We start from the raw sequence: 57671 nt of genomic DNA on the forward strand, positions 1-57671 counted from the left end.
GATAGCGTCGATGGACGCGGATCCCCTGCCGATTCCATTGCCTGCTTCTGCCGCGCATCTCCCGCAACCCGCCGAGCAGCTGGGAACGCCGTTGCCGGCCAGGCCGGCCATGCCATCGAGTGCTTCAACCGAAGTTGCCGCGTCTGTCGCGGTTCCGCCAGCGCTCCCTGCGCCTTCGCCGCCGGAGCCCGTCAGCGCCGAACTCCCCCCGCAGAACACCGCGAAGCCGCCGGCCTCGGTCACGGCACCTGCACAGCCAAGTCTCGCCACAAACGTCGCTTCGGCGAGCGCGCTGCCGAAGCGGCGCGAGAGCAGCCGGGTGACTGCGGTGTCGCGGCCCGACAGCCGGCCTGTTGTCGTGCAGGCGCCGGCGCAGAAACCGGCTCTGCCGGTTCCCGAGGCGACGCCAGTACGCGCGGCGACGCCAGCACCCGCGACGACGCAGGCACGCGCCTCCTTGTCTGGCGGCGATCTGCGCGAATTCGTTGAGCGCTTCCAGCGCCTGTACGCAGCCGATGACGTGGAGCACTTCCTTGCGTTGTTCAGCGCAGAGGCGATCAGCAACGACAGCGACTACGCCGGGCTCGCCAGCGACTATCGCCGCTTTTTCGACCGGCGCCGGCTGCGGTGGATCAACCTGTCTGATTTGCGCTGGGAGATCGATGGCGACCGTGCCGCCGGCAATGGCCGCTACGAAGCCTGGGTCGGCCCACACGCCAACAAGCCCGAGCACCGCACCCGCGGCCGGATCAGGCTGCAGCTCAGGGGCGGAGAAGACGGCATGCGCATCACGCGGCTGGACCACACGGTGGTGGACTAGTGGCCGCGCCGGTCACTCGCGCACGCAGGGCCGTGACGAAGTGCGTGCTGCTGGCCGCGGCCGCCTGCATGGCCTGGAAGGCGGTCACGGTTGGCCTGGCCAATCTGTACGCGGTGGACGACGCCGCCTTCGCGTCAAGGCTCGACGCAAGTAACTCGGCGGCCGCGTTGGTGCTGGCGAGGCAGGCGGCGGATGAGGGACCTGAAGTGGGCGCGCGCGCGCGCGAGGTGGTGCTCGGCGTTCTGGCGAAGCGGCCGGCGGATGGGCGCATGTTCCGCGCTCTGGCCTGGCTGGATCCGGACGATCCGGTGCTGACCGGGCGGCGCTGGCACGCTGCGGCGCAGCTTCGCCCGGCGGACGTGGAAGCGCTGGCGTGGCTGGCCGACGACGCCACCGCCCGCGGCGACTTCGCCACCGCCATGAATCATTGCGATGCCCTGTTGCGCGTGTCCCCCGGACAGGCGCGAAACCTGTTTCCGATCCTCGCCCAGTGGCTGCAAACCGAGGCGAGCGCTGTGGAACTGGCCCGGACGCTGGAGCGGCGACCGCCCTGGCGCCGATCTTTTGCGGAATACGTGGGCAGGAAAGGAGACGAAAAGTCCCTTTATCCCTTTGCAGAAATCGTATACGCGCTGCGTAACGGGGCCGCGCCCGTGGATGAGAGTGAAGCGCGCGACCTCGTCAACCGCCTGGTGCACGGCGGCGATTTCGAACGCGCCTACCTGCTGTGGCGCTCGGTAATGCCGCCGTTGCGGGCAAGTGCCAGCATGCCGCACAACGGCGGTCTGGAGATGCCCGCAAGCGGCGCCGCCTTCGACTGGACCCTGCGCTCCACACCCGGCGTGGCCGTGGCGGTGGAAGATGGCGGTGTCGCCCATGGCAACGTCCTGCGGCTACGCTTCGGCGGGGCACGCGTGGTCGAAATCGGTGTGGCGCAGACCCTGTTGCTGCCGCCTGGCGGGTATCGCGTGCTCGGCCAGGTCCGCGCGCAGGACTTCGGTAGCGCAGGAGGTCTGGAATGGCGGGTTTACTGCCTGACCAAACCCTCGCGTCTGGTGGTAGCCGCGCCGATCGTTCTGGCGCGCGACCACGACTGGTCTGATTTTGCTCTGGACCTTGATGTGCCTGACGACGGGTGCCCGGCCCAGCTCCTGCAACTCGCCGCGCGTGCGCGCGGCGCAGCGGAGCAGGCGTTCAGCGGTACAGTCTGGTTCGACAATTTCCGCATCGAAGTGCAATAGCCTTCCGCCGGCCTAGTAAGGCTTCATGGCAGGGCTCGCCATCGCCTTGCTTCGGTCTGGGGCGGGAACTAGACTGCGATTCATTCGATACAAATATCGTTGTGGCACAGCCACAAAACGCGGGAGGCCCGCATGAAGATCAGTCTCGTTTTCGCGCTCGCAGTGTTCTGTTCTACGGCCAGTGCCCAGCCCGTATCGCCGGATGTCCCTGTAGCTACCGTTGCCGCCGTGACTGGCGAAGTGATGCTCGCCCAGCGCGCGCAAATCGGGCCTGCGGTACGCGGCGCCCCGCTCAGGCCGGGCGACCGTCTCATGACCATGGCCCGTTCCGACGTCCTCATCGACTTTGCCGACGGATGCAGCCAGCGGCTGGCGGAAAACTCCACGCTTACGATCAGCGCCACTTCGGGTTGCGATGAGGCAGCCGCGCAGCCGCGCTCGTTCCGACAGGCCCTCGGCGACCCCGACGTTGCCGTGGCCTCGGGGATGAGTGCCGGGCAGAGAGGCGCAGTGGCAGCGGCCATCCTGCTCCCCTTGCTATGGCTATGGGACCACAACCGCGACGACGGCGGTCGCGAACCCGTCAGCCGCTGATCTGTGTTGGCCGCCCCGCCGGCGCATAGCACGGTCAACGAGGAAGCCTTACGCGGCGCCATGCGCATCACGGTGCTGGAGATCGTCTGTTGGCTGCTGCTCGGCATGGCGGCGATCCTGGGCGGTCTGTCCTTCTTTTCCTGGCGTGACGGTGCACTGGCGCTGCTGAGCCTGCCGGTGTTCGTGCTGGCGCTATGGCCACACCGGCACCTGCACGCCGATGCGCAGACGCAGCGGATGATTGCGGTGTCGCTGATCCTGGGGGCGCTGCCTCTGGCTTACCTGCTGCCTCTGCCGCTGGAATGGGCAGCGCACTTGCCGGGCCGCGACATCCGCCTGCAGCCAGCCATCGTTGAACTGGGGCCTGGTCACTGGACCGCGGTGTCGCTTGCCGCGGACGACACCTGGCAGGCTCTGCTCAAGCTCATTCCCCCCTTGGCCCTGTTCCTGGCAGTGCTGCGCCTGAAAGCTGCGCAGCGGGTACGCCTGCTCGGTGTGATCCTCGGCATCGTGCTACTGCAATCGCTATGGGGCCTGGCACAGCTGTCCGGTGATACAGGCGGCGCGCTCGTGTTCTATGGCGCCGAAGGGCAATACCGGGCCAGCGGCGGCTTTGCGAACCGCAACCATTTCGCCAGCCTGCTGCTCCTGGGGTTGCCCCTGCTGGCCGTCCTGGCGTGTAGCGGCAACTTGGGTTGGCAACGTCCTGCGCATGCCGGCTGGCGCATGGTGGGGATGCTGGGACTGCTCCTGGTGTCGATAGCGCTGGTGGCTTCGCGCTCGCGCGCGGCAGCGGGTCTGCTGTTCATGGAAGGGTGCCTCTTCGGCGCCTGGTTACTACATCAGCGGCGCGTATCGCGAGGACTGCTCGTCGGAGGCGGCGCGGCGGGCCTGGGTCTCGCGGTGATACTGCTTTTCGCGCCAAATCAGCTGTTCAGTGGAATCGAACTGGGCACAGTCGACGGCCGACTGGGCATTCTGCAGCGATCGCTGGCGGCGGCGCTGGACTTTTTCCCGCTCGGCGCGGGACCCGGAACCTTCGGCAGTATCTTCCCCGGCTTCGACACTCTGGCCACCTTGGACAAGGTGTACGTCAACCACGCGCACAACGATGCACTGGAATTGCTGTTCGAATTCGGCGCCCTGGGTATCGGGCTCTATCTTGCCGCGGTGACGGCGATCGCATCGGGCTTGTGGCGTCACGCACGGCGTGGCGGCGATGGGGTGCAGTGGGCCTGTGCGTTGGGGTTGTTTGCGCTGCTGGTCCATGGATGGGTGGACTACCCGGTGCGCGTGCCGCTCGTGGCCATGGTGGCGCTGACTCTCTTCGGCGTGATGCTGGGGCCGTCGTCGTCCCCCGATACCTCCCGTGCCAGCTCCGGTGAAGCCGCGACGGCCGGGCGGACGCAGGCACCGCGTCGCCGGACAGCGCGCGCCTCGGGTGCCGCCACGTGATCCATTCCCGACTCAGGCTCGGCTTGCCCGCCTACCTGCACCGGCGCCTGCGCAATGCCTGCGCGAGCTGGTTGGCACGCGTCGCGGCCCCTGGAAGCGTTGCGCAGATCGCCTGTTTTCCGCGCGACTACATCGGCAGGCACGTCGTCGCGAACGGGCTGTATGACGACCTGGTCCTGCGCTGTCTTTTCGAAAACACCTTTGCCGAGCGACTCGAATCCTTCCGCACCGGCACGGTGCTCGATGTCGGGGCCAATATCGGCAATCACAGCACGTGGTTCTCGCAGTTCTTCCAGCAGGTCGTCGCGTTCGAGCCCAACCCGGTCTGCGTGCGGCTGTTCGAAGCCAGCGTCATGATGAACAGGCTGCCGAACGTCACGCTGGTCGCGCATGCACTGAGTGACCACGACGGGCAGGCGCTGCTGCACGCCAATCTGCAGGGAAACCTCGGCGGCTCCAGCCTTGGCCAATCCGCACAGGCCGGCGCCACACAATCGTTTCCGATCCGGCTTCTGCGCGGCGACGACGTGCTGGCACAGGTGGCTGGTCTGTCGCCGGTCCGACTCATCAAGCTCGATGTCGAGGGACACGAGCACGCTGCCTTGCGCGGACTCGAGCACACCCTGCGAAACGACCAGCCGCTGGTGCTGTTCGAGAGCGGCGGCGCCCAGGGGCCGGACGGCAGCGCAGCGATTCTCGGCACGCTGCAGCGGTTGGGGTACCGGCATACGTATGTCGTGGAAAGCGACACGGAGCGCCGTTCAGGCCCGCTGCTGCGACTGCTGCGGCGCATGACGCGTGGCTACAACCTCGAAGTGGTCCGCGTGAATCAGCCGGAAGATCGCTTCCATGGCCACATCATTGCGTCCGTCGATGCGCTGTGACGGCGTGCGCCATCGAGGTACTTCCCGGCAGGGCGCGCCGTGAAACGCTTTGCCAAGGCAATCGCACTGTTCTCTGCCGGCTCCGTCATCGGCACGCTCACGCAGGTGGCCAAGGGCAAGCTCGGCGCGGTCCTGCTCGGGCCCGAGGGCACGGGGGTCCTCAATCAGCTCACCAATGCGTGGAACCTGCTGTATTCCCTTGCGGGCCTGGGCTTCTACAACGGCATCGTGCGTCGCATCGCCGAAGCGCGCAGCACAGACGACCGCGAGGCGCTGGTGCGGCAATTGTCCACATCGCTCATCTTTCTGACTGTGGTCGCGAGCCTGGGCGCCACCGCGAGCGTGGCACTGGCGCAGCCGATCTCCAATGCCCTGTTCGCCGATGGCGGACAGCATGCTTCCCTGGTCGCCATCACGCTGATCAGCGTGCCCCTCGCGATCATGGCGCAGACCTACCGGGGTTTGCTCAGTGGCTGTCAGCTGGTCCGCCCCATCGTTACCGCCCAGGTCGTGTCAGACGTCCTGGGCCTCGCGCTCTTCGTGATTCTGGTGCTGCGCCTGAACCTGTTCGGCGCGGCCCTGGCGTTCAGTGGACTGCAGTTGCTGAAACTGATGCTGCAGATCGCCACGGTACGGCGCGCGCTGCCCGGTACCGCGATCCTGCCTCGCGCTGCAACGTTCTCCTGGCGCGAAGTCGGCACCAACGCGGGCTATGGCATCAACGGCCTGTTCATGGTGGCCGTGGGCGTGCTCACCATCGTCATCGTGTCGCGCTGGATCATTGCGTCGCGCGGGCTCGGCGCAAACGGCATTTTTTCCGTGGCGTGGAAAGTTTCCAGTGTGTACTTTGGTGCTATCTATTCATCCGCCAGCAGCTTCTACTTTCCCAGCCTGGTGGCCTGTCGCGACGAGGATCTGCAGGCCCGGATCAACGAGGCGATCAGCCTGTACTTCTATCTGTTGCCGCCGCTGATCATCACCCTGATGGCATTGGGAGATGATCTGATGGCCCTGCTGTTCAGTGCCGAGTTCGGCCCCGCGGCGGCCCTGCTCCTCCTCCTGCTGCCGGGCGATCTGTTCCGGGTCCTGGCCGAGGCCATGGGCATGGCGTTCCTGGCGCGGCGACGGCTGCTGGCGTATACGCTGACCTACGTGCTGTGGGCGAGCGCCTTCCTCGCATTGAGCGGGATCCTGCTGCCGCGCTACGCACTCATGGGCGTGGCCGGCGCCTATCTGGCGTCTCAGGCCCTCAGCGCGGCAGCGGTATACCTGTGCGCGCGGCACACTTTTTCCTTCAAGTTCGCGGGGCCTTCGTTGCGGGCCATGGCTGCCGGCATCCTCGCCGTCGCCCTGGCGGCGGGCGCCTTGTCGCAGGCGCCGGCCCCGCTGTGGCGCTACGCCCTGGGCGCGGCCGTCCTGGCGATATGGTTCGGACTGGCCTGGACCGACCCGCGCTTTCGCGACCTCGCGGCCCAGGGCTGGGCCAGGTTGCTGCGCCGCCGCGCGGTGCTGCCATGACCGCGCCGAGGTTGGGCGTGCTGACCGCCAGTCACAATCGGCGCGACAGCCTGCAGCGGCTGCATCGCGCGCTGGAGCAACAGGACACCGCGCTCGACTGGATTCATGTCATCGTCGACGACGCTTCCGATCCGCCCATCACCGAAGCGGACATCGGCGCGCATCCGGGGCGACTGGCGTTCCGGCGCAACCCGCGCAACCTCGGCCCGCTCATCACGCGCAACATTGCGCTCGATATCGTACTGTCCGAGGCGGTCGACCTCGTCGCGTTCGTCGACGATGACGACACCGTCACCGCGGATTTCTTTTGCTATGTTACGGATATGTGGAAAAAGCACGAAAATGTGGGGTGGTTCGTCAGCCGCTGCCGTTTCACGGGAGGCAATCTGCCCGGATCCGAACATTGGCCTGCTGCCGACGGCGTCTACGACTGGTACGACGACATGCAGATCCGCCGCCTTTTCGGTGCCGATGTGATGCATGTGGTTGCGGCGCGGCGTCTGGTCGGCGTGCGCTTCTCGACGTGGGGCCGCTACCAGCGCGAGTGGACCTTCCTGGCTCGCCTGGCCCGGAGCGGTGGCTTCTACGCGAGCAACCGGATCACCAAGGTATCCAGCTATTCAGCCGACGGACTTACGCTGCGCAAGCGTGGGCCGGCCCCCGATCTCGTCACCTGCGTGAGCTACGTCACCAAGCCCGCGATCATCACCCTGCGCCGGCCTTTCTCGTTCGCGGCCTGGCGCTTGCTGGCAAGGCAGTTGATCCGGTTCCCGCTGCGCCTGGCCTTGCTGGCGCTGCGGCGTCTGGGGCTGACATGACGCGCGTGCTCGTTCAGCTCAAGCCGGTCACGTATATCTCGCGTCTGGTGCGCAGCGCCCTGGTCCGCCTGCTCGCGCAGCGACGCAGGCGACAGGGTGCAGCGCGCATCGCCTGCTTCCCCGGCGACGACATCGGTGATCACGTCATCGCCCACGGCTGGTACGAAGATGTACTGCTGCGGGCAATCTTCGATCACTTCCTCGCCGCCGACGCGGACGCGTTTCGCAGCGGGGCCGCGTTGGATGTCGGCGCCAATATCGGCAACCATTCCCTGTGGCTGTCGCGGCGGTTCGCCCAGGTATATGCCTTCGAGCCCAACCCGGTCTGCATCAAGCTGTTCGAGGCGAACATGCTGATGAATCAGGTGGACAATGTACGGTTGTTTGCACTGGGACTCAGCGACACGTCGACGTCAATGACCTTCCACGCCAACCTCGAAGGCAACCTCGGCCGTTCCGGCGTGACGCAGACGCTCGCGGCCACGGCGACCCGCAGCTTTCCTGTGCAACTGGAGCGCGGCGACGCTGTACTCGATGGTGCGATTCCAGCGCAGCTGCCGCTGCTGCTGGTGAAGCTCGACATCGAAGGCCACGAGATGCAGGCCCTGGCCGGCCTGCAGCAGACGCTGCTGCAACATCAGCCGCTGGTGCTGTTCGAATCCCATCACGCGGGCGGTGCGGGTGGCAGCGATGCCATCGTCGACCTGCTGGGCCAATGGGGCTACGGTCATTTCTACGTGCTGGAGGCGAACGCCTCGCCGTACCGGAATCGCCTCGCGAAACTGGTCTATCGCCTGGTGCGAGGTTGGAATCTCGCCGTGCGCTCCGTGGCCCGTCCCGACGACCGCAGCCATGCCCTCGTCATCGCGTCGGCGCGGCCGCAATGCGCGTGCTGATCCTCGCCAAGCACCTCAGCCGTGCACTCGGCGGCATCGAGATCCAGTGCGACCTGCTGGCCCGCCAACTTGCGGCAATGGGTCACGACGTGTGCTACGGCGCCGCCGGTGGGGTGGCCGGGACGCCGCCGACAGCCTATGCCATCGAAACCTGGACGTCGGGAGATGCGGCCCAGACCGCCGACCTGATCGCCCGGGTGCGGCCCGACGTCATCTACTTGCGGCACAACAAGGCAGGCCTGCGCACTACCGCGCGCACGGCCGCGCGCGCCGGCGTGCCGCTCGTTTTCGCGGCCTCGAGCCTGCAGGACGTCAGGGCTTTCAGCTACCACGCCAAACACGCACGCTGGACGCCGCGGCGGCTGGCCTCGGTGACCTGGCAGTGCCTCAGGAGCCGGTGGAACTGGAGTGGTTTGCGCTGGGTAGCCGCGGCCGTGTCGCTCAATCCGGACTACACGGCGCGTCTGCCCGTGCGGCTGCGCCGCCATATCCCGGACTCGATGGAAGCGTCGCCGCTGCCATTCCAGTGGCCGCGCCGTTTTGTCGCGTGGGTGGCGCAGATCAAGGACTACAAGAACCCGGGCGCCTACGTCGAACTGGCGCGGCGCTGCGTCGATCTGGACGTTGATTTCCTCATGATCGGAGACCTGGTGAGTCCCCGCTATCGCTGGATCGCGCACGGCGCGGACCTGCCGGCCAACTTTCACTACCTCGGCGCCAGGACGCCGGCCGAGGTCAACGGCGTGCTGGCCGCGGCCGCGACCCTGGTCCACACCTGCGACCCGGAAGGTTTCGGCAACAACTTCATCCAGGCCTGGCTGCAGGGTACGCCGACCCTGTCGCTGTATTTCGACCCGGGCGGCACGATCACTCGCGAGCGCCTCGGCAGCGTTCCCGGCGACCTGTCCGGGCTGGAACGCGATCTGCGCAACCTGTTGGCCGATGAGGAAACGCGGGCACAGATGGGCGCGCGTGCGCAGGCCTATGCGCAAATGCATCACGATCCCGCCGTCAATGCGCGCCGGCTGGTGCAACTGTTCGAGGAAGTCGTCGGCCGGCCAGGCGCACCGTGAAAGTGCTCTTCCTCACCAAGTATCCGGCCGAGGGCGCAAGCAGCCGCTATCGCGTCTACCAGTATCTGCCTTACCTCGACGCGGCGGGGATTGGCTACCGCGTGCAGCCGTTCATGGCGACGCGTGCCTACCGGGCCATCAATCGCCGTGGCGGCACGCCACTGAAAGCCCTGCATACCGCCTGGGCGATAGCGCGCCGCGTGGCCACCGTGCTCGGTGCGGGCGGCTACGACCTGGTATTCCTGCAGCGTGAATGCCTGCCGTTCGGCGCGCCGTGGCTGGAACGCGTACTGCGTCGGCGCGGCATTCCGCTGATCTTCGACTACGACGACGCACTGTTCCTGTTCAAGCCGAGCCCGCACACCCCGCTGGCCGACGTGTTCAAGCGGCCGCATCGGCTCCTGGAAATTTTCCGCCTGGCCGATTGCGTGCTGGCCGGCAACGACTGGCTGCGCGAGCGAGCAGGCGAGCATTGCGCCGATGCGCGCACCTTCCACGTGGCGGAGGACCTGCAGCGCTACACGGCGCGCACGACGCTGCGTGACCGGTCGTCGGTGGTGCTCGGCTGGCTGGGTTCGCCGAGCACCGAGAAGTACCTCGAACTCATCCGCGAGCCGCTGCGTGCGCTGTGCCACGAACACGACGGGCTACGGCTGCGGATCGTCGGCGGCGGACGCTTTGCCGACACGCGGATCGCAGTCGAACACGTGCCGTGGGACCTCGATACCGAACTGGCGCAGTTGCACGATTTCGACATCGGCCTGATGCCACTGCCGCTGGAGGAATGGTCGCTCGGAAAATCCGGCGGCAAGGCGCGCACCTACATGGCGGTGGGATTGCCGGCCGTCTGCACCCGCATCGGTTTCAACTGCGAGCTGATCCGCGACGGTGAAACAGGATTCCTGGTGCGCGAACCGCAGGAGTGGCATCAGGTGCTGCAGCGGCTGATCGCAGACCCCGGCCTGCGCGCACGCGTCGGGACCGCCGCGCGGAACGCCGTGGAGGCGCGCTTTTCGTTGCAACAGCAAGGCCAGCGGTTCGTCGAAATCCTGCGCGAGGTAGCCGCCCGTGGCCGACGTCATTGACGTGCTCTACATCTCGTACAACGGCATCGACGAGCCGCTGGTGCACTCTCAGGTGCTGAACTATCTGCATTGCCTTTCGCAGCGCGGATATCGCTTCACCCTGCTGACGTTCGAGCGCCCGCCCACGGGAACGGCGGACGTCGCGGCAACGCGCGCGCGCCTTGCCGCTCTCGGCATTGCCTGGCACGGCGTGCCTGCCCATCGTCGCTGGGGCGCGCTGTCCTCGCTGTTGGATGTGCTCAACGGCGCGGCCATCGCCCGGCGCCTGCTGCGCACCCGGGCGACGCGCCTGGTACATGCCCGCAGCTTCATTCCGGCGCTGATCGCATGGCGGCTCTCACGCCGGACCGGTCTGCCGTTCGTCAACGATCTGCGCGGCTTCTGGGTCGATGAAAAAGTTTATCGCGGCCGCCTGCGCGAAGGCGGCCTCGTATACCGCCTGGCCAAGCAGCTGGAAGGACGGGTGCTGCGCGCGAGCGGCGCCATCATTTCCCTCAGCGACCGTGGCGCGCGTGCGCTGCGCGAATTCCCGGTGTGGCGCGGTCGTTCGCCGCCGCCCATGACGACGATCCCGACCTGCGTCGACACGGACCGGTTCGTACCGGGGTCGCGCGCGCCTGGCTCGCAGCGGGTGTTCGGCTATGTCGGTTCGCTCAGCGCCGAATACCTGCCCGAACAGATCGTGGGCTATTTCGCCGCCGCGCTTGCCCGGTTTCCCGGCAGCCGCCTGCGGCTCGTATCGCGTAGCGACGCAGCGCCGGTCCTGGCGCTGGCGGCACGGCACGGACTGCCGCAGGACAGCATCGGGATCGCCGCCTGCCGACCGGACCAGGTGCCGGCGGAGATTGCGCGTTTCGACGTAGCCCTGTCCTTCATCCGTCCGCACTTCTCCAAGCTCGCCAGTTGCCCCACCAAGGTCGGTGAATACCTGGCCGCGGGGGTTCCCGTAGTGGGCAATGCCGGTATCGGCGACATGGACGCGCTGCTCGGGGACGGCCGCGTGGGATTTCTCCTGCGCGACTTCGATGCCGGCACGATCGGGCAGTCGTTCTGCCACCTGCAGTCGCTCTGGAGCGATGGCGGGCTTGCGGCGCGCTGTCGTGCAGTCGCGGTGTCGCAGTCTTCGCTGCGGGAAGGCGTCGATCGCTATGACGGCGTGTATCGCATGCTGCTCGCCGAGGATCGGCGGCCATGATCGAAATCGTGCTGGAAATCGCTGCGGTCGTTCTGGTGCTGGCGCTCGGCATTGTCTGGGGCATGGACCGGCGCCGCACGGCACGGCCGGCGGCCCGCATCCCGGCGGCCATGGCGCGTTGCGATTCGCCGCTCCCGAGTGCGGCAGCGCGTCGCTTCCTCGGGCGCCTGTTCGCGGGCGCCTTCGTGGTACGCCTTATCGGCGTTGTGCTGATCAGCGTCACCGACGCCATCCGCAGCCTGAGCCTCAGCCCCGACTCCCTGCGTTATCACGAGGAAGCCCTGGCCATCGCCGAGGAAATGCGCGGCGGCTTCTTCAACGCGCCCAACTGGATAGACAACGGCTGGTTCCAGTTCACCGGGCTGGTGTACTACGTGCTCGGACCCGATCCGCTGTATATCCAGCTCATCAACATCCTGCTCGGCGCGCTCACGCCGCTGGTGGTGTTCCGCCTCGTGCTGGAGGTGTACGGGGTGGAAAAGCTCGCGCGCGTCACCGCGCTGCTGGTCGCATTTTTCCCTTCTTTCATTTATTGGTCCTGCCTCATGCTCAAGGACCCGCTCTCGATCTTCAGCGTAACGCTGCTGGTTCTCGCCGTCGTGCGCCTGCGCCGCCGCTTCAGCGCCGGCACTCTCGCCGCCATGGCGTTCAGCCTGCTCATGCTCCTGGGCGTGCGCGAGTATCTGTTCTTCGTGAGCGTCTTCCTGATCGTGATTTCCTATACCCCCGTGGAAGGGCGGCGCACGATCCCGCTGCTGGCGACGATGACCGGGGTTGTCGCGCTGATCGGCGTGTCGACTTACGCCGCCGGCTTCGGCGTATTCGGCATGGACTACATCCGCCAGTCGCACTACTTCGATCTGGAGTACATCAACCAGTCGCGCATCAACATCAGCCACGGCACAGGCGCGTTCTTCGACGCTCCCGAAGATGCCGTCTGGGGCGAGAGTGCAGGTTCCACGTTTCGCGCCCTGGCCGCGGCGATCTACTTCTTTTTTGTCTCCATCGACCTGACCCAGATTGGCAGCCTGCGCCAGCTGATGGCGCTGCCGGAGGTCCTGATGTTCCTGTTTCTGCTGCCCAGCCTGGCGCGGGGTCTGAGGTATAGCTGGCACCATGCGCGGCAGGCTTCATTGCCGCTCGCGGTATTCGCATTCGGTCTGCTCGCGGTGTATGGCTCGGCCGCCACCAACATGGGTGCGATGTTCCGCTGGCGAATGCAGGCGCTGCCGTTGCTGTTGACCTTCATGGTGTGCGGCGCTTTCGTCCACGGACGCGGGCTGATCTATCGCACGCTCAAGCGTCTGGACCTTTAGCCCACATGACCGGCCCCATTGACGCCGTCGTGCTGGGCCTGTCGCCGACTGGCCTTTTCGCCTGCCGCGAGCTGCATCGTGCCGGCCGGCGCGTACTGGGCGTGGATTCCGGTCCCGCCTGTGGCGCCCATTCGCGCACGCTGCATGCGTGCTGGCGCGTGGACGCAGACGAGGACCTGCTGCGGCGCCTCGAGCAGCTGGCCAGTCGGCAGGTGGAGCCGCCGGTGCTGCTGCCTGCCAATGACCGCTACATCGAATTCGTCGGCCGGCATGGGGCCGCGCTTGCAGCGAATTTCCGTTTCGCGGATTGCCACGACGGCATCGCCGGCGAACTGCTGGACAAGCAGCGCTTTCATCGCCTGTGCCAGCGCCACGGCATGGCGGTGCCGGCCGTGTGGGAGGTGCGTGACAGGGCGGCGCTGCAGCAGATGTCGGAGCAGATCACGTTTCCGTGCATTCTCAAACCTGCCCTCATCCATCGTGCCCGCGCCTATCTGCGTGGCAAGAAGGTGGTGCTGGCGCGCACGCCGGCGGAGCTGGATGAATGCCTGTCGCTGGTGCCTGAGGACGTCGGCGGCTGGCTGGTGCAGGAAGTGATACCTGGCCCCGAATCGCAGATCACCCTGTTTGCGGGCTATGCGAGCCGTACGGGCGAGATCCTCCAGGCGTTCACCGCGCGCAAGCTGCGCCAGTATCCGCCAGGCTTCGGATCGGCCAGCCTGGCAATCAGCGAAACCTGTGCTGAGACCGCAGAGCTGTCCGCGAACTTCATCCGTGCGATCGGACTGCGCGGCATCTTCGGTGCCGAGTTCAAGCGTGATCCACGCGATGGGCAGCTGAAGATCATCGAGATCAACCCGCGTCCGACGCTGTGGTTCCAGCTCAGCCATGCGGCCGGAAAGCGTATCGTCGACGCCGCCTGGCGTGATTTGCGCGGCGCCATGCCAATAGATAATTCTCCACAACGCGACGGGGTCGTCTGGCGCTATGCGCTCAAGGACCTGGCATCGGCGCGGTTCTACCGACGCCACGGACACGCCTTCGTTTTCCCGGCCCCCGACGTATCGGCGGCTCGCACCTGCACGGCCAGAACCTGGGCGGTATACGACCCGCGCGACCCGTTGCCGGCGCTGGCCGAGCCCTTGCTCTACCTGCGCAAATGGTGGAAGGAACGGCGATGAAGACGCTGATCGTCAATGCCGATGATTTTGGTCTGTGCGAAGGTGTGAACGCGGCCATCCTCGATGCCTATGCCGCAGGCAGCCTGTCCAGCACCACGCTCATGGTCAACGGCGCCGCGGCCGCGGCGGCGGCGCAACTGGCGCTGCGGCATCCGGGGCTCGGCGTGGGCCTGCATTTCAATCTGACGCTGGGCCGGCCCAGCGCCGATCCTTGCGAAATCCCGGGCCTGCTACTGCCCGACGGCACGTTTCCCGCGCGCGGTGTACTGGCGCGACGTCTGATGCTGGGACGTGTGTACAGCGCGCAGCTGACGGCCGAACTGGATGCGCAACTGGCGGCGTTCGAGCGGTTGGGCCTGGTGCCCAGCCATGTCGACAGTCACCAGCATGTGCATGCTTTTCCGCAGGTATTCGATGTGCTCGCGCGGGCGTGTGCAGCGCGTTCCTTGCCGCTGCGCCAGCCGTGGGCAGCGCGCCCCGTTGGCGCGCGCCCACGCCTGGGACGGGCACTGCGCACTGGCCTGCTGGCGTGGATGACTTCGCTGAATCACCGGCGCTGGCAAGGGCGCCTGCGCAGCAACAAGGCCTTCACCAGTGTGTTCGATCTGGGCGCAGTGCCCTCCCGGCTGGACGCCAGTCACTACCGGGCCCTGCTGCGTGATGTCCAGGCATTTCCCTGTGAGCTCATGGTGCATCTGTCGCGCAGGCCCGACGATGTGGATGGACTCACTCGCATCGGCGACGTATCCCATGCCGAGTGGCAGTGCCTGATGCAAGGAGCTCTGGCGCAAGTCATTGCCGAGCAGGGTTGGCAGCTTCGCAACTACCGCGAGGCCTTTGACGAGGAACGGCGCTGATGTATCGGGATGTGCACGAGGGACGGCCATCGGCGTTGCGGCGCTGGGCCCTGCGTGAGCTGGTTTTCTTCACGCTCGCCAATCACCTGCCGCGATTGTGGATACTCGATCGCTATCGCCATCTGCTGTACCGCCTGGCCGGCGTGCGGCTGGACGGACCCTGCACCATCCATGGCCCGCTGAGCGTGCGTCCCTACGGCGCCTGTCCGCAGATCCGCATCGGCGCGGGTACGTTTCTCAACGTGGATACGGCTTTCACCTGCGTCTACGACGGTGTGCGCATAGGTGCCCGTGTCCAGATCGGGCCGCGCGTGAGCTTCGAGACCATGGGTCACGGCCTCGACTATGTGCCGGGCAAGGGGCGCGGCCGTACCTCGGCCCCCATCGTCGTGGAAGACGAAGTATGGATCGGCGCCAATGTCGTTATCCTGCCCGGCGTGACCGTCGGCCGCGGTGCGGTCGTCGCCGCCGGCGCGATCGTGAATCGCGACGTCGCTCCGTATTCGCTGGTGGGCGGCGTACCGGCCCGGCTGATACGCATGCTGACGCAGCCCGGCGCGAACGATCCGGCATGAAAGTCCTGCTGTTCGCGAATACCGATTGGTATTTATACAATTTTCGCATCGGCCTCGCGCTCGAGCTGCGCCGCCGCGGCGTCGAAGTCGTGCTGGTCTCGCCGGACGGTCCCTACGGTTCGCGCCTGCAGGCCCAGGGTCTGCGCTGGATCGTGGCGCCGCTGAGTCGGCGCAGCCTGGATCCGCTGCGCGAACTGCGCACGATGTTCTGGCTTGGGCGCCTGCTGCGACGGGAACGGCCTGATCTGACGCACGGCTTCACGATCAAATGCGCGGTGTATGCGTCGTTCGTAGCCCGTCTGGTCGGCGTTCCGGCGCGCGTGGGCGCAGTGACCGGCATGGGTTACGTCTTCGCCAGCGGCGATCTGCGTGCGCGCCTGCTTCGCCCGCTGGTGCGCGGCCTGCTGCGCGCCGCGCTTGGCGGGCCGCGCCTGCGGCTGATCCTGCAGAATGCGGACGACGTGGCGCTATGCACCCGTGGTCGCCTGGTTGATGCGCGGTGCATCCGACTGATTCCAGGGTCGGGTGTCGACCTGTCCCGTTTCACCCCACGCAGCGATGCAGCAAGCAGCGGCCCGCTGCGCGTGTTGCTGGCGGCGCGCCTGCTCTGGGACAAGGGCATCGCCGAATACGTCGAAGCCGCGCATCAGCTCACGGCGGCCGGTCGGACCATCCGTTTCCAGCTCGCCGGCATGCTGGACGAGGGCAATCCGGCGTCGGTACCGCGCATCACGGTGGAGGCCTGGACGGCCGAAGGGTCGGTCGAGTGGCTCGGCCATGTAGAGGACATGCCAGGTCTGTTGGCGCGTACCGACGTCGTCGTTTTGCCGAGCTATCGCGAGGGTTGCCCGAAGTCCCTGATTGAAGCCGCCGCCTGTGCCTTGCCGTTGATCACCACCGATGTGCCCGGCTGCCGCGACGTGGTGCGCCACGAAACCAATGGCCTGCTGATTCCCGCGCGCGATGCGCGGTCGCTGGCAGAGGCCATCGCGCGCCTGGACGACGACCGGCCGCTGGGACGTCGCCTGGGCCTCGCCGCGCGGGAGCGCGCCCTGACTGAATACGACGAGCGCTCGGTGATCGCCCGCACGCTCGCGGTATACGAGGAACTGCTACCCGACATCGTTCTGCACCCGCCCGAGCCGGGCTAGAAACTCCCGGTCCTTGTGTTGACCGCCATCTCCCGCTCCGGTCCTCGCGCCGGAGGGCAGGGCGCTCGCCCGGGTGCTGCATCGACTTCGCGGCGCTCATCGCGATCCTGCGGAATTCGGGTCAGGTCGCATTGCGCGCCGTCGGCCTGACGCTAAGATGGCCGTCGCGACCGTTCTCAGGGCAGTGGGGCGCACACATGACGTCTACACCGGATGCCTCGATAACCTCCTTGCTCGCGCAATGGAAGGACGGCGATCGTCACGTCGAAAACCAGCTCGCCAGCCTGGTCTATCCGGTATTGCGCGATATCGCGCGCGGCCAGGTGCTGGGTCGCGGCGGCGTGCTCACCTTGCGGCCGACGGAACTCGTCAGCGAAGCCTACGAGCGCATCGCCGATCAGCGTAGCGTCGACTGGCAGAACCGCGACCATTTCTACGCCATCGCCGCGACGATGCTGCGCCGCGTGCTGACCGACCACATCCGTCGACGGTGAAGACCTGCTGGGCCACGCCGATCGCCACGGCCTGCGCCTCGAACAGCGCCTGCTGCTGTTCCGCCAGGTGCTGGCGGCGGTCAGTCATGCGCATCAGCACCTCCTCGTGCATCGGGACATCAGGAGCGGCAACATCCTCGTCGATGCGAGCGGCCAGATCCGCCTGTTGGACTTCGGCATCGCCAAGGCGCTGGACGCGACCGAGGCGACCGCCACGCGCGACCGCTATCTGAGTTTCGGCAACGCGGCGCCCGAGCAGTTGCTCGGCGGGCCGATCAGCGTGGCTTGCGACATCTATGCGCTCGGCAGCGTGTTGTACGAACTGCTCTGTGGCTTGCCACCGTTCGCGCTGCAGGGCATGACCGCGGCGGCGCTGGAAGCGCAGATCCTGCAGGTTCCGCCACCACCGATGGCGCGCCGGATCGCCGGCGCGTCGGCGACGGTTGCGAAACAGCGCGGTCTGGACAGCGTGGCTGCCCTGCAGCGCCGCCTCGATGGCGATCTCGATGCTCGGCATCGGTTCGTTCGGGTCGCCGGAATAATCGTCGACGATGGCGCTGGCGATGAAGTCGGCGATGCTGCCGGCCCAGCTGCCGTCGCCGCAGCCACTGCCATACTGCGTCGCGTAGACGGCAAGCGTGGTATTGACCAGCGGTGCCGGTGGCGGCGTCGAACCACAGTCGTCCGGTTCCTGGTCGCTGAGGTTGCTGCAGAATTCCTCAAGGTCGATCGGCGCGTCGTTGGGTTCGCCGATCGGTGGTTCCTGATCGTGCAGCTCGAAGTACGCGGTAGCCTGCATGCTGGCGAGCAGGTTGGCGCAGCCGTCGCCGGTGCACAGTACGGTGCCGCCGTCGGTCGCTGGCGCGGTGACGACGACCGGTGGCAGCACGACCTGTGCGTACGCTGGAACGGCCGCCGCCAGTGCAAGACCCAGCGCGAGCGCCGTCCGGCCGCATGCTGTTGCGGCGTTTGCCACAAAACCACTCGATGCCTTGTTCACGTTGCAGACTCCCTCGAGTGATGGCCCGCAGGCCATAGGTGGTCCTGGCGTGTTGCCGGGCCTGGCGCGGCCGGAGCGGATGCATCCGGTCGTGCGCACTGACTCGAGAGGAGGGGCGGCAATCGATCACGCCGGCGAAAAAATTTTCCGACGGCGTGCGCATCTCGTATTCCTCCGTCAGGGAGGCGCTCGACCGGCGGAAGCCGACGGGCGCGCCCGGAAACCGTTTGCGCTGCCGGGGACAGCGACGGCTATGGTAGAGCGCGCAGTCGGCTGGGTACAAATCCACAAATTCGTGAAGACGAAGAAATGGCGGGGAAGTTCTTTATGCCGATACGGGAAAAATACCGATTGATATAAATGTGCGCCGAACGCTGCTATCCGGCGGCCCGGCGGAAATCGTGCGACGCCGATCTCAGTTCCGGTACAGCGCGACGAGCTGGTCGAGCGCAGTCCCCCAGCCATCCTGGAAACCCAGTTCGTCGTGGCGCCGGCTGCTTTCCTCGTCGGGATGCATTGCCACGACGCGGTAGCGCGTGCCGTTGCCATGCGCGTGCAGCGTGATCACCGCGGTGAACGCCAGGCCGTGGCAGGCACCCGGAGCGCCGGGCCGTGCGGGCCGGAAGCCGGGTTCGAGAATCGTGGTCCAGACCAGCTTCTCGTTCTCGACGATCTCGAGGTAGCAGCCGACCGTCGGCGGCTGATCCTCGCCCTCGGGCGAACGCATGACGGTGCGGAAGGCGCCGCCGGGACGCAGGTCGATCTCGCAGGCGACGGTTTGCCACGGCGCTGGCGTGAACCATTGCTTGATGCGTTCGGGCTCGGTCCAGGCCGCCCACACGCGCTCGCGCGGAACGTCGATCTCGCGGTCCAGCACGAGATCGAAGCGGGGATCGAACTGCGAGTCGGTCGAGGTCATGCGGCTACTCCTTCTGGTCGGTTAGGTAGGCGTCGAGCTGGTCGAGGCGTTTTTCCCAGAGCGCGCGCTGGCGCGTCATCCAGGTTTCGGCGGCCTTGAGCTGGCGCGGTACCAGCCGGTAGGTGCGCGCGCGGCCCTGCTTGCGCGACTGCACCAGGCCGCAGTGCTCCAGCATGGCCAGATGCTGGGAGAACGAGGGCAGGGCCATCCTGAACGGCTGGGCGAGTTCGCTCGTCGTGGCCGGCCCGCCGACGAGGCGTTCGAGCACGGCACGCCGCGTCGGATCGGCGAGCGCCTGGAAGACCTGGTTCAGCTGCATCGATTGGTTAGGCATGTGCCTTACTATCGACGGCGCAGAAACTAAGGTCAATACCTTTGTATTGATGCGTCCGCCGGCGGCGCGCGGAGCCGGATCGGGACCAGCGCGAGCGCGAATGGATCTTCCCAGTCCGCTCGCCCGCGCCTACGCTGCGGGTTCCGCACTGCGCCCCTGGCTGTCCATGTCCGACTCCGAAGTGTCCGCCGCGCCGCCGGCGCGTTCGCTGCTCGCCGACCTCTCGCTGCCGGCGATCGTCGCGGGTTTCGTCACGGTGCTGGTCGGCTTCACGAGTTCGGCCGCGATTGTGTTCCAGGCCGCGCAGGCGGCCGGCGCCACGCCGGCGCAGCTGGCCTCGTGGATGTGGGCGCTGGGCCTGGGCATGGGACTGACCTGCATCGTGCTGTCGCTGCGCTACCGCGTTCCGGTAGTCACGGCCTGGTCCACGCCGGGGGCGGCGATGCTGACCGCCGGCGCGGCGGGCCTGGACATGGCACAGGCCACGGGCGCCTTCGTGGTCTCGGCACTGCTGATCGCGCTGGTGGGCTTTTCCGGCGTGTTCGAGCGCCTGATCAGCCGCATTCCGGTCTCCATCGCCTCGGGCATGCTCGCCGGCGTGCTGCTGCGCTTCGGTCTCGATGCCTTCGTCGCGCTCGAGAGCCAGTTCGGCCTGGCCATCGCGATGATCGCGGCCTACCTGCTGATGCGGCGCTGGCAGCCGCGCTATGCGGTGGTCGCGACCCTGCTGGTCGGCGTGGCGATCGCGATGGCGCGCGGCCTGCTCGATCTCGGCACCGTGCCGCTGCAGTTCGCACAGCCGGTCTGGGTTACGCCGGTCTTCACGCTCAACGCACTGGTCAGTGTCGCGTTACCGTTGTTCCTAGTGACCATGGCCTCGCAGAACGTGCCGGGCGTCGCGGTCATCCGCGCGTCGGGCTATCAGGTGCCGATCTCGCCGGTGATCGGCTGGACTGGCGCCGTCAATCTCGTGCTCGCGCCGTTCGGTGCGTTCGCGCTGAATCTCGCCGCGATCACGGCGGCGATCTGCATGGGCCGCGAGGCGCACGAGGATCCGGCACGGCGCTACGTCGCCGCTGTGTCGGCCGGCGTGTTCTATTGCGTCGTCGGTGTCTTCGGCGCGACCGTCGCCGCCGTGTTCGCGGCGTTCCCGCATGAGCTGATCGTCGTGATCGCCGGACTGGCCCTGCTCGGCACGATCGGCAACGGCCTGGCCGCGGCGCTGTCCGACGCACACGAACGCGAAGCGGCACTGCTGACCTTCCTCGTCACGGCCTCGGGGATTACCCTGTTCGGCATCAAGTCGGCGTTCTGGGGCCTGGTCGCCGGCGCGATCGCGCTGCTGCTGCGCGCGCGGCGCTGACCACAACGCGACTCGAAAACCGTCGGAACGACGGTTTTTCAAGGCAACTTTACAGAGGGATCCGCATGGAAACGTCGACGCGCCTGCTGATCGTGGCAGGGCTGCTGGTCGCGCTGGGCGTCTACGGCGCGGTGCGAAAACCCTATGGCACCTTGCTGCCCATGGACGTAGCGGATCTGTCGGACATCCAGCCGCAGCTCGACCGGCTCGGCGCGGAGGAGCGAGATCTGGTGCTCGGCTATCTCAAGCGCAGCAACGGTGACGTGCTGCCGCCGTCGCTGGCCGATCCGGATGCGCCGTTCACTGCGCGGACGTTCGGCGAGGCGATCGCGCTGCAGCGGCGTTTCCTGCGCGAACAAGGGGTGCGCGATGCGGAGGCGGCGCAGCGCCGCATCGCGAGGGACGCCGCGCTGGAACCGTTGCGCGACGCAGTCGGCGTGCGTCTCCTCCGGCGCGAACTGCTGACCGTCGCGCAGGCCCTGGGCCAGCCGGACCAGCCGACGACCCGCCCCGAGCGCGTGCTCGTCGTCACCTATCGTCTCGTCAACGGTGCCGGTCGCGATATCGCTGCGGTCAAGGGCCTGGTCAAGGTCAACGACGCGCAAGGCGCGAAGCGTAGCGAGTGCTGGCTCGACGAAACGGGCACGCTCGAAGCGTTTTCCGGTATCGAGGTGCGTTGCGGCAACGCGATGCGCACGGCCGACCCCCGCGATCGGGAATTCGCCGCGCTGCCGGCGCAGGACCTGGTCGTGGACTGGGAGCCGGCCGAGGTGGTCTTCGCTGACGGCGCCCGGCTCAGCGCGCCGCGTTGAAGACTCACCGCGGATTTCAGGCAAACGTCACGGCATAGACCGGCGGCAGGTGCAGCGAAAGCGTGCGCCAGTGGTCGCCCTGGTCGTCGCTGAGCCATAGCCCGCCGGTCGTCGAGGCCATGGCCAGCAGCGAGCCGTCGCGGTTCACCGCCAGGCCGTGCCGATAGACGAGGTCATAGGCGTGCTGCTGCGGCAGGCCCTCGCGCAGCGTGTCGAAGCTCCGCCCGCCGTCGCGCGTACGCGCGACCACCAACTGCGCATCGACCGGGATGCGGCATTCGTCCTTGACCGCGGGCACGAACCACGCGGTCTGCGGATCCTGCGGATGCACCCCCACGGCAAAGCCGAATACCGATGGCGTCAGGTTCGGCAGGTCGTGCCAGCTGCGCGCGCCGTCGCGGCTGACGAACACACCGTTGTGATGCTGCACCCACAGGGTGTCGGGGTCGGACGCGCACTGCACCATGCGGTGCGGATCCTGGATGTTCGGATCGTCGCGCAGCTCCGGCGGCATGTAGTCCGCATGCATGCCGCTTGCGGCCAAGCGCCAGCTTGCGCCCGCATCGTCGCTCTGCCAGACGCCGCCGCAGGACACTGCGATGCGCAGTACGCGCGCATCGCGCGGGTCGACGCAGATCGAATGGATGCCGGGCTGGTCGTAGCCGCCACCGAACCACTGTGCGCGCTGGGGAATATTCCACAGGGATTCCACGAGCTGCCACGACGCGCCGCTGTCGTCGGAGCGGAACAGCCCGCCGGGAATCGTGCCGGCCCAGAGCCGCCCGGGTTCGTCGACGCCGCCGGTCTCGAGCGACCACAGCAGTTTCAGCGTCGCGGCGACGGCGGGCTTGCCGTCTCCCGTCGCGAGCATTTCCCCGGCGGGATAGGCAGGCACGGCGATTTCCTGCCAGTTCGCGCCGTGATCGCCGGATCGGTGCAGCTTGACGCCGAAATGACCCAGGTTCAGCGCTGCGTACCAGCTACCGTCGCGCGGGTCGACGAGCGCGAGGCTGACGTGGTCGCCGACGAACGAATGGCTTTCGATGCGCCAGTCGGCGCCGTTCTCGCACAGGACGAACAGGCCCTTGCGGGTCGATAACAGCAATCGTCGGTGCATGGCTCAACCTCCCGAAAGGGCTTGCAGCAGGTAGATCTCGGCATCCGCCGCGACGGCGGTTGCCCGTAGGTCGGTCTTGTCGCGCAGTGCCTGCCCGTCGATGAATACGGCGACGTGATGACGCAACGTGCCGTGCTCGTCGACCACGTAGCCGCGCAGCGCTGGGCAGTGCCGGAACGCGGCATCGAGCGCATCGTGCAGGGTCTGTCCGTCGACGGGGAAACCGGCATCGCGATCGGTGCCGGCCGGTAGCCAGCGGGCAAGCGCGGAAGCCAGCACGATGTTCGGCATGCACAGACTCCAGCCGCGGCGGTGGCGCGGCGCTGTCAGAAATGTCCGCACCCGCCGAGACGAGGTCGCGTGTCCGACTGTGCCGGGTTCGGCCAGTGGCGCGTGGCCGCTGTCCCGTTGCACGAATCTCGACACGTGACGCGTTACGGCGTGTGCAGGGTCCGCGGGAGCCTAGCGCAATTGCCGCTGGCGGTCATGGGTGTCCGAGGTGATCCGGCGCCGCTCGTGCCGTCGTGGCACGGTCGGCCGGGCCAGGGCGCGCAGGGCCAGCCGTGCGACCAGTGCGTGGGCCAGCGTCAGGGCGGCGAGAGTCAGCGTCGTTGTGTCCATACGGTTCTCCACAAGTGCGGCATCCGGCCGCGCATTTCCGTCGTGCGTCGCCTGCGCGTCCGTTCGCGGACCCGCGAGCTTTCTCGCGCGGCGGTCGAGTTACCAATCTGCCAAACCATCGTTTCCACCGATTCCGCTGCTTTTCGTCGCGACGCGTCGTTGCGCCTTGTCGCGCCAATGCGGCACACCTCCTCGGCGCGCCGCGTCTCGCGGCAAAAGCCATCCCGATCCTCTCGTCCGAAAACGGGCTAGCGCGCATAGCGCCGGCGCGTTTCCTCCAGGCGCTGTCGTGCGCTTTCGAGATTGCGCTGCAGCGTGATCGCGAGTTCCGCTAGCCGTGGCGAAATTCGCCAGCGTCCGTTGGCCAGCGCTTCGGCCAATCCGGCCAGGCGCAGATTGGCCAGGTCGCGCGTCGTGTTGCTCGGCAGGGTATTGAGACTGCGCGCGATCTCGCCGGGTGCCAGGCCGTCCAGGTCGTGCTCGGCAAGCATCAGCAAGGTGCGCAGCGCCCGTTGCTGGGCGGCGTTGGCGTACTTCTCGTCAGTCATGGCGGTGCATTCCCCTCGTCCGTGTGGGGGCGCCGTGCCGGTGGGCATGTGCGGCGCGGCGTGGAAGACCCCTCAGTCCGTTGAGGGGGCGCGTGAATTCCGGGGAGGCTTCGCGGGCGGCCAATGCAGCGTACGTGTCCGCATCGCCTTGTGCTGCCGTGTTGGGCGGCGGCACGCGTTCAAACCATACGGTTGCGTTGGGTGATGCCGCGAAAAGTGGATTCGCGTGTGAGGGGCAGCGGTACAAATCTCGTTTTGGTGGATTTCCCAACCATTGCCGCGAAATTTTCCTATTGCGCAAAGCGATTGCAGTAGGTGAAATGCGCGAGCCGGAGTTTTGTTTGTTTCCTGAAAACAGATTTGTTCGTGACTGTTTCGCCGTCACGCGAATACGTGGATCTGTCCGGCGCGACAGCGCCAGTGGACTACGGGCAGCGGTCGGCAAGCCGCCAAGCGACGGCGTGCGAACAGGAGTTGGGCGGCTTCGGCGTGACGCTGCGACATGGGGAAAAGACAAAAAAGCGGCGGGACAAAATTGTCCCTTGCCAAAAATTCTGGGTCAGCAATGATCCACAGTCAAGTGGTGCATACATGGATTTTTTCGAACGACTGCGGGAAGAGCGCGCGCGGCTGGGCCTGACCCAGCAGGAAGTCGCCGATACGGCGAACGTGCATGTGAAGACCGTGCGGCGCTGGGAGTCGCAGGTGGCGATCCCGCTCGACGCGATGATCCCGCTGCTTGCGATCGGCTACGACGTGCAATACGTCGCGAGCGGCGTGCGCAGCAAGAACATCAACGAAGTGCGCGAGAAAGGCGTCGACTACGAGGTCGCTCCCGGTCATTCGCGCGATGAACTGGACTTGCTGCGCAGCTATCGCGCGTTGACGCCGGGCCAGCGCGAGCAGGCACGGGCCATGCTCGACGTCCTGGCCCTGAAGGTGCGGGTGGTCGTGCGCGAATCGCGCGCAGCGGCCGCAGGCGCGAGGAAAGCGCGATCGGCGCAGGCTGCGGAATCGACGCCGGAGCCATCCGCGGGGCAGGCCAGATCGAAGTCGCGCCCGCGTCGCGGCTAGCGTGCCGGCGCAGAACTCTGCGAACGGGAAATTTCGGATGGATTCCACGAAACCTGGCGCGCCGAGGAGCCCTGCTGAATCTGCGCGACCCGGCGCAACGACGTATCGGGGCTAACGACACCGGAATATTCGGATATCCATGGTTGGTGCGCCCGCCGCAGGTCGGCCGGCGCCGCCGGCAGGCTTTTCGGCGTATCAGGCGGCACGCCTCGATGCCGCCACGTTTGCCAATGACCCGCGCAGGTCCTTCGCGTGAATCGCGAAAGGTTTCGCCCTGCAGCGCGGGAACGCGGCGCTCGCCGCGTTCGCGGTGCACTGCGACCGACACGCCGTCGTGTCCCTGTCGCAGGCAGCCGCGGCTCGCGATAGGGCACAAGGACGGATCGCCTCGGTGCGGCAGGGTATGGACAGGTTGTCCGAGGTTGCTTCGGCCCGTTTTGTACTTTTCCGTTGCGAAAATCCGTTGCAACAGGTGAAATCCCAGCGCAGCGCAACGACGCGCAGCGACGCGACGCGGTCACCGCGGTTTTCAGCGAGGAGCAATGCACATGGACTGTTATCCCCGTTTACAGGAAGAACGCCTCCGGCTGGGTCTGGGCCTGAAGGACGCGGCAAAAGTCGCCGAAACGACCCTGCGCACGATGCGGCGCTGGGAGTCAGAACAAAAGATGCCCATCGCCGCGCTGTCGGCGCTGGCCAAATACGGCTACGACGCGCAATACGTGTGCACCGGCCGGCGCAGCATGAACAACAAGGGCCCGCTCGGGAAAGGCGGCACGGAAGACGACACGCCCTACGTCCCCGCCTATGCGCCGGATGAAGTCGAATGGATCCTGCGGCTGCGCCAGCTCGATCCGGAGCAGCGCCGGCAGTTGCAGGCGGTACTCGACGCGCTGGCGCCCAAGCCACGGCGTGCGAAGCGAACACGGCGCCCGCCGGTGCAGGACACCGAACCATCGCTGGCGCCGCTGCCCGCCGAGCCGACGTGAGCGCCCGGCGCGACGGCGCAACCGGTTCGCGCGCTCAGCCCAACTGCTGAAGGATCGCGTCCGCCGTCTTCAGGCTGAACGCCGCGATCGTCAGCGTCGGGTTCGCCGTCGTCACGGTCGGGAACGTGCCGCTGCCGACGAGGTAGAGATTGCTGTGGTCCCAGCTGCGCTGGTTCGCATCGACCACCGACGTGCATGGATCGCTGCCCATGCGGTAGGTGCCGACGATATGGCCGGCACCGAAATACTTGAAGCGCGTCGGCTGGCCGTCGACCGGATACTCGAACGAGGTCGGATCGTTCGGCGCCGGTGCGGTCGTGTACTGCGTGGCGCCCATCTTCGCGAAGATGGCGTCGGCCACCTGCTTGGCTGCGACGAAGCCTTCCTTCGTGTAGTCGGACAGGTCGTAGTGGATCTCGGGCCGCGGCAGGCCCAGCGGATCGAGTTCGTCCGAAAGGCTGACGTAGTTGGTCGCTTCGGGCGATTGTTCCACCAGGAAGCCCAGGCGGAACTGGCGCGACAGGCCACTGTTCAACGCATTCACCAGCGCGCTGCCCCAGAGCGCGGCCGGTGCCGACTCGCCCGCGGCAGGCGGGTTGAGCTGACTGACGTTCATGCCGTTGATGAAATCCATCGTCGTCGTGTCGGGATCGCCGACCGCGAAGTTCCAGCCTTCGTTGCCGATCTCGATGCGGAACGCGGCGCGCTCGGAACGGAACGCGCCGTCGCGCAGGCTTTCGATGCCCGCCGTGGCGAGCGGCCCGCGATACGGATAGATCGGCTGCGGCGCCAGCGCCCATGCCAGGTACAGCGGGTGGTCCATGAGGTTCTGGCCGACGCGGCCGCTGGTGTTGGCGATGCCGTTCGGATAGCGGCCGCCGTTCTTCGACATCAGCAGCAGGCGCGGCGTCTCGATCGCGTGCGCGGCGATCACGTAGATCTTCGCCGTGACCGTACCGCGTGCGGTCGCCGGTCCGGTGACCTGCTGGTACTGGATGTAGTCGATGCCGCTGACCTGCTTGTCCTCGCCGACCGTGACGTGACTGGCGACGGTCTGCGGCCATACGGTCACGTTGCCGGTGTCGAGCGCGCTGTTGAGGCTCACGCTCGGATCGTACTTCGCCTGTATGGGGCAGATCGGAATGCAGTTGGTATTGCCGGCGCAGACGCGGCGGTTCTGGTAAGGCTGCGAGTTGCGCCCGGCTGGCGTGCCGGTCACGTTGACCGGCAGGTTTTCCCAGGTCATTCCCTGGGTCGCAGTATCGACCGCATCGTCGACCAGGCTGTGCGGGATTGCCTGCATCGGATAGCTGTAGCCCGGCGGAAAGGTGATGCCGAGGAAGGACTGTTCGGCCACGTTCGCCGACACGCCGATCTCGGCTTCGGCCTTGCAGTACCAGGGATCGAGTTCGTCGTAGCTGATCGGCCAGTTCACTTCCTGCTGGTAGACGGTTTCCATCTGGAAGTCGTTCGGCAGGAAGCGCAGGCTCGTGCCGAGCCAATGCCGCATGGTGCCGCCGGCGACGCGCTCGTACGTGCTCGCGAACGCCTGTGGGCCTTGCTGGATCAGATAGGCCTGGTGCGGATCCTGCCAGTTGTCGGCGCGCAGGGTCAGCACCGTTGGACGGCCTGCGGCGAGGGTCGACGGATCCGTCAGGTTGCCGCTGCCGGGTGGCGTGAACAGGTCCGGCGTATACGGGGACTCCGGCGTCTTCGCGACCGAGGTGTAGAAGCGCTGCATGAACGCGTTGATGTTCGGCGGCGTGCCGGCGCCGGCCTCGAGCAGCAGCACCTTCTTGCCGGCGAGGCCGAGTTGCTTGGCCAGGATAGAGCCGGACGCGCCGGCACCGACGATGACGACGTCGTATTCGGTCTGCGGATTGCTCATGACGTGGCCCCCGTGAAGTCCGCCAGCGACGGTGGATTGTTCGCCCAATAGCCAAAGGTGTAGTTGCTGTAGCCCATCGGGTGCGCCTGAGCCACGTTCCAGGCCCAGCCCTGCGTGTAGGCGTCCATCGAGATGACGACCGACGGCGGCGGCCCCGGCGGCGGCGTGGGACTGTTGTAGGCCTGCAGGACTTTCGGGTCGTACCAGCTGCCGAGGTACCACGCGAGCATGATGCTGCGCGCGAGATAGCAGACGTCGGCACCGTTGTCCTGGAACACCTGCGCGGCGATCTGTGCGCCGCTCAGGCCCTGCGCGACCGCGTTGTCATAGATCGACAGCAACTGCGTGAATGTCGCGCCGCCGTTCTTCTGCGCCGTGTCGAAATACTGCTGCGGCACGGTCGACGGCGACAGCGGCGGCGCGAGGTTGGCGGCATTGATGCCTGTCAGCAGCGCCGACAGGTTGACGAAGCTGGTCATCGGATCGCTGGCCATGGGCTTGCCTGATAGGTCGATGGAAATACGCGCCGCTACTGCGCGCGTTCGAGGATGAACGTGAAGTCCGACGTGCGGCCGGTCGTCGCCGCCGCATTGCCGTGGCAGTTCATGCAGCTCGACGAGGACTGCGGCACGCTGCCCTGGATATAGGTTTCCAGTGTGCTGTTGGCGAGGAATGCCGGTGCCGGCACGCCGTTGGGATCGGTCTTGCTCGTCGGATCGGTCGGCCACTGCGTGCTGACCAGCGTGTAGTTCTGCCACACGGTTCCCTGCAGCAGCCCGGTGAAGGCGCTGCTCAGCTGCACGACCTCGGCGCTGATCGGAATCACGCGCGTGACCTGGCTCGTGAAGCCGTTCGGGAACGGCTGGATGTTCGGATTCCACGGCCGCGGCGGTGGCTCGTTGACCGTGCAACTGGTGCAGCCGGCGCGGTAGAAGTTGTAGTGCGGCTTAAGCGTTCCGGCATCCACGTCGGCCTGCTGCGGCGCATTCGCCGCCTGCTCGAACGTGGACCAGATCCATTGCGGTGCGCCCGCGGTCTTGTGCGCGATATGCAGGCCGACGAGGCCGAGTGTTGCGGTCGTGCAGGATTCCTCGATGCGCGGGTTGTCCTGCGGCGGCGTGTAAACGAGCGCCTGCGCGGTGTGGAACGCGCCCGCGTCGTCGCTGGTGTCGAGCACCATCCACGCGGCCTTGACCATGATCGCGCCGACCGTGCCGTTGCTGCCGCCGGTCACGGTGCCGGAGGGAAAATCGACGGTTGCCGTGAATGCGGCCTGTCCCTGTTTGCTGTAAAGATCGTTCTGCACGATGTATTCGAACATCGGCCGGTTGACGAGAATCTCGTAGCGCACGTAGCGGCCGTGCTGGTCGATCAGTGGGCCGGTGTCGAAGGGCTCGACCGTCGCCGACAGCACGTCCGGCGTCTTGCCGACCATGCTGAGCACGCGCATGCCCTTGGCCGCGCCGAGGTTGCGGCACGCAGGCGGTATCGTGTGCGGGGCATCCCAGCCGCCGGGCTTCGCGCCGCCGGCCTTCATGACATCCGAGAGTTCCTTCCACTGCTCCCACTGCGTCGGCGCATCGCCGCCGGGCAGGCTGCCCTGGCCGATCACGCCGCCACTGGCCGGCGCGTTGAGCGACAGGAAGGTGAGCCAGGAGTAGTAGTCGAAGCCGTGCTGCAGATTCGCCAGCGTGATCGGCGGCACGATCGTCGCGTCGCACGGCAGGCCGCTCGTGAGCAGCGCCGGCGTGATCGGCGTGGTCGGCGGCGTCACGTTGCAGTTCGTCACGGGCGGATCGATAGTCGGGGCCGGCTGCGGCGTCACCGGCTGCAGCGAACACCCCACGGCGAGGGCCAGCACCGTCGCCGCGCCACCCGCGACTGCCCATTTCCCGCTGCGCTTCATCGGACTTCCCCTGGTTGGCAACTGCTGGCTGGCAACTGCGTTGACGGCACCGCATCCGGAACATGTGGCGCGCAGGCGCGGCGCTGTCGCAGGCGACAGAACTCCGCACGAGCTTCAGGCGCGCCATCTCGCCCGCCGTGTCAGTGCTGCTCGATAACTGGCTTTCCCTGTACGGCGACGGCATCCGGCCGGCTTGCCGCCGTTTTGTTGCGCTTGCTCCAGCGTATACAGGTGTACGAACTGCTTCACGCTGCGATGCCGCAATACTGGCTCCGAAACAGGGTGATTCTTGCCGCGTTCAAAGGGACTAAGCGCGAAAACCTACCGGCTGCCATCATGGCTTTGTGAAAACAAAAAAACGCCGGGCAAACCTCGCCCGGCGTCGTGTCGTCGCGGCAGGGCCGCAACGTCCTTCCCTCAATCGATCAGAACGTGACGCTCCAGCTGTCGATGCGGCCGACGTCGCCGGGGCCGTTGTCGTTGACGCGCAGTCGCCAGGTGCCGTTGAGCGCTTCGCTGGACAGGTTCAGCGTGACCGTCTTGTTGATGTTGTCCGTGCCGCCGCCGGTACGGTTGTGGATGTTGTACAGCGTGCCGTCCGGAGCCACGAGGTCGACCTTCAGATCACCCTGGTAGGTGTGGACGATGGCGACGGTCACGGACGCGTTGCTCGGGGCATTGCCGCTGCGGCCGGAGACCGTGATCGGGCTGTCGACCGTGGTGTTGTCGCTGATCGTGTAGTCGGTCGTGTTGCTGTAGGTCTGCGTGCCGCCGCCGCCACCGGTGGTGTAGTTGCCGACGATGCTGACGCCGGAGAACGCGGCATAGGCCTTGAGACGCACGTGGTAGGTGCCGGCGCTCGGCGCCGCGATCGTGCAGGTTTCGGCGTTGGTCGAGCCGTCGGACTTGCAGTCGAACACCGTGTCGGTCGGCGCGCTGCCAAAGCGGACGAACAGGTCCGCATCGCCGGTGCCGCCCGAGGTGGTGAAGGTCAGGTTGGTCGCGCCCGACGGCACCGCCATGGTGTAGGCCAGTGCACTGCCCGTTGCCGCCGCCTGGCTGGTCAATGCGGTGCCGCGCGTCAGCGTGCCGCCGCCGCCACCGCCGCCACCGTCGCAGTTGGCCAGGCAGCTGCCGGCTTCGACGCGGTTGCGGATCGTCGTGGCCGGCTGCGAGCCGAAGCCGCGGTTGAAGTTGATGCCGACGCTGGTCAGGTGGCAGTAGCTCATGATCGTGCCGCCGCCGGAGGGATTGCCCGGCAGCGGGCAGCCGCCCTCGGTCGCGCCGGAGCAGCTGTCGATGGCCGTGTTGTTGCCGTTCCAGACGCAGGCATGGGTGTGGCGTGAGCCGAGCAGGTGGCCGGCCTCATGCGTGACGACGCTGACCGTCCACGAATACGTCGGCACGGTGTTGTACGCCGCACTCACGCCGCTGGTGCACATGCTGGCCGAGCGCGAGCTGTTGCAGATGCCCGAGAAGCCGGCGGCGACGCCGCCGCCGAGCGAGCGGAAGGTCAGCAGCTGTGCGATCGTGCCGGTGAAGCTGCCGGCGCGATTGCTCTGGAAGCTCGACAGGTTGGCGGTCGAGCTGGAGCCGTTGTACGGGTCGCTCGTGGTCCAGATGTAGGCCTGCTGCAGTTTCAGCGAGATGCCGTCGTTCGCGTACAGGGTCGCGGAGTTGTTGAATACCGCGGTCACGTAGTCCGTCGCCGCCTGCAGGCTGCCGCGGCTCTGGAAGATGTCGTATTCGGCTTCCATCCACTCGGTTGCGCACTTGACGGTCTGCAGCGCGTCGGTGACTGGCGCGGTGCCGCTGACGACCGGCGTGGTTGCCGGTTGCGCGGCTGCGATGGCCGACTTCGGCGCCTGCGGTTCGTCCCAGTATTTCGCGAAGCTCTCGCGCGCGCCGCTGCCGTCCATGGCGCAGCCGGGCGCCCCGGACTTGTCGAGCAGCGCGGATTCGGCGTAGACGATGTGGCGATTGGTCGGGTTCAGGCCTTCGAGCTTGCCGATCACCCAGTTGCCGTCGGTGACGGTGGAGAAGGTGCCGAAGACTTCGCTGTCGAACACGCTGATCGCGGCGAACGAGGACGGATCGCCCTTGACGATGCCGCGATAGTGCAGGCCGCGGTTGATCTTGCTGGTGTCTTCGCCGCCGCTGGCGGTGATCTGGAAGTCGGGTGCAAAAATATCATTCTCGAACAATTCCAGTTCGACCGTGCCGCGTTCGCGCGTCGGCAGGCGCAGCGTCAGCGAGCTCGGGCGTCCGTTCCTCAGCGCTGCTATGGCGTCCTTGTCGAGATCGAGCAGCGTGCCGCTGCTGACCGCGAGCTGGGTCACCGAATCGGCCGTGGCCGAGCGCGACGAGTGGCTGGCGAACAGTTCGACCGCGCCGAACGCGTCGGCCTTGCCGCGGTAGTTGTCGACCTGCAGCGACATCAGGCTGGGCCTGGCGCCAGCGGCATCGTCGGCTGCGCCGGCAAGGCCGCCGCCGAGCGCGAACAGCAGGCAGGCGGGCAACACGGCCTGCCAGATACGGGTGTTCCAGCGGCGCTGGGTTTTCGTGCGTGAGACGTTCATTCGATTGACTCCCTCCCGGTATACGAATGGCCGCAATGCGGCGTATCGACCTCCGTGTCACCGGCACAGGGCAACGGCGTGCCGCGATGGCCACGCACCGGCGTGCAGACGCAAGGCGCAACATGCCCACGCAGCCGCGTCGCGGCTGAGTTTTGCCCTGTTTGCGCTTGCGGTACCCGAACGGCGCGATTCCATCCCTGCAACGCTGTGGAACACCCCCGTGTATCCACGTCGACGCCATCGCCAGCGGGCTGGGTCCGGACAGTGCGGCTGCGACGGTTATCGTGCAGACCTGCTACCTGCGTTTCCGGATCATGTCGTGCCGCGGGCTGGGCGTCGCTTGCTCGTTGCCGAGCACCTCTCCCGGGGCGACCATGTACACCACGCGAGCAGGGATGGCAACCACGCGTTCAACGCCGTTTTGCATATGTGTCCGGTTTCACATTGATTGTTTTGTGAACCCGGTGGTGCAATCGTGCACGTTGAACGGATGCCGGGTTGCACTGCAGCATCCTCACGTGCCGACCGCTCAGGCGATTCCGTCTGCATCGATGGCAATCGTCCACCGATTCGCTGCAAATCGGCGTGCTGTCGGGGTGTGCGTCGTTGCGCTGCAGCAGGCGAAGGCTTATGCCCATTCAGGCATACATGAGGGCTGCGACTGTTGCGTCGCGTCAGCGCCGCCGCGTCCGTCCAGTCCGCCATTTCGCGCGGGTCCTCGTGTGGGAAACTGCGGCGGTTCACGGAGATTGAGGAGTAGTGATGGTCGTCGCGTTCGTGCTGGGTGTTGTGCTGGGTGTCGTGTTGACCTGGAAATGGCTCGCGTCCGCGCGCGGCGGAACACCGACGGCAGCGTTGCCGCCGCCTGCGCCAGCGACGAGCCAAACCGTTTCCGTCGAGCCGGCGCCCATTCCCGCGACGACATCGAATCGAGTGGACTCGTCGCCCGCGACCGCACAGCCGCCAACTGCGCCGGCGCCGCGCGATCGCCTGAACGCACTGCTGCGTCCCTGCGTAGAGCGCATGGAAAGTTTCGACCATCCAGACGAGCTGGCCGCCTGCGCCGAATTCGTCGCCGCGGTGGAGCTGTTCGCCAGCGACGCTTTCACCGTGCGCGAGCGCCTCGAAGCCGTGCCGTCGCGCATGGTGCCGCTGAGCTGTGCGGCGTTGGTCGCGCTGCACAGCGCCGGCGACGTGGTGCCGCTCGATGTCGTGCGCACGGTCGATCGGATGGGCTACTTCAGTCTGCACTATGCGCTGGGCTACCTCGCCGCGCATCCGCATCCCGAGACGCTGGAACTCGTGCTGCTGCGCATGAGCGAGTGGTGGATCGATCATCCGGTCACGCGTGCCGGGTTGCAGCAGTATTTCGACGCGGTGCCCGCCGGTACCACGCTGGGCAGCGGCATCGCTGCGGCCGACCCGGGCCAGTTGCGTGCGTTGCAGGGTTGGCTGCGCAACAGTGGGCACGCGCGCGGCGAGCTGTTCGCGGCCTCGATCGCGCAGCAGTTGCGCGCCCATGAGGACTACGCCGTGCTGGCTCAGGTCGGACGGCTGATCGGACCCGACGACGACGGCGACGAGATCCTCGCGAGTCCCGACGCCGAGGCGCGGCAGCGCGTACTCGCATTGCTCACGCGCGAGCCGCGCACGAGTCCGGTGCTGGTCGGTCCCGAAGGCAGCGGCAAGACCACGCTGATCCGCCAGTGCCTGCGCGAACTCGCGGCACAGGGTTGGCGCATCTTCGAAGCGACGCCGGCGCAGATCCTGGCCGGCCAGAAATTCATCGGCGAACTCGAAGGCCGCGTCACCGCGCTCGTGCGCGCGCTGAGCGCGCCGCGCACGCTGTGGTACGTGCCCGAGGCGCACCAGCTGCTCGAAAAGGGCCGCACCACGAGCGACCCCACCGGCATACTCGACCTGCTGCTGCCGTATCTGGAGAAACGCGAGATCCAGCTGATCGGCGAAAGCCCGCGCGAGGCGTGGAGCCGCGTCATCGCGCAGCGTCCGCGTATCCAGCATCTGACCGTAGGCCTCAGCGTCGACGCGCTCGATGCGGCGGCGACCCGCGCGCTCGCGCTGGACTGGGCAGCCGCGGCGCGCGAGCGCACCCGCGAGGAAACCGCGACGCCCGAACTCATCGCCGAGGCCATGACCCTCGCGACGCAGCAGTTCCCCGAACGCGCCGAACCCGGGCGCAGCCTGCGCCTGCTGCAGGAAACCCTGCAGGCCGCGCTGCGGGCCGACCCACCATTGCTGCCGCTGACGCGCGAGCAGATCCTCGCGACGCTGGCGGGCCAGTCCGGCTTGCCGCTCGAAATCCTCGACGGCGGTGCGGCACTGGACCTGGCCCAGGTCCGCGAATTCTTCGCGCGCCGCGTGATCGGCCAGGACGAAGCGGTCGACAGCCTCGTCGATCGCATCAGCATGCTCAAGGCCGGGCTGACCGATCCGCAGCGCCCGCTCGGCGTGTTCCTGTTCGCGGGCCCCACCGGCACCGGCAAGACCGAACTCGCCAAAGCACTGGCCGAATACCTGTTCGGTTCGCGCGAGAAGCTGCTGCGCTTCGACATGAGCGAATACCAGTCCGAGGACGCGTACTGGCGCCTCATCGACGAAGGCAGCAGCGAGCGCAGCACCTCGCTGACCGGACGCATCCGCCAGACGCCGTTCGCGGTCGTGCTGCTCGACGAATTCGAGAAATCGCACCCGCGCGTCTGGGACCTGTTCCTGCAGCTGTTCGACGACGGCCGCCTGACCGACCGGCAGGGCAATACCGCGGACTTCCGCCACAGCCTGATCATCCTGACCAGCAACGTGGGGTCGACGGTGACGCGGCACAGCGGGCCGGGTTTCGTCGCCGCGAGCGATGCGTCCGCGCGCGGCGACGCCGAGCGCGCGCTGTTCGCAACATTCCGCCGCGAATTCCTCAACCGCCTCGACCGCATCGTGATCTTCCAGCCGCTGTCACGCGCCGTGATGCGCGACATCCTGCACAAGGAACTGGAACTCGTGCTGTCGCGGCGCGGATTCCGCGCGCGCGACTGGGCGGTCGAATGGGAGCCGTCGGCGGTGGATTTCCTGCTCGAGCGCGGCTTCACGCCGGACCTCGGCGCACGGCCGCTGCGTCGCGCGATCGACCAGTACCTGCTCGCGCCGCTGTCGCGCACCATCGTGGAAAACCGCGCGCCGAGCGGTGGCCAGTTCCTGTTCGTGACCGGCGCCGGCGACGCGCTGCAGGTGCGCTTCGTCGATCCCGACGCGACCGGTGCGCCGGTAGCCGCCAAGGCATCCGCGCCGGAACGCGCCGACTTGCGTGCGCTCGCGCTGGACCCGGCCGCGGACGATGCGGCGCGCGCCGCGCTGCAGGCCGCGCTCGATGCGAGCGAACGGCGCCTGCACGGCGAGGACTGGATCGCGCTGAAGGACCAGGCCGCGAGCGCAATGCAGTCGCGCGACTTCTGGGACAGCGGCGATCGCCAGTGCGTGCTCGACACGCTCGAGCGCATGGACCGCATCGAGAACGGCGTGCGCGGCGCGCATTCGCTGCTGCAGCGCCTGACCGGCGGCGGTCGCGGCGTGCTCGACGTCGTGCGCCATCTCGCGCTGCGATTGCACCTGCTTGAACTCGCGGGCGATGCCGTGCTCGCGGGGGAACCCGAAGACGCGCAGCTGGAGCTGCTGAGTCCCGACCGCGTCAATGCGGCGACGCGCGCGTGGGCCGAGCGCCTCGCGCAGATGTATGCCGACTGGGCCGAGACGCGCGGCATGCGCGTGCGCACGATCGGGCACGACCGCGAGCAGGCGCACCTGCGCCTGATCGTCGCGGGCTTCGGTGCCTGGCAGTCGCTGCGCGACGAGCGCGGTCTGCATGTACTCGAACGCGGCGACGCGAACCCGGCCGAACGCACACGTATCCGCGTACGCGTGACGCCGGACGGCGTCGGCGGCTTCGCCGCCGAGGCCGATACCGAATCGCGCCTGTGCCGCCGCTACCAGGAACAGCCCACGCCGCTGGTGCGCGACGCCGTCCGCGGCTGGCGCAGCGGCCGGCTGGATCGTGTGCTGGGCGGGGATTTCGATCTGATCGGGTGAGGCGCGCACGACTTGGCGAAACGCGGTCGCGCCACGTCCGACGCGGCGCGGAAAACTGTCCTTCGGCTTGCGGCAGTCCCGGTGGCGACCCCGGCTTCCGGTCGTGTCGCTGCACCACACCCCCGGCGAATCCTGTCGTGCGGCACGCGCGCCGCACGATCGCGGACTGCAGCATTGATGCGACGGGCTCCGCGCACGCCGAACATACGCATGCGCATGCTCCCCGACGCTGTACTTGCGTGTTTGTCATCACGCGGTAATCGCGCTTTACCACATTTGCGCATCTTCTGCAGGCGGGCTATCTGTAGAGGTTACGTCACGCCGAGCGGCGTGGATGAGTCAGCCAGCAATCCATTCGTTTCGACAGGAATTTCCATGAGCTTGATATTCCGGGGCTCGGCACGCCTGCGTGCCATCGCTGCCCTGTTCGCGCTGTGCGGCGCGATCCTCGCCATGCCGGCGCAGGCGTTCGACCTGCTGCCGATGACGCACGAAGAGGCGTTGGACGTCTGCGAATCGTCCGGCGTCAACACCGATCCGTGGCTGCAGGGCATTGCCATCGCGCAACCCGGGCGCTGGTGGAACGCGCGGCGCTACGGCACCGGCTGGGACTTGGTCTACAGCGACGATCGCAGCAAGCTCAAGGCGTTCATCTACACCTTCAACGAGTTCGGTCATTCGACGTGGCTGGCCACGGACATGATCAGGATCGAGGAAGCCGGGGACAACTGGAACGCGACGGTCTATCAGTACACGAAGACCACCGGCGGCGCGATCAACAAGGACCCGATGGGCGAAGTGCACTTGCGCTTCTTCCGCGACGACCCCTCGCGGCTCGGCGCGCGCTGGAAGTGGAACCGGATTCCGCCTGGCCTCATGCCGGGCGGTGCGCTGAACGAATGCCTCAGCGATATGACGCGCCTGAATCCCACGTACTACGCGGGTTTCGCGGCGCCGCCGGTCACGAAGGAATTCTCCGAGAAACAACTCGCCGCCGAACCGGTCGGCACGACGGTGCTGTCCGGCTACTGGAACAGCTCGGAATCGAATCCGCAGGACGTGGATGAAGTACCCGGCGTGGTCATGACGATCATGCAGACGTCGCTGGGCGACGACCGCGGCAAGTTCGGCGAGGCCGCGGTCAAGCTCATGTACAACGGCGGCAGCACGCATTTCGGCCAGCCGATCTTCGTGCAGGCGCAGCGCACGACGCTGGTCGACGCGATACCGCTGTCCAGCGACACATTCAATCTCTATTTCCACTACGGGACGGGCTATCCCAACGGCTACGCGGTCAACGACTGCATCTACAACGCCGCGCAGCCGGATGCATGCAACAACAACCAGCGCGTCGGTACGTATACGCGCTATTTCAAGCCCGAGACGAACTACCGCTCGGCGCATACGACGTTCACGATCGAGGCCGCGCAGCTCAACGCGACGACCGGCGCGGTGCCCAACGCGCCGCTGCCCGCGACCGGCACCAAGGTGCCGGCCTATCTCTCGTCCGGCACCAGCGCCGGCACGGTGACGCGCACGGCGCGGCTGCAGGAGATTTCGGTCAACCAGTACACCTGCCAGGCGCCGACCGGCGGCGAGTGTTCGCTCTGGGTGAACTGGGCCGGCAACGGCATCGGCAAGCCGTGGCGGCGCGACCTGTCGACGCTGATGTATTCGGGAGCGCCGCTGGCCACGGAAGATTTCGGCATCGTCGAGCCGGTCCTGCAGCACGGTGAGCGCGCGCAGTTCGAACTGTGGCAGGGTACGCCCGGTACACCCGGCGGCGTACTGCTGGACCGCACGCCCGAAGTGCGCGCGGTCGGCCCGACACCGAGCACGAATGGACCGATCGACGTGCCGCCGGCGCCGATCATCACGAACGCAGGCGACCTGCCGCCGAACGACGCGAGTGTCGGTACGCTGGCTGGCGAGCCAGGTGTCGACGGCGGTGCCGCCACGTATCGCGTACCGATCGAAGTGCCACCTGGGCGCAACGGCATGCAGCCCAGCGTGGCGCTGGCCTACAGCAGTCGCGGCGGCAATGGCAGCGCGGGGCTCGGCTGGAGCCTCGCGGCCGGCAGCACCATCACGCGCTGCGGCCGCACGCCGGACCAGGATGGCGAGACGAGCGGCGTGCGCCTCGACGGCAGTGACCGCCTGTGCCTCGACGGCCAGCGTCTCGTAGCGACCAGCGGCAGCTACGGTGCGGTCGATACGCTTTATGGTACCGAGATCGACAGTTTCACGCGCGTAAAACAGACAGCTGCGCCGCTGAACGCTGGCGGCGTGTGCTTCAGCGTGGACTACAAGGACGGCCGCAAAGCGACCTTCGGCTGCGCGCCGGCCGGTTCTTACTGCGGCGGCGCGGTGCCGCGCGTGCGTCCCAAGGACAAGTCGCTCGAAAGCAGCTGGCTGCTTAGCCGGGTCGAGGATCGCAATGGCAACCTGATGGACTACTGTTACCGCGAATTCGGCCCCGTCAACAGCGGCGAAATCCTGCTCGACCAGATCCGCTATACCGGATCGACACAGGCCGGCGCAGCAGCCGCGCGCATTCCGACCCGCAGCGTGAAGTTCGACTACCTGCCGCGCCCGACCGGCGGCACGGCCAACGACCAGAGCTCCTCCGGCATTGCCGGCGGCATGCTGACGCAAACCCAGAGGCTTGTGGCAATTTCCACCTTTTCTCCCGATGTCTCGTTGCCGGCGCGGCTCTACAAGCTGCGATACGACGACCCGATATTTTCCGGCAAGGACTACAGCAACTACAGCGGCCGCAGCCTGTTGCGCCGCATCATCGAATGCGGCTATGAAGCCAACGGCACCGAAGTCTGCCGCGAGCCCACCGAGTTCACATGGTCTGACGGCAACTGGGAATTCACCAGCCGCAAGTTCGCCGTCCCATCCACCAGCGGACTGGCGTCGCCAGCGCCGCCGGCGCCAATGCCGCCGCCGGTCTGGCAGGAAGGCAGCCAGCGCGCCGTCGCTCCCGACTACAAGCGCCAGTCGGTGGCGCAGATCGGTGATCTCGACGGCGACGGCACGCGCGAAATGCTCATCGGTACGAACTGGTACGTGGGGCGGGACCGGATCTACGAGGCGCAGATCGCGAAGGTTACGGCCGACCGGGTCACGCAGGGCATCGTGACGCTGTCGGACTATCCCTGGGATGAGTCCGCCGATATCGACGGAGACGGCACTGCCGAACTCGTTGGCAGGGACAAGATATACAAGTGGAATCGCGGGCGCGGCGCGCCGATCTGCGACAACGGTGCGACCAGCTGTACCGGTACCGCCAGCAGCTATTTCCAGACCGTCACGACCAACCTGCCGGCCGGCGAACATGACTTCATCCGCAGCGTCGTCGACTTCAACGGCGACGGCGCTCCCGATGTGCTGATGAGCATGAACGGCGGCAGCGCGTGCGATTCCGGTAGCAGTGGCGGCCCCAAAAAGTCGGCGAAAGCGGGCGTCGAACCGCCGGGCGGCTTTGCGCCGCTGTGCCTGTTCCTGAATACGCGTCCCGGTCCGATCGGCGTTGGCACGACGGCGTTCAATTTCGCCGCGCCGCTGCAGATCGCCTTGCTGTATGCCGGCACCGTCAACGAGTCGGTACAGCACGTCACCGACTTCGACGGCGATGGAACCTCTGACATCGTCGTCGGCGACGCCAACGGCGTGCAACGCCTTTTCCTCGGCCAGCTCAACGGTGGCGCACTGACCTATGCGGAGCGGCTACCGTCGACGCTGGGTTTCCGCTCCTACACGAAAAACCTGCGCTGGATGGACGTCAACGGCGACAGTCTCGACGACATCGTCATCGCTGACGTGCCGGGCGGCGCGGCGCAGTGCCTCAACGGCCATTGCTTCGCGAGTTGGGTACTGCAGATCAACAAGGGCGGCTCGCTGGGGCCGCAGATCTATCCGGCCAGCCCCGTCGGCATGCTGAGCCCGGGACTGAGCATCGATACGGTCGGCAGCCAGTGGCAGCTGCGCTACTTCAGCAAGATGATCCAGACCGACGTCGATTCCGACGGGCGTCCGGACCTGCTCTATCCGGCGCAGTTCGCTGCGCGCATGTGTTTTGGCGCGTTCCTGACCAACAACCAGTTCCTGACGCCGCGTCCGCCGAAGGATTGCCCCGATGGCATGACTTGCGATGCCGACGTCTGTGCAGCGCCGCCACCGGAAGACGGCACGACCTACGTGGCCCATCCGGGCGGCGCACCGACCTGGGCGGACGCGTTCAAGAGCGGCCTTGGCGAAGTCGACCCCAGCGTCTACCGCTACAACGCGATCCGCTTCGTGCAGACCGGGCCGGACTCGTTCCGCATCCAGGTCGATCCCACGTCCGTGATCGCCGGTGCCTCGCGGCTCGGTGGCCAGCGCGGCCGTGCCGATGACTACTATGGTGATGGCCTTGCCGACGTGGCGGGGGAAGTCAGCTGTCCGCTGCGGCCGACGCAGAATTTCCCGGTCAATGTATGCCGACTCGCCTATGGCGCGATGCCGGGCGGCGGACTGGCCGGTCCCGGCAGTCCGACCAGCTATCTCGATTCGGCGCAGACGATACAGCTCGGCACCATCGTTGATAACAACAACGGCACTTTCGTCCTGAACGAGAACCACGGCGACGGCGCGCGCGCGAATCTCGCGCCGATGCTGCCGGATCTCGTGACCAAGGTGGTCAACGGCTTCGGCGACCAGACCTATTGGGACTATCACCCGCTGTCGAGCGACGCCGGACGCGTCAGCGGCAACGGTTTTCCGTTCTATACCCTCGACACGGGCTACGTGGACAGCCGGCACTATCTGTTTCGCTCGTCCATGCCGGTGGTGTCCACGATGAGCCGTTCCAACGGCGTATCGACCGGCAGCCTCTCGCACTGGGGCAGTCGCAGCCAGCAGTACGCCTACGAAGGCGCGATGCTGAACGCCGCGGGGCGCGGCTTTCAGGGCTTCCGCAAGATCACTCACCAGAACATCGGGCCATCGGCGCGCATCGTGCGCACGGCGACCACCTATCACCAGAAATTTCCGCTGACGGGCCGCGTCGAGCGCATTGAGGCCTCGGTGCCCGGCGTCGCGCTTCCCGGCGGGCGCCTCACGCTGCAGACCTTCGATTGGCGCTGCGACCGCAGCAATGTCGGCCTTGCATGTCCTGGCCAGGACGGGAGCGCGACGACGCTCGGCCAGATTCACTGGCCGTTCCTCAATTTCGATGTAAAGCGCAGCTATGACCTGAATTCGGCGCAATCGGGCTTACAGTTGCCAACCGGCCGCGTCGAGACGTTCTACTACGACCCGACCACGCTGGCCTCGGGCTGGACTGCCGAAGGCAATCCGCGTTACCAGCGCACAACAAGCATGGACGGCGACGGTACCGCCGACGGCGACAAGTATTTCCTTGCTGCGCGCGTCGCCACGACCGTCAATCACTACGACACCTCACAACTCAGCCAATGGTGGCTGGACAAGCTCGAACACTCGACCACGACGACGAGCGTCAGCTATCACCCGCGCACCGGCGGCGCGCCGGCCATGGACCTGACGACCAAGGAAGTCAGGACCAGCTTTGCCTGGAACGGCGAGCGCAACCTGATTTCCAAGACCACGACCGACACCGCAACGAATACGGCTTCGCAGGCCACGCTGACGTACCCGTCACCGAACCGCGGCCTGCCGACGAAGATCGTCGTCAGCGGCAGCGGCGTCGACGCCTCGCGCGAAACTCTGTTCGACTACACCACCGACGGCTACTTCGCCGCGAGTTCGACCGGCGTGCTCAGTGCCAGAGACACTGCGCTCAACCACACGACGAGCGTGTTCGTGCGTGCCAGCGACGGCCGCGAAATCCGTGTCACCGACCGCAACGGCATCCGACACGACAACACTTACGACGCGTTCGGCCGCGTGACGGCACAGAGCTACTTACGACGCGGCGGTGTGATGCTGCTGCAGCCGACCGCGTTCTCGTCGCTGCAGCACTGCGCGCTGAGCTGTACCGGCAGCGGTGAGGAAATGGCGGTCTACTACGAGACCCAGGTGCGCGACGGCGCGCCGACACGACGCGCCTGGTACGACATGCTGGGCCGCGAGATCAAACAGTCCATGCGCGGCTTTGACGGACGCTGGGTCAACGTGGTCACCAAGTACCACAACACGGGCTCCGTGGAGTCGACCTCGGCGCCGTATTTCGACGGCGAGACGCCGCTGCTGACGCAGTACACCTATGACCGCAGTGCCCGCGTGCTCAGCAAGCGCCAGCCGATGGCCGAACTCGATCCGGCCCACGGCGACGTCATCAGCACGTATAACTATACCGGTCTGCGCAGCGACGTGTCGGTCTATCCGTCCGTGGCAAACGCCTGCACCCTCGCGCCGAATCTTTGCTTCCAGATGAAGCGCCACTACAACATCCTCGGCCAGCTCATGCGCACCGAGGACGCGCTGAGCGGAACCTATCCGTCGCCGTCGATGGGCGGAATCACCGATTACTGGTTCAATCCCGGCGGCATGGCCGCGGCGATTCGCGACGGCAAGGGCAGCGTGACCACGGCGGAGTACAACGCGCTGGGCCACCGCGTGAAGTCGAACAGTCCCGACCAGGGACTGTGGACGTTCGCCTACAACGGCCTCGGCGAACTGCTGCTCCAGACCGACGCGCGCGGTGTGGAAACCCGCATCACGCAGCGCGATGCGTTCGGCCGCGTGCTGCAGCAACGCCGCGAGCGTCCCGCCGGCGTGCTGGCCGGACTGGCCGACGAGAAGTTCCTCGACACCTGGCAGTACGACAGCGGCGGCGCCAAGGGCGCGCTCGCGCTGGTGGAGCGCCGGCGCAGCGTTGCCGGCAGTCCCGACGGCACCGCGCCGGTCTGGGCGGAAAACTATCTGTACGAGGCAGATTCCGCGCGTTTGTATACACGCACGACGAAGATCGCGCAGGGTACGCCGGACCTGCTGTCGATGGTCCATCAGTACCGATACGAGCCGTATTACGGCACGCTCAATGCCGTCACCTATCCGAACTCGCCCAAGCCGCTCACGGTCTGGCGCCGGTATTCGCGCTACGGCGCAATGACCAGCCTGACCGACGCGCGCCTGATGACACCGCTGTGGTCGATGAGCCAGGCCGACGCCTACGGCAGTCCGACCGCGGAGCAGTTCGGCTACGCGCTGTACGGCTACTCGACCTACAGCCGCGCCACCGGCCAGACACTGACGCGGCGCTGGCGCCCCTACGAGATGCCGACCTTCACGGACGATCTCGACCGGCTGGCCTATTCCTACGACTCGCTCGGCAACCTGACTGCCCAGGAGCGCCGCTGGCGTCAGTACGACCGGTCGGTGGCGACCTCCGAACGCCTGCTGCCGCAAGGCAACACCGGCGGCAATGGCACCATCGGCTGGTACGGCAAGACCAACGAGCGCCTCGAGTACGACAAGCTGCAGCGCCTGACGCGTCTGTATCCGACGCGCACCCGATGGAGCAATGCCCAGCCCGCCGACGAAACCCTGCCGACGGTCAACTACGCCTATGACGCGGTCGGCAACTTCACGCAGAAGTCGGACTACGCCGACAGCTTCGTCTACGGACCGGCCAGCGGCTGCGGTCCGAACGCCGTGGTCAGCGCGACGCAGTCCAACGAGGGATCGCCGGTGGTCCGCAACTACACCTGCGACGCCAACGGCAACCAGCTGTCGGAGACGAACTGGGAAACGCGCCACGTCGTCTATGACGGCGACAACCTGCCGACCACGATCACGCACGACGATGTCTGGAACCCCGCATATACCGTCGACTATGCCTACGCGCCGGGCGGCAGCCGCTATCGCCGCGTCGGTCCGGGCACTACGTATTTCGGCGCCGACGGCTACGAGTACGCGTCCGACAGCACGAACGTCACGTCGCGGCGCATCGAGCTGGGTCCGGTGGTGTATACGCAGCACCGCATCGGCGGCGTGGAAAAGCCGTCCAAGGTCGGCTATCAGCTGCGCGACCGCCTAGGATCGACCGTCGCGATCGCGAACCGCTGGGGGCATTTCAACGACAGCGACAACGGCGGGCCGCCGACGGTCAACGGCGACACCTACTACAACAACAGCATGGATGAAGGCCGCACGCGCCGTTCCTACGATCCGTTCGGCAATCCGCGCCGCCTGACCCTCGACGCGTTCAACCCGGTGCCGTTCCTGTACTACGGCGCGCGCACGCTGCGCGGCTTCGGCGGCCACGAGCACATCGACCGCACCGGCCTGATCCACATGAACGGCCGCATCTACGACCATCGCCTCGGCCGTTTCCTCAGCGTGGACCCGCTGGTGCAGGCCCCGGCCAGCAGCCAGTCGCTGAACCCGTACAGCTATGTGCTGAACAACCCGCAGGCCGGCACCGACCCGACCGGCTTCGCCTCGTGCTGGGAGGAAGGCGACTGCAAGGATCTCGGCCCGGCGCGCCAGGCCTTCACGAGCAACGCGGAGTTCGCGTTCGGCGGGCAGGCGATCCAGGGCGGTGGCCCGACGGGCAACGGCCACCTGAAGGATCCGCTCGCCATGTCGATGCGGGAATACCACGCAGCCATCTTCCGCGAGGCTGTCGAATCGGGGGCGATCGGCCAGCGTTCGAACTTCGGCTTCAACTCCGATGTTGGCCGGCCGGGCCAGGAGACCGACCGCGGTACTTGGCTGCCTGGCTTCGTTGTCCGTCCGAACAGCGATGACAACACGACCTACTGGGGCGTCAACGTTCGCCTCGAGCGTAACAATCGCCTCGCGCTGGCCGATGCCCTGGTCGCGGCGGACGGCCGTGCGATAGTCGGCATGCAGGGCAAGCTGGCTGCGGTCGGGGCGTTCTGCGCCACGACCGCCGGCGGCTGCGCGGCGTACGGTCTGTACGGCGTCAAGCAGGACCTCGACGCGGGCAACAACAAGATGGCCGCCGTCGGCCTGGTGCTCACCGCGGCCGGCGCCGGCCCCGTCGCGGCGGAATTCCGGGGACTGCGTACGGCGACGGCGGAAGCTCGTGCGGCCGGCGCCGTCGGTGCCGAGGTGCGCACCTGCTCGGGGGGCGCTTGCGGGCTGGCATCAAAATGCTTTGTTGCAGGAACGCTGGTCGAAACAAGCGATGGCCCGAGACCGATCGAACAAATCCGCGTCGGCGATCTGGTCGCATCGCGCGACGACGTCAACGGCATGACCGCGTTGAAACCGGTACTTCGCGTACTCGCGAACTCGGGCCGCACGGTCGTCAATGTTGTCCTGCTCGATGCTGCTAACAGGGCCGACACGATTAAGGCGACTCCGGAACATCCATTCCATGTGGCCGGGAGAGGCTGGGTCAATGCGATGGACCTGGCGCCGGGCGACGAGATCGACGATCTCGCGTCATCGGGGCTCGTGGTGCTGTCGGTCGTGGCCGAACCCGGCGACCACGACACCTACAATCTTGAAGTCGCTGATTTCCACACGTACTTCGCGGGTGCTTTCAACGCTTGGGTCCACAACAGCTGTATGTCTGTCGACGAAGAGATGTCGATACTGCGCGAGGCTGCCAATGCCAAGGGGAACATCGGTGTCGGCACCGCGCCAGTAACGCGTGCGGAAGCCGATTCGCTCGGCCGTGCGTGGGTGGGTGAAGGCTACCGTGTATCAAGCAGCGGCAACGCGTGGATTTCCAGGGACGGACTGCGCCAATATCGCTTGCCCTCGGAGAAAGCCAGCAGTTTTGCCACGACTGGCGTGCAGGCGAATCTGGAGCGTCGCCTGGTCGCTGACGGCGCCTGGTTCTCCAATGCCCACGTCAACGTTATTCCGTAGGTGATGCCGCATGAAAGCAGAACTCAAATGGCTGGAATCTCCGGACGTGGATCTGAACACCTTCGAGCCGGAGCGGCCGGACTGCTTCGGTTTCCTGCTGCAGGCGGGCATTGGCCCCGCCGGCAGCAACGCGGCGGATACGTTCGATCTGCAGGTCTGCACGCCGGCGTGGCTGGTGGATCGTCACCGGAATGATGGCGCGCCCCCGTTTCTGTTCGGCACGAACCTCATGATCGTGTTCGCCTACGACCTCGGCGTGATTCGCGGCGCACTGCAGCATCATTGCGAAGGGGTGACCGGCGCGAACTGGGATGAACTCGCGGCCAGGCTTTCGCGGATCGCCGCCTGGGAGTTCGACGGCTATCGCTGATAACCTGAACTCACAGCGGTTGCCGCAAGAGCGCGGAGCCATTGGCAATAGGCCGGAGTAAGCGCAGCAACTCCCGGGCTCAAGGTAATTCAGGACCGCGGATACGATGTGGATAGTTTGCCGAGGTCGTCCTACCCATGACACTGACATTCACGCCGTTCGAATCGTTCTGCGAAGCGAGCCGCGAGCAGAAAGCGCTCGTTCTCGCGCGTCTGTTGCGCGCGCTGGGAGTCGTTGGTCGCGAAACCTATGTTCCGGGAGAGGATGGTCTCTCCGACCCCGCCAGACTGCGGCGGCTGAACGAACTGTCGCATAGGATCGCGAACAAGCTGGTAGAGGTTCTGGCTGCCAGCGACACCGGCATGCCGGATGCGACATTCCTGCAATTTCTTGCGTTGGCCCTCGAAGAAGTCGAGATCCATCCGGACACGCTCGAAAGCCTTATGTCGATGAAGCGCGCCAGTGAATGAAGCGGTCATGGCATGCCGGCGTCAATCGTCCCGGGGCGCATCGATAAACACTCATGACTGACACCTATCAAAGGGCAGAACAGTGGGAAGCGCACGCGAGCGACTACGAGATCGCGCTGCGCGAGCGTCCCGACGACATCGAGGTGTGGATGAATCTCACCACCCTCTATTGGCAAGCCACCGACCCTGGCATTTCTGCGGGCAAAGGTATGTCCGTCGATTTCTTTAAGTTTTCCGCCGATCGTCTGTCAGCGCTGCTTGCGATAGGCCGCGAGCGCTTCGCCGGAATACCGCAGGCGGAGTTCTGGACGCGCTACGTCGAATGGGCCGAATGCGGCCGGCCGCTCGAGGTCGCCGAATGCCGGGAATGGCTGGCGCGCGCACCGCAGTTCAAAGATCCCGCGCTGTACATTCTCATGGCCACTCCGGGTGCCCCTTGCGACGGCGACGTGGCGCAGTTGCTGGCCGAATGCCGCGGACAGGAAACCATGCGCGCCGACTACATCGTGTCGGTCATCGAGGCTAGGGCGGAGAGAAATAGTTGGCTTGCGGATCCGCCAAGCTGATGCAGCATGAAAGCTGAACTCAAATGGCTGCACTCCCCGGACGTGGATCTGGAGAGCTTCGAACCGGAGCGGCCCGATTGCTTCGGCTTCCTATTGCAGACCGGCATAGGTCCTGCCGGTAGCGATGCGGCGGACACGTTCGATCTGCAGGTCTGCACGCCGGCTTGGCTCGTGCAGCAGCATCAGCGCGATGACGCAGCGCCGTACCGGTTCGGCACGGAACTCATGATCGTGTTCGCCTACGATCTCGCGGTGATCCGCGGCGCACTGCAGTACTACTGCGAACGCTGTGCCGGCGAGAGCTGGGACGAGATCGTGCCCAAACTGTCGCGTATCGCTGCGTGGGAGTTCGACGGCTATCGCTGACGGCGTGAAATGACAGCGGCCGCCGCGAGAACGCAGAGCCGTTGGCCGCAAGCCGTCGCGCGGCCTTCGCCACCGCCGTCACCAGCAGACGCGATTGCGTCCGCCGCGCTTGGCTTCGTAGAGCTGCGCGTCGGCCAGCGAGACGAGACGTTCGTGATGGGCCGCATCTTCGCGCGCGGCCAAACCGATGCTGATCGTGATGCGCAGCCCCGGCGCGAAGCCCGAGCAGTCGCATTCTTCCACCGCGTGGCGCAACCGCTCGGCGAGCACGCGCGCCTCGGCGAGTGTGGTGCCGGGAAACAGCAGCGCGAATTCTTCGCCGCCGTAGCGGGCGATGCGGTCCTGCGCGCGCAGCTGCGCGCGCATGGTATCGGCGACCGCGCGCAGCGCGGCGTCGCCGGCGGCGTGCGAATGCTGGTCGTTGATGCGCTTGAAATGGTCGATGTCGACCAGGGCCAGCACGAGCGGGCGCTGCGCCCGCACGGCGTCGTCGAATTCGGCAGCGAGCTGTTCGTCGAACCAGCGCCGGTTGGACAGGCCGGTCAGGCTGTCTTCGCGCGCCTGGCGCTCGAACGCGTCGGCATGTTCGCGCAGGCGAACGAGCAGGGTGCTCTTCTCCGCATCGGCGGCGGTCAGGCGCTCGGTCTGCGCGCGCAGGTCGTGCGTGCGCTGGTCGATGAGCTCGCGCAGGCGGCGTTCGTTGTGGCGCAGCTGGCGCACGCGCGCCTTGTATAAAAAATAAAGAAATGCCAATGCGGCAAGCGCGGCGGCACCCCAGAAACTGCTGCGCTGCCACAGGTGCGGCGCGACGTGCAGGTCGACGATCGCTTCCTCGCGGTTCCAGTCGCCGCCGGCATTCGCCGCCGTCACGCGGAAGCGGTAGTCGCCCGGCGCGAGGTTCGTGAACTGGGCGAAGCGCTGTGCGCCGCGTTCCACCCAGTCCGCATCGAAGCCGTCGAGACGATAGCGGTAGCGGATCTTCTGCGGCATCAGATAGCTGAGGCCGGCGAAATGCAGTTCGATCTTGCGCGTACCCGGCGCCAGCTCGAAGCGGTCGCGCAGCGCGACGCGGCGGTCGTCGACGCGCACTTCCTCGACGACCAGCGGTGGCGCGACACGCGTGAAGCGGTGCAGGCGCGGCGGATCGACGCTGGACAGGCCCATCGCGGTCGCGACCCAGATGCGTCCGTCGGCACTGCGCCAGGCCGCTGGGCCGGAGCCGCCGTTGCATTGCGCGCTGGCCATGCCGTCGGCCTCGCCGAAGACGTCGACGCCCAGCTCCGCGAGCGTGCCATCGGCGACGGCGTCGGCGTCACGGCGCGCGATGCGCAGCACGCCGCGGTTGGTGGTCAGCCAGAAGCGGTCCTCGTCGTCGGCGATGACCTGGAACACGGTGTCCACCGGCAGTCCGTGGCGCCGCGCGACCGCCGCCAGCGTGCCGTTGCGCTCGCGCACGAGGCCGCGGTCGGTCGCCATCCAGATCGTGCCGTCGGCATCCTCGTGGAATCCGAATACATCCTCGATCTCGTCGAAGGCGGACAGGTCGACGGCGCGGATAGTGTCCGCGTCGGCCACCGCGGCACCGTTCGCCGTGCCGATCCAGACGCGCCCGTCGGCGGCCGCGTGCAGCGACATGATGAACTCGCGCGGCAAGCCGTCGGCCACCGTGAAGTTGCGCCAGACCCCGTCACGCAGCCGCGACAGGCCGCGCGAGGTGCCGACCCAGACCGCGCCGTCGCGTGCCGTTGCGATCGCGCGGACCTGGTTGCCGGCCAGTCCGTCGGCGGTGTTCCAGCGCGTGAGCGTGCCGTCGCGCCAATGCAGCAGGCCATTGGCATAGGTGCCGACCCAGAGGCCGCCGGCCGCGTCGCTGGCGAGGCTCAGCACCGAGTCGCCGAACACGGCAGCGGTATCCTTCATCGCCTCGAAGCGGCCGTTACGCCAGCGCGAAAGTCCGTTGCTCGTGCCGGCCCACAGCGTGCCGTCGGCGGTCTCGAGCACGCTGCGCACGTAGTTGTCGGCCAGCCCATGCTCGGTCGTGTAGCTCACGAACGGCGCATCGCGCAGGCGCAGCAGACCACCGTTGGTGCCGACCCAGATGCTGCCTTCGCGATCCTCGAACAGCGCCGACACGCGGTTGTTGGGCAAGCCGACTTCACTGCCCAGGGCTTCGACCTGATTGCCGCGCAGGCGCAGCACGCCGTGGTTGACCGTGCCGATCCATAGATTGCCGCTGCGGTCGGTGAGCAGACGCTGCACCGCATCGACCGGCAGATCCGCGGCCGCGCGCGCGAAGCGTTCGCCATCGCCGCGATACACGCCGCGCTCGGTGCCGACATAAATGCCCCCATCGGCAGTGAACGCGATATCGAACACCGGACCGGGCGGCAGCCCTTGCGCTTCGCCGAACGCCTGCACGACGCCGTCGCGGACGCGCACCACGCCCTCGGTCGTGCCCGCCCAGAGGCTGCCGTCGGCGTGTGCGTTGAGCAGTAGCAAGGACAGGCTCGGCAGGCCCTGCTCAAGCCCGAAATGACGCACGGTACCGGCGTGGACGCGGTCGAGCCCGGCGCTTTCGGTCGCGATCCACAGCGCACCGGCCGCATCCTCGGCGACATCCATGATCTCGTCCTGGGCCAGCCCCTCGCGCATGCTCAGGCGCGACCACTGGCCGTCGCGCAGCAGCGTGACGCCGCCGCGCGAGGTCGCCATCACCAGCGTGCCGTCGCGCAGCACGTGCAGCGCGCGCACGCCGTCGTCGGTCAGCGCCGGCACGCTGGTGCGATCGAATGCGCGGAACTCGATGCCGTTGTAGCGCGCCACGCCTTCCCAGGTGGCGAACCACAGATAGCCGTCGGCCGTCTGCGCCACGCCCTGCACGAGGTTGTGCGGCAAACCCTGCCGGGTGGTCCAGGTCTCGCGGGAATATTCGTTCAGCGGACGCTGATCATTGGCCGCGGCAGCCAGACTCCCGCAAAGCAGCAGCAGGGCGCAGGCGAATCGGGCAACCGCCGTCAGCGCGGAACGCGGCATTGGCGCAGGCACTCCCCCCCGGGTTGGGGGGAGCATACCTGATCGTTTGGGCGGCTTGGCATGGGCGCCACGGACCGTAGCCAGCGGCGCCTACCAGTAGCTTGGGACCGGTCTGCGGTGTCGGGCCTTTACATAGTCGAGAACCCTGCAGGTGGTCCGCACGTCCGATGACCAAAATAGCGCGCCTTGCTCGTCTGAACCGCCGCCCCAAAAATGCGAATAGGCCCAGCCGCCCGTTCCGGCCATCTGGCGCAGCCAGTCGCACTCCGCGCTGGCGTAGTAGTGCTCTGCCGCTTGCAACATGGCGTTTGGATCCCGGAGCCCGCTCACTGAGGCTATCGCGACGTTGTCGTCCCGGTCCAGGTGAGTCCAGAGGGCAAGGTACGCGGCGATATCTTCGCCACGATAGGCGACCAGCAGATTATCGTTACCGAAGCTCGTGAAACGACGCAACGCGCAAGCCTCGAGGCGCACACTGGCCTCGCGCCACCAATGCCCCGTTTGCTGGCTGTATGCCGCAACTACCCAGGGCATATACCCATCGGTTCCTGCTGCGACAAGTGCCGCCTGCCCAAAGTCGTCTTCCTCGAAGAACTGCAACCCGGTCGCGTAATTCGGCAGTGCGTCCATGTTGACGTAGGCGCTTATCAGGCAATCGGCTGCAACCGGATCAAGGTGCCGCTCGAAACGCCTGGCCTGCTCGGGATCGTCGCTGGCCCATGCGATCGTTCCATTGGTACCGATGTTGCTCCAGCGCAGCACTGCCCAGTCGAAGTCATCGACGACTGCCTCGAGCGTGGCGCCGATCACGTCAGTTCCGAACGACCCATTTTCTTTCCGGTAGCCCGGAGTGGAACTCGACTCGCGAAGATCTCCAATCAGCGGGCCCGAGAAAATTCCGGTGTCGCTGCTGATGGGCGATGCGTTCCTGAAACTCGACGCGTGCCTTCGCGCGCGAGGGTCGAAGCATTCGGCGGCAGCGCATTCGCCAGTCCATCGATCGAGAAGTGAAGCCGTCGCGGCGCTTTCACGCAGCAGGTAGATCGATCGCGAGCCTGTTCCTGCGTCACACCGGTAAGGGGCGGCTCTCGGCACGGACTGCAAGATCGCCATTCCGGGTGACGGCAGAGAAGATTCCATGATCACCTGCGCTTTCACGAATTCGACGAGCCGCGCCTGTAGCCGGTCCATGTCGATCTCGTCGGACACGCGATACAGCACTTGCTTGTACCGATCGATGCGCGCTGCAACGAGCGGTCGTCGTTCTGTATCTTCGATGTCTTCGAGACCGCTCAGGAATGCATTTCGACAGATGCCGAAGCGGCGACGGTCCATGTGCGTACCGATAGCGCAGAGGGCGTTGTCGTACCGTTCGATGTCGCTGCGACTGAGGCGTGACAGGCGCTCGATGCGCATGCCGTTGTAGCAGTAGACCGCGTCAAACAGGTCGAGCAACTCCAGCAAGTTCGTAGCGTGGTGGTCGGCCGCTCGCCATTGATTGCGTGGAAGGCGACGCATGCGAGCATCAGGCGACTCGGTCAATGCAACCAACTGCAGGTAGCTGTCTTCGTTCATAGAGTCGCCGTGGGCTTTTGCGCATCGTTGCGCCGGAGTTCGCCGGGAAGCTCGCTCACGGCCGCTGCAAATGCCTAGCCTGCCGCGCTGGCGTGGCGCCGTCGCCCTTGCGCGAACGTGGCACGGGCATCTGCGCATCGGCCGGTTCGAACGGCAGGCGGCTGCGGCCGCCGGCGCCGTGGTAGTCGAGTGCGAGGTCGGCGCCAACGTCGGCGGCGGGCAGTGCGCGGTCGTTGCCGAGGTAGTCGTACAGCGCCTGCACGAGGCGTTCCTGCGCGAGCGCGTGGGTCTGGCCGGTGCGCGCGTAGAGCCAGTCACTGAAGGCGAGGAAATGCGCGAACGGCGAGTCGGCGAGCAGCCGGCGCAGCGTGCGCGGGTAGCGGCCGGAGTTCGCGATCAGGTCCCAGTAGCGCGCGAAGCGCGACAGGCGCTGCATGGTCGCGAAGTCGATCACGTTGGTCGCGAGAATGTTGTACGGCGGTTCGGGGTTGAACTGCAGGCCGTAGTCGCGCGTATGCCGCGCGATCGGCGCGCCGCGCAGGCGCTTTAGGATGCCGAACTGGATCTCGTGCGGCGCGAGCGCGACGAGCGTGTCGAAACCGCGCGCGAATGTCGCCACATCCTCGCCCGGCAGTCCCGCGATGAGATCCACGTGCAGGTGTGCGTTGCAGTTGTCGCGCAGCCAGGTCAGGTTCGCGGCGGCGCGCGCATTGTCCTGGCGGCGCGAGATGCGTGCCTGCACTTCGGGATCGAAGGTCTGGATGCCGATCTCGAACTGCAGCGTACCGGCCGGGAAACGCTGGATCGCGGTCTTGAGCCGTTCCGGCAGATGGTCGGGGATCAGCTCGAAATGCACGAACACCGGATCGTCCGGCGCGGCGTCGAGCCTGGCCAGGAAGAAGTCGAGGATCGCGAGCGAGGTGTCGACCTTGAGGTTGAACGTGCGGTCGACGAACTTGAACTGGCGCGCGCCGCGCGCGTACAGGGTTTCGAGTTCGGCGAGGAAGGGCTCGAGCGGAAACGGCCACGCGGTCTTGTCCAGCGCCGACAGGCAGAACTCGCACTTGAACGGGCAGCCGCGCGAGGCTTCGACATAGAGGTAGCGCTTCTGCACGTCCTCGTCGGTGTATTCGCCGTACGGAATCGCCAGTGCCGGCAATGGTGGCTGCACGCCGGGAATGATGCGCGCGGCCGGCCGTTCACCGGCAAGGACTTGCTGCGCGAGCGCAGCGAAGCTGATTTCGCCCCAGCCGGTGATCACGTAGTCGGCGAGTGCAGCGATGCGCTGCGCGTCGGTTTCGTAGCTGACCTCGGGGCCGCCGAGCACGACGATCAGATCCGGCTGCAGCACCTTGAGCTGCGCGACGAGCTTGCTGCTCTCCTCGATATTCCAGATGTATACGCCGAGGCCGAGGATGCGCGGACGGTCGGCGAGGATCTTCTCGGCGATGTCCTCGATCTTCTGGCCGATGATGAATTCGCGGATCGCGCTGCGCTCGCGCAGCGCGCCGAGGTTGGCGCGCAGGCAGCGCAGGCCGAGCGAGGCATGCGCGTAACGCGCGTTGAGGGTGGCGAGGACGATGTCGGGCATGGGCGGAAGTATGCGCGAGGCGGTCGTTCGCGCGAAGTCGGACCGCCGGCAACGGTGTGCCTGGAAGGCCCGCCCAGTCCGTTGCGGCCGCGCCGCAACGGACTGGGGTCACGCTACAGCCGTGTCCAGGAGTCCTGCCAGTTCGCGCCGCTGCCCGGCGCGTAGTGGAACGCGCTGTTGACGTTGCACCAGCCGCCTTCGGGGTGCGGGCGGCAGCGGTAGCGGTTGCCGTCGCTGCCGAGCACGACGGTCTGGCCCGGTACGTAGCTGCCGATGCCGGCCGGATAGGCGTAGTCATAGTTGCCGCCGGTGCCGGGTTTCTTGTGCGCGATCGTCACGGTCGTGCTGTGGCTGGCCGTGCCATCGCTGACGGTCAGGCGCACGACGACGTTCTGGTCCTGCGCCGGCGCGGTGAGGTTCAGCGTGGTCTGCACGCTGCTCGCACTGCTCAGGCTCGCGCCCGCGCCGGATACCACGCTCCACTGGTAGTTCAGTGCCTGGCCTTCCGGATCGCTCGAACCGCTGCCGGAAAGGCTCACGCTGCCGGCGCCGGTCAGCGTGGTCACGCTTGCGACGATGGCCGCGACCGGCGGCTGGTTTGTGTTCGGCAGGCGGATGTCGACCTGGTGGTTGAGGTTCTGGCTCGTCAGCGTATAGACGCGGTTCGCGCTCGCGCCCTGCTGCGGCACGATCGCGCCGCTGCTGCCGAGTACGCCTATGCGCGCATTGACGGCCTGCGCATTCACCGCGAGAGCGAAGCGGTAGGGCCATTCGCTCGCGGCACCCTGACCCGTGGCGACGGTGAACGGAATGCTTTCGATATCGTTGCCGCCGCTGTTGAACAGGCGCAGCGTCACGACCGTGCCGGCGGGCAGTGCGTTCTGCGCGACCAGCGCACCTTCGTCGGTCCAGGTCGGATTCGGTGTGCCGCCGAACTCCACATCCGTACAGGTATAGAAAGCCTCTGTGCTGTCGGAGCGCTGCCAGGTCGTGTAGATGGTGTGCTTGCCGGTCAGCGCCGGCAGCGCGCAGCGGAAGCGGTAGTTGCCGTTGTCCAGCGGCACTGAGCCGAAGCGGCAGAACTCGAACAGGTCCGACCAGCGTAGTGGCTGGGTCGGCGACCAGCCGGAGCGGGTCACGTAGAACACCCAGTCGCGGCTCGCATGTGGCGCGGTCGCACGGAAGACGAACTCGAACGTGCCGTCGCTGCCGTTCGCGATCGGGGTCGCGAACCAGTCGCTGCGGGCGAGATCGAGACCGCGGAAGGTCGGGTTGTTGCCGCTGCAGAGTTTGCCGTCGGGCACGACGGCCTGATGATTGCCGTTGGCGTTGGCCTGATTGACACCGGTCCAGTCGTAGAAGGCCTGGGTGCCGCCGACCTCCTTGGCTGCACGGCAGGCGGGATCGGTGGGGTTTTCGGGATTGCTCCGGAAGCAGTGATAGATGCGGCTTTCGGGTACGACCATCGAGCCATGGGCATGGCTGCGCAGTGGCAGCAACGCGGCCGCAGCGGTGGCGAGGACGAACACTCCGGGGACGAGCAGGGAACGGCGCAGAACGAGCGGATGGGACACGGTCGGTTTCCTCCTGGGATGAAGACACGCGGCTCCGCGCCCGGACGGATCAGGGAATCCGCTGGGCGTGATGGCATCGCAGAGTCCGCTGCCCGGAGGTGGATAGGCAGTCGGTGGGTTTGCGCGCAAGGCGCGCATGAAGGCGGAGCACGCTGCGTGCAGCACATTCCGCGGTAACGCTCGTTGTGGTTATCGGCTGCGTTTTTCTGGAAATCTGCAATTGCTGGACAGCCGGGAAATTATGACGATGTCGTCATCGCCTACTGTGAACCCGTCCGCGCATGCGGTGATTTCCGTGCACGCCACCGTAGTGAGACCGACCTCATCGCGCAATGGAATATGCGCGGAAAAAACCGGCCGGTCCAGGCGGACCGGCCGGTCTGCCGCCTACGGTGTCAGATAGCTGCTGAAGCTCGAGTACACATCGGAGAAGCGCGAGTAGTAGTCAGGATCGGTCGGCGCCGAGCAGTACGAGGTGCCGCCGTACAGGCCACCGCGCAACTGGTAATTGCCGCCGCTGACGGTGAACAGGCCCGAACCCGACGAGCCGCCTTCGGTCACGCCGGTGGACCAGCGCACGCGGTAGAACGGACCCTTGCCGTCGATGCTGCCGGACAGCTGCGTCACTGTGCCGAGCGAGTATTTCTTCACATCGCCGGCCGGATGGTGGATGCCTTCGATCGCGGTACTCGTCGCGGCGATGGCCGAACTGCTCCAGCCCGCGTAGACCGCGCCGGCCGGCGGTGCCGTCTTGAGCTCTAGCAGCGCGGTGTCGCGTGCGCTGTTGTTATGGCGAAGATAGGCGCCGCCGGTCAGCGTGCGCGCGGACGAACTCACCGTCGAGCCGTTGCAGGTCGTCACCTGGTAGAACCAGTAGGTCTGCAGCGTGTTGGCGACGCTCTGCGTGCCGATGCAGTGGTTGGCGGTCCAGAACGTGCGCTTCTTCGGCGAAAAGCCGTTGTTGAGCAGCGTGCCGGTGCACAGGTAGGAGCTGCCGCTCTTGGTGAACACCATGCGCGCGACCGCGTTGGCCGTGCTGGTGAAGCCCGACGGCGGGCTCGTGCGGCAGACGATGTCACGTTCGCAGTAGTCGCTCTCGCCGACTTTCTGGCCGATGGCAGCGTCGGTGGACGCCGGGTCGACATCGAAATGCGACAGTTGCGGAATGCGCAGGGTCAGTGCCTGCGCACGCGAGCCCGCGGCGAGCACGATCTCGATCGTCAGCGTCTGGCCCCGCACCACCGGTGACCAGTTCGCCTCACCGGCGGCCAGATCCCGGCCCGCGACCTCGAAGGTCTGGCCGTCGTCGCCGCGGAAGCGCAGCGTCATGTCGTCGATATTGATACGCGCGCCGTTGGCCGGTGCGACGAATTCCAGTGCGGCGCGCAGTGCGACGGCACCGTCGGACTGCACGCGCAGCTGCGCACCCTGGGCACCGCCGGCCAGCGGTTGCCATTGCAACTTGTCCAGACCTACAGAACTGGCGCCCGTTTCGCGGGCGAAGGCCACTTCGAGCGGCTGGCCATGGCGGTCCTGGTTGCGGCGGCGCTCGGCGAGCAGGCTCAGCTCCACCGGGTCCGGCGCGCTCAGCGCCGTGACGACGAGGGGATTGGCCAGGGTCTGGAACGTCGCGCCGCCGGTCGCGCCGGGGTCGGCTTCGACGGTCACGGTTTCGGAATTCATTTCTGCGGCGAACCTGTCGCTCTGAGCCATGGCGGGTGCGACCGACAGCGACAGCAGCGCGGCAACGGCGAGCGCAAGACGATGTGTGCGGATCATGTACGGCATACCTCCCGATGAATGAACGGACCCCCCGATCCGTGCCCGGCGAACGCCAAGGGCCGCGACACTGTACGCAGCCGCGGTCGCGACGCACGCGGCAATGCAGCACGTGACGACGCGGATTCCCGGG

The 57671-nt window shown here is 66.7% G+C and carries 44 protein-coding genes; 29 read left to right on the forward strand and 15 right to left on the reverse strand.

Annotated elements, in window-relative coordinates:
- Nucleotides 1-328: 328 nt before the first annotated feature.
- The 18 genes from RUU78_RS12525 (at nt 329) to RUU78_RS12610 (ending at nt 18174) form a co-directional block, all read left to right on the forward strand.
- Nucleotides 329-820 (forward strand): hypothetical protein, encoded by a 492-nt coding sequence (locus tag RUU78_RS12525; RefSeq protein WP_313917067.1) that lies wholly within the window; start codon nt 329-331, stop codon nt 818-820.
- Between the two features lie 44 nt (nt 821-864).
- A complete protein-coding gene (locus RUU78_RS12530) occupies nt 865-2061 on the forward strand; it encodes a hypothetical protein (protein ID WP_313917069.1) in 1197 nt (398 codons plus the stop codon).
- A gap of 132 nt (nt 2062-2193) precedes the next feature.
- Nucleotides 2194-2655: a hypothetical protein gene (locus RUU78_RS12535; RefSeq protein ID WP_313917071.1), complete on the forward strand. Its 462-nt coding sequence runs from the start codon at nt 2194-2196 to the stop codon at nt 2653-2655.
- Nucleotides 2656-2715: 60 nt separating this feature from the next.
- A complete protein-coding gene (locus RUU78_RS12540; protein ID WP_313917073.1) occupies nt 2716-4110 on the forward strand; it encodes an O-antigen ligase family protein in 1395 nt (464 codons plus the stop codon).
- Nucleotides 4107-4994 (forward strand): FkbM family methyltransferase, encoded by an 888-nt coding sequence (locus tag RUU78_RS12545; RefSeq protein WP_313917075.1) that lies wholly within the window; start codon nt 4107-4109, stop codon nt 4992-4994. The genes RUU78_RS12540 and RUU78_RS12545 overlap by 4 nt, the downstream gene beginning before the upstream one ends.
- Nucleotides 4995-5033: 39 nt before the next feature.
- The gene (locus RUU78_RS12550) at nt 5034-6512 is read left to right on the forward strand and encodes an oligosaccharide flippase family protein (protein WP_313917077.1); all 1479 of its coding nucleotides are present in this window, start codon (nt 5034-5036) and stop codon (nt 6510-6512) included.
- Nucleotides 6513-6529: 17 nt separating this feature from the next.
- Nucleotides 6530-7330: a glycosyltransferase family A protein gene (locus RUU78_RS12555; RefSeq protein WP_313917079.1), complete on the forward strand. Its 801-nt coding sequence runs from the start codon at nt 6530-6532 to the stop codon at nt 7328-7330.
- Entirely contained in the window at nt 7327-8226 is a 900-nt protein-coding gene (locus RUU78_RS12560) for an FkbM family methyltransferase (protein WP_313917081.1), read from the forward strand. Before RUU78_RS12555 ends, RUU78_RS12560 begins: the two co-directional genes overlap by 4 nt.
- Nucleotides 8214-9299, forward strand: a complete 1086-nt coding sequence (locus RUU78_RS12565) for a glycosyltransferase family 4 protein (RefSeq protein WP_313917082.1) — start codon at nt 8214-8216, stop codon at nt 9297-9299. The genes RUU78_RS12560 and RUU78_RS12565 overlap by 13 nt, the downstream gene beginning before the upstream one ends.
- Nucleotides 9296-10384 (forward strand): glycosyltransferase family 4 protein, encoded by a 1089-nt coding sequence (locus RUU78_RS12570; protein ID WP_313917083.1) that lies wholly within the window; start codon nt 9296-9298, stop codon nt 10382-10384. The genes RUU78_RS12565 and RUU78_RS12570 overlap by 4 nt, the downstream gene beginning before the upstream one ends.
- On the forward strand, nt 10368-11579 hold the full coding sequence (locus RUU78_RS12575) for a glycosyltransferase (RefSeq protein ID WP_313917085.1): 1212 nt from the start codon (nt 10368-10370) through the stop codon (nt 11577-11579). Before RUU78_RS12570 ends, RUU78_RS12575 begins: the two co-directional genes overlap by 17 nt.
- A complete protein-coding gene (locus RUU78_RS12580; RefSeq protein WP_313917087.1) occupies nt 11576-12895 on the forward strand; it encodes a hypothetical protein in 1320 nt (439 codons plus the stop codon). Before RUU78_RS12575 ends, RUU78_RS12580 begins: the two co-directional genes overlap by 4 nt.
- Before the next feature lie 5 nt (nt 12896-12900).
- Nucleotides 12901-14076: a hypothetical protein gene (locus tag RUU78_RS12585; RefSeq protein WP_313917088.1), complete on the forward strand. Its 1176-nt coding sequence runs from the start codon at nt 12901-12903 to the stop codon at nt 14074-14076.
- Nucleotides 14073-14933 (forward strand): ChbG/HpnK family deacetylase, encoded by an 861-nt coding sequence (locus RUU78_RS12590; RefSeq protein WP_313917091.1) that lies wholly within the window; start codon nt 14073-14075, stop codon nt 14931-14933. Before RUU78_RS12585 ends, RUU78_RS12590 begins: the two co-directional genes overlap by 4 nt.
- A complete protein-coding gene (locus RUU78_RS12595; protein ID WP_313917093.1) occupies nt 14933-15508 on the forward strand; it encodes an acyltransferase in 576 nt (191 codons plus the stop codon). Before RUU78_RS12590 ends, RUU78_RS12595 begins: the two co-directional genes overlap by 1 nt.
- The gene (locus tag RUU78_RS12600; RefSeq protein ID WP_313917095.1) at nt 15505-16659 is read left to right on the forward strand and encodes a glycosyltransferase family 4 protein; all 1155 of its coding nucleotides are present in this window, start codon (nt 15505-15507) and stop codon (nt 16657-16659) included. The genes RUU78_RS12595 and RUU78_RS12600 overlap by 4 nt, the downstream gene beginning before the upstream one ends.
- 197 nt (nt 16660-16856) lie before the next feature.
- Nucleotides 16857-17153, forward strand: coding sequence for an ECF-type sigma factor (locus RUU78_RS12605; protein ID WP_313917097.1), 297 nt, complete (start codon nt 16857-16859; stop codon nt 17151-17153).
- A 31-nt stretch (nt 17154-17184) separates the two neighbouring features.
- The gene (locus RUU78_RS12610; RefSeq protein ID WP_343232314.1) at nt 17185-18174 is read left to right on the forward strand and encodes a protein kinase; all 990 of its coding nucleotides are present in this window, start codon (nt 17185-17187) and stop codon (nt 18172-18174) included.
- Between the two features lie 394 nt (nt 18175-18568).
- Here the strand turns inward: RUU78_RS12610 and RUU78_RS12615 are convergent, their stop codons facing one another.
- Complete coding sequence (locus RUU78_RS12615; RefSeq protein WP_313917099.1) at nt 18569-19072, reverse strand: SRPBCC family protein; 504 nt, start codon at nt 19070-19072, stop codon at nt 18569-18571.
- Nucleotides 19073-19076: 4 nt separating this feature from the next.
- Nucleotides 19077-19406, reverse strand: coding sequence for a metalloregulator ArsR/SmtB family transcription factor (locus RUU78_RS12620; protein ID WP_313917101.1), 330 nt, complete (start codon nt 19404-19406; stop codon nt 19077-19079).
- 166 nt (nt 19407-19572) lie between these two features.
- Between RUU78_RS12620 and RUU78_RS12625 the strand changes: the two genes are divergently transcribed.
- Together RUU78_RS12625 and RUU78_RS12630 are read left to right on the forward strand one after the other, a co-directional pair.
- Nucleotides 19573-20769 carry a benzoate/H(+) symporter BenE family transporter gene (locus tag RUU78_RS12625; protein WP_313917154.1) on the forward strand — a complete coding sequence of 399 codons (1197 nt, stop codon included), beginning with the start codon at nt 19573-19575 and terminating at the stop codon, nt 20767-20769.
- Nucleotides 20770-20834: 65 nt separating this feature from the next.
- Nucleotides 20835-21581, forward strand: a complete 747-nt coding sequence (locus RUU78_RS12630) for a hypothetical protein (protein ID WP_313917103.1) — start codon at nt 20835-20837, stop codon at nt 21579-21581.
- Nucleotides 21582-21597: 16 nt separating this feature from the next.
- Here the strand turns inward: RUU78_RS12630 and RUU78_RS12635 are convergent, their stop codons facing one another.
- From RUU78_RS12635 to RUU78_RS12650, 4 genes are all read right to left on the reverse strand, one after another.
- Nucleotides 21598-22698, reverse strand: coding sequence for a sialidase family protein (locus RUU78_RS12635; RefSeq protein WP_313917105.1), 1101 nt, complete (start codon nt 22696-22698; stop codon nt 21598-21600).
- Nucleotides 22699-22701: 3 nt separating this feature from the next.
- Nucleotides 22702-22989, reverse strand: a complete 288-nt coding sequence (locus tag RUU78_RS12640) for a MoaD/ThiS family protein (RefSeq protein ID WP_313917107.1) — start codon at nt 22987-22989, stop codon at nt 22702-22704.
- 171 nt (nt 22990-23160) lie between these two features.
- On the reverse strand, nt 23161-23319 hold the full coding sequence (locus RUU78_RS12645) for a hypothetical protein (protein ID WP_313917109.1): 159 nt from the start codon (nt 23317-23319) through the stop codon (nt 23161-23163).
- 248 nt (nt 23320-23567) lie between these two features.
- On the reverse strand, nt 23568-23867 hold the full coding sequence (locus RUU78_RS12650) for a hypothetical protein (RefSeq protein ID WP_313917111.1): 300 nt from the start codon (nt 23865-23867) through the stop codon (nt 23568-23570).
- Nucleotides 23868-24001: 134 nt separating this feature from the next.
- Between RUU78_RS12650 and RUU78_RS12655 the strand changes: the two genes are divergently transcribed.
- The 3 genes from RUU78_RS12655 (at nt 24002) to RUU78_RS12665 (ending at nt 25930) form a co-directional block, all read left to right on the forward strand.
- Complete coding sequence (locus RUU78_RS12655; protein ID WP_313917113.1) at nt 24002-24436, forward strand: hypothetical protein; 435 nt, start codon at nt 24002-24004, stop codon at nt 24434-24436.
- Between the two features lie 22 nt (nt 24437-24458).
- On the forward strand, nt 24459-24941 hold the full coding sequence (locus RUU78_RS12660) for a helix-turn-helix transcriptional regulator (RefSeq protein WP_313917114.1): 483 nt from the start codon (nt 24459-24461) through the stop codon (nt 24939-24941).
- 548 nt (nt 24942-25489) lie between these two features.
- Nucleotides 25490-25930, forward strand: a complete 441-nt coding sequence (locus RUU78_RS12665; protein WP_313917116.1) for a hypothetical protein — start codon at nt 25490-25492, stop codon at nt 25928-25930.
- Between the two features lie 34 nt (nt 25931-25964).
- Here the strand turns inward: RUU78_RS12665 and RUU78_RS12670 are convergent, their stop codons facing one another.
- From RUU78_RS12670 to RUU78_RS12685, 4 genes are all read right to left on the reverse strand, one after another.
- Complete coding sequence (locus RUU78_RS12670) at nt 25965-27818, reverse strand: GMC family oxidoreductase (protein WP_313917119.1); 1854 nt, start codon at nt 27816-27818, stop codon at nt 25965-25967.
- Nucleotides 27815-28312 (reverse strand): hypothetical protein, encoded by a 498-nt coding sequence (locus RUU78_RS12675; protein ID WP_313917121.1) that lies wholly within the window; start codon nt 28310-28312, stop codon nt 27815-27817. Before RUU78_RS12675 ends, RUU78_RS12670 begins: the two co-directional genes overlap by 4 nt.
- Nucleotides 28313-28347: 35 nt before the next feature.
- Nucleotides 28348-29724, reverse strand: a complete 1377-nt coding sequence (locus tag RUU78_RS12680) for a hypothetical protein (RefSeq protein ID WP_313917122.1) — start codon at nt 29722-29724, stop codon at nt 28348-28350.
- Nucleotides 29725-30149: 425 nt separating this feature from the next.
- A complete protein-coding gene (locus tag RUU78_RS12685) occupies nt 30150-32303 on the reverse strand; it encodes a M12 family metallo-peptidase (protein ID WP_313917124.1) in 2154 nt (717 codons plus the stop codon).
- A gap of 762 nt (nt 32304-33065) precedes the next feature.
- Here RUU78_RS12685 and RUU78_RS12690 point away from each other — a divergent pair.
- From RUU78_RS12690 to RUU78_RS12715, 6 genes are all read left to right on the forward strand, one after another.
- Nucleotides 33066-36398: an AAA family ATPase gene (locus tag RUU78_RS12690; RefSeq protein ID WP_313917125.1), complete on the forward strand. Its 3333-nt coding sequence runs from the start codon at nt 33066-33068 to the stop codon at nt 36396-36398.
- 375 nt (nt 36399-36773) lie between these two features.
- Nucleotides 36774-46214: a polymorphic toxin-type HINT domain-containing protein gene (locus RUU78_RS12695; RefSeq protein WP_313917127.1), complete on the forward strand. Its 9441-nt coding sequence runs from the start codon at nt 36774-36776 to the stop codon at nt 46212-46214.
- 10 nt (nt 46215-46224) lie between these two features.
- Nucleotides 46225-46584, forward strand: coding sequence for an immunity 8 family protein (locus RUU78_RS12700; RefSeq protein ID WP_313917129.1), 360 nt, complete (start codon nt 46225-46227; stop codon nt 46582-46584).
- A 137-nt stretch (nt 46585-46721) separates the two neighbouring features.
- Complete coding sequence (locus tag RUU78_RS12705) at nt 46722-47054, forward strand: hypothetical protein (RefSeq protein ID WP_313917131.1); 333 nt, start codon at nt 46722-46724, stop codon at nt 47052-47054.
- Between the two features lie 53 nt (nt 47055-47107).
- Nucleotides 47108-47620, forward strand: a complete 513-nt coding sequence (locus RUU78_RS12710) for a hypothetical protein (protein ID WP_313917133.1) — start codon at nt 47108-47110, stop codon at nt 47618-47620.
- 6 nt (nt 47621-47626) lie between these two features.
- On the forward strand, nt 47627-47986 hold the full coding sequence (locus RUU78_RS12715; protein WP_313917135.1) for an immunity 8 family protein: 360 nt from the start codon (nt 47627-47629) through the stop codon (nt 47984-47986).
- Between the two features lie 78 nt (nt 47987-48064).
- Here RUU78_RS12715 and RUU78_RS12720 read toward each other — a convergent pair whose 3' ends face one another.
- The 5 genes from RUU78_RS12720 to RUU78_RS12740 form a co-directional block, all read right to left on the reverse strand.
- Nucleotides 48065-51019, reverse strand: coding sequence for a two-component regulator propeller domain-containing protein (locus tag RUU78_RS12720; RefSeq protein WP_313917137.1), 2955 nt, complete (start codon nt 51017-51019; stop codon nt 48065-48067).
- A 90-nt stretch (nt 51020-51109) separates the two neighbouring features.
- Nucleotides 51110-52594 (reverse strand): hypothetical protein, encoded by a 1485-nt coding sequence (locus tag RUU78_RS12725; protein WP_313917139.1) that lies wholly within the window; start codon nt 52592-52594, stop codon nt 51110-51112.
- 55 nt (nt 52595-52649) lie between these two features.
- Entirely contained in the window at nt 52650-54185 is a 1536-nt protein-coding gene (locus tag RUU78_RS12730) for a DUF4080 domain-containing protein (RefSeq protein ID WP_313917141.1), read from the reverse strand.
- Between the two features lie 113 nt (nt 54186-54298).
- Nucleotides 54299-55759: a lytic polysaccharide monooxygenase gene (locus RUU78_RS12735; protein ID WP_313917142.1), complete on the reverse strand. Its 1461-nt coding sequence runs from the start codon at nt 55757-55759 to the stop codon at nt 54299-54301.
- A 387-nt stretch (nt 55760-56146) separates the two neighbouring features.
- Nucleotides 56147-57538, reverse strand: coding sequence for a trypsin-like peptidase domain-containing protein (locus RUU78_RS12740; protein WP_313917144.1), 1392 nt, complete (start codon nt 57536-57538; stop codon nt 56147-56149).
- Nucleotides 57539-57671 lie beyond the last annotated feature (133 nt).

Origin of the sequence: Tahibacter sp., from assembly GCF_032229445.1 — a bacterium.
In the GTDB taxonomy this organism is placed as follows: Bacteria; Pseudomonadota; Gammaproteobacteria; order Xanthomonadales; family Rhodanobacteraceae; genus Tahibacter.

Excerpts from the sequence above, each read along its gene's own strand:
- RUU78_RS12535 (WP_313917071.1), top strand. The coding sequence starts at position 2,194 with ATGAAGATCAGTCTCGTTTTCGCGCTCGCAGTGTTCTGTTCTACGGCC.
- RUU78_RS12540 (WP_313917073.1), top strand. The coding sequence starts at position 2,716 with ATGCGCATCACGGTGCTGGAGATCGTCTGTTGGCTGCTGCTCGGCATG.
- RUU78_RS12560 (WP_313917081.1), top strand. The coding sequence starts at position 7,327 with ATGACGCGCGTGCTCGTTCAGCTCAAGCCGGTCACGTATATCTCGCGT.
- RUU78_RS12565 (WP_313917082.1), top strand. The coding sequence starts at position 8,214 with ATGCGCGTGCTGATCCTCGCCAAGCACCTCAGCCGTGCACTCGGCGGC.
- RUU78_RS12580 (WP_313917087.1), top strand. The coding sequence starts at position 11,576 with ATGATCGAAATCGTGCTGGAAATCGCTGCGGTCGTTCTGGTGCTGGCG.
- RUU78_RS12585 (WP_313917088.1), top strand. The coding sequence starts at position 12,901 with ATGACCGGCCCCATTGACGCCGTCGTGCTGGGCCTGTCGCCGACTGGC.
- RUU78_RS12590 (WP_313917091.1), top strand. The coding sequence starts at position 14,073 with ATGAAGACGCTGATCGTCAATGCCGATGATTTTGGTCTGTGCGAAGGT.
- RUU78_RS12595 (WP_313917093.1), top strand. The coding sequence starts at position 14,933 with ATGTATCGGGATGTGCACGAGGGACGGCCATCGGCGTTGCGGCGCTGG.
- RUU78_RS12600 (WP_313917095.1), top strand. The coding sequence starts at position 15,505 with ATGAAAGTCCTGCTGTTCGCGAATACCGATTGGTATTTATACAATTTT.
- RUU78_RS12605 (WP_313917097.1), top strand. The coding sequence starts at position 16,857 with ATGACGTCTACACCGGATGCCTCGATAACCTCCTTGCTCGCGCAATGG.
- RUU78_RS12615 (WP_313917099.1), bottom strand. The coding sequence starts at position 19,072 with ATGACCTCGACCGACTCGCAGTTCGATCCCCGCTTCGATCTCGTGCTG.
- RUU78_RS12620 (WP_313917101.1), bottom strand. The coding sequence starts at position 19,406 with ATGCCTAACCAATCGATGCAGCTGAACCAGGTCTTCCAGGCGCTCGCC.
- RUU78_RS12625 (WP_313917154.1), top strand. The coding sequence starts at position 19,573 with ATGTCCGACTCCGAAGTGTCCGCCGCGCCGCCGGCGCGTTCGCTGCTC.
- RUU78_RS12630 (WP_313917103.1), top strand. The coding sequence starts at position 20,835 with ATGGAAACGTCGACGCGCCTGCTGATCGTGGCAGGGCTGCTGGTCGCG.
- RUU78_RS12635 (WP_313917105.1), bottom strand. The coding sequence starts at position 22,698 with ATGCACCGACGATTGCTGTTATCGACCCGCAAGGGCCTGTTCGTCCTG.
- RUU78_RS12640 (WP_313917107.1), bottom strand. The coding sequence starts at position 22,989 with ATGCCGAACATCGTGCTGGCTTCCGCGCTTGCCCGCTGGCTACCGGCC.
- RUU78_RS12645 (WP_313917109.1), bottom strand. The coding sequence starts at position 23,319 with ATGGACACAACGACGCTGACTCTCGCCGCCCTGACGCTGGCCCACGCA.
- RUU78_RS12650 (WP_313917111.1), bottom strand. The coding sequence starts at position 23,867 with ATGACTGACGAGAAGTACGCCAACGCCGCCCAGCAACGGGCGCTGCGC.
- RUU78_RS12660 (WP_313917114.1), top strand. The coding sequence starts at position 24,459 with ATGGATTTTTTCGAACGACTGCGGGAAGAGCGCGCGCGGCTGGGCCTG.
- RUU78_RS12665 (WP_313917116.1), top strand. The coding sequence starts at position 25,490 with ATGGACTGTTATCCCCGTTTACAGGAAGAACGCCTCCGGCTGGGTCTG.
- RUU78_RS12670 (WP_313917119.1), bottom strand. The coding sequence starts at position 27,818 with ATGAGCAATCCGCAGACCGAATACGACGTCGTCATCGTCGGTGCCGGC.
- RUU78_RS12675 (WP_313917121.1), bottom strand. The coding sequence starts at position 28,312 with ATGGCCAGCGATCCGATGACCAGCTTCGTCAACCTGTCGGCGCTGCTG.
- RUU78_RS12680 (WP_313917122.1), bottom strand. The coding sequence starts at position 29,724 with ATGAAGCGCAGCGGGAAATGGGCAGTCGCGGGTGGCGCGGCGACGGTG.
- RUU78_RS12685 (WP_313917124.1), bottom strand. The coding sequence starts at position 32,303 with ATGAACGTCTCACGCACGAAAACCCAGCGCCGCTGGAACACCCGTATC.
- RUU78_RS12690 (WP_313917125.1), top strand. The coding sequence starts at position 33,066 with ATGGTCGTCGCGTTCGTGCTGGGTGTTGTGCTGGGTGTCGTGTTGACC.
- RUU78_RS12695 (WP_313917127.1), top strand. The coding sequence starts at position 36,774 with ATGAGCTTGATATTCCGGGGCTCGGCACGCCTGCGTGCCATCGCTGCC.
- RUU78_RS12700 (WP_313917129.1), top strand. The coding sequence starts at position 46,225 with ATGAAAGCAGAACTCAAATGGCTGGAATCTCCGGACGTGGATCTGAAC.
- RUU78_RS12705 (WP_313917131.1), top strand. The coding sequence starts at position 46,722 with ATGACACTGACATTCACGCCGTTCGAATCGTTCTGCGAAGCGAGCCGC.
- RUU78_RS12710 (WP_313917133.1), top strand. The coding sequence starts at position 47,108 with ATGACTGACACCTATCAAAGGGCAGAACAGTGGGAAGCGCACGCGAGC.
- RUU78_RS12715 (WP_313917135.1), top strand. The coding sequence starts at position 47,627 with ATGAAAGCTGAACTCAAATGGCTGCACTCCCCGGACGTGGATCTGGAG.
- RUU78_RS12720 (WP_313917137.1), bottom strand. The coding sequence starts at position 51,019 with ATGCCGCGTTCCGCGCTGACGGCGGTTGCCCGATTCGCCTGCGCCCTG.
- RUU78_RS12725 (WP_313917139.1), bottom strand. The coding sequence starts at position 52,594 with ATGAACGAAGACAGCTACCTGCAGTTGGTTGCATTGACCGAGTCGCCT.
- RUU78_RS12730 (WP_313917141.1), bottom strand. The coding sequence starts at position 54,185 with ATGCCCGACATCGTCCTCGCCACCCTCAACGCGCGTTACGCGCATGCC.
- RUU78_RS12740 (WP_313917144.1), bottom strand. The coding sequence starts at position 57,538 with ATGATCCGCACACATCGTCTTGCGCTCGCCGTTGCCGCGCTGCTGTCG.